The following is a 56,827-nucleotide window of genomic DNA, read 5'->3' as shown; positions in this document are numbered from 1 at the left end:
CCTCGGACACTGCCGCGCCATAGGCGAAGTAATAGAACGGATGGCCGGTGAGCGTCTGCGCGTCCCAATGGACCTTGGGCGTTGCGTAAAAGCCGTCGGACCACAGTTGCACACGCTTTAGATACGCGAATTCCACGAAGTCGGCGAAGGCGATGGCCTTGCCTTGGCCTTGGCCCTTGCCCTGCGCGTGGACCTTGCCATCTTCGAACCTGACCGCATCAGGCGTGCAGTCGTACTCCGCGGCGGCGAGTTCGGCGAGGTGCGCGCGGATCGCGAGCGCCGCGTCTTCGGCGGCCTTGCCGTTCAGGTCGCTGCCGGTCGAGGCGGCGGTGGCGGACGTGTTCGCCACTTTCGACGTGTCGGTCGCGCTCACGCGCACCTGCGCGAGCGGCAGCCCCAGCACGCCGGCCACGACCTGCGCGACCTTCGTGTTGAGCCCTTGGCCCATTTCGGTGCCGCCGTGATTCACGAGCACGGAGCCGTCGCGATAGACGTGCACGAGCGCGCCCGCCTGGTTCAGGTGCGGGACGTTGAACGAGATGCCGAACTTCACGGGCGTGAACGCGATGCCGCGCTTGAGCACGGGGCTCGCGCGGTTGAACCCGGCAAGCGCGGCACGGCGCGCGGCGTAATGGCTCGAAGCGAGCAACTGCTCGGTGAGCGGCACGAGCACGTTGTCCTCGACGCGCTGTCCGTAAGGCGTGACGTCCCGCTCGCCGATGCCGTAGTAGTTCGCGCGGCGTACATCGAGCGGATCGCGCCCGAGCGCTCTCGCGATGCTGTCGAGCATCACCTCCATCACGAGCGCGCCTTGCGGCCCGCCGAAGCCACGGAACGCCGTGTTCGACTGCGTGTTGGTCTTGCAGCAGAGCGCGACGATTTCGACGTCCGAAAGCGAGTAGGCGTTGTCGAAATGGCAGACCGCGCGCGTGGCGACCGCACCCGAGAGATCGGCGGAATAGCCCGCGCGCAATGCGATTTCCACCCGCGCGCCAAGCAGGCGCCCTTCGTTGTCGTAGCCGGCTTCGTATTCGTAGAGCGCGTCGTGGCGCTTCCCGGTGATGAGGAAGTCGTCGTCGCGGTCGGCGCGCAGCTTCACGGGGCGCCGCAGTTTGTGCGCGGCGAGCGCCGCCACGCAGGCGAACAGCGCCGACTGCGATTCCTTGCCGCCGAAGCCGCCGCCCATGCGCCGGCATTCGCACATGACGCGATGCGTGGGCCAGCCGAGCAGATGCGCGATCAACTGCTGCATCTCGCTCGGGTGCTGCGTCGAGCTATAGACGAGCATGCCGTCCTGCTCCTCGGGCAGCGCATAGGCAACCTGGCCTTCGAGATAGAACTGCTCCTGGCCGCCCACGGCAAACGTGCCGGCGATGCGATGGGGCGCCGCCGCGATGCGCGCCACCGGCTCGCCGCGCGTGAGATGCAGCGGCGGCAGGACGTATTGCTGGCGCGCCTTCGCGTCGGCGATGCTGAGCACCGCTTCGAGCGGCTCGTAGCGCACCACGTCGTCGCTGGCGGCAAGCGCGGCCGCGCGGCGGGCGAGCGCGTGGCTCGTCGCGATCACGGCGAATACGGGCTGGCCGAGATACTGCACTTCATCCTGCGCGAGCACCGGGTCGTCGTGCAGGACCGGGCCGCAGTTGTTTTCACTGGGAATGTCGGCGGCGGTGAAGATCGCGACGACGCCCGGCATGGCGCGCACACGCGCAAGGTCGAGCGCCGCGATGCGCGCATGCGCATGGCGCGAGAGACCGAGCGCGCCATGGAGCGTGCCGTGCAACTCGGGGATGTCGTCGGTGTAGCGCGCCTCGCCGCTTACGTGCAGGTCGGCCGACTCGTGCGGCAGCGGCGCACCGAGCGCCGCTTGTGTTGCATGCGCTGAATGTGCCGAGTGCGCGGTTTGCGTGACGAACGGATCGGACTGGCGGTTCATGATGCGTCTCCCGCAAGCGCTGCACCGCCGCCCGTGCCGGTTTCGTCGACGACTTCCGCCTCGGCGGCAAACACGAAGGCATTCACGTCGCACAGCGCGAGCGGCGCGTCGTCGCGCGTTTCGAGCCAGCAGCGCCAGAGCAGATTGCGCGCGACCTTCAAACGATACGCGGCGCTCGCGCGCATGTCGGTGAGCGGCTGATAGTCGGCGTCGAGCGCGGCCATGGCGCGCTGTGCTGCCACTTCGTCCCAGTGTGCGCCCGCGAGCGCTGCTTCGGCGTGCGCGGCGCGCTGTGGTATCGCGGCCATGCCGCCATACGCGATGCGTGCGTTCCCGATCGTGCCGTCCTCGCCAATCTCGAGCGCAAACGCCGCGCAGACCGCCGAGATGTCCTGGTCATAGCGCTTGGACACCTTGTAGGTGCGAAAGCGCAGCATTGGCGCGGGGCGGGGCACGCGGATCGCTTCGACAAACTCGCCCGCTTCGAGCACGTTCTTCTGATAGCCGGTATAGAACGCCGCGAGCGGCAGCGTGCGTGCGCGCGCGGCGCGGCGCAGCACGACTTCGGCGTCGAGCACGAGCAGCGCCGGCATCGAGTCGCCGATGGGCGAGCCGTTCGCCACATTGCCGCCCAGCGTGCCCGCGTTGCGGATCGGCAGCGAGGCGAAGCGCGCCCACAGCTCCGCGAGTTCGGGGTAGTCGACCGCGAGCGCCGCATAGGCCTCTTCGAGCGGGACGGCGGCGCCGATCGTGAGCGTCTGCGCGTCGCGCACGACGGCCTTCAATTCGGCGACCTGGCCGGTATAGATCACGTCGCCGAGGTCGCGCAACTGCTTGGTGACCCACAGGCCGACGTCCGTGCCGCCCGCGAGCACGCGCGCGTGCGGATGCCCGGCGCGCAGTGTCGCGAATGCTTCGAGCGTGCGCGGCGCGTAGAACGTGGCGCGGCCGTGCGCGACGCCGCGCACATCGGGGCCGGAGTAGGCAAAGGTATCGCTGCGCGCAATCGAGCGCAGCGCCGCTTCGAGTGGCTCGCGCGCGAGCGCGACGCGCGGATAGCTCGCCACGTCGAACATGCGCTGGGCTGCGTCGATGATCGGCCGGTAGCCGGTGCAACGGCACAGATTGCCGGACAGCGCCTGATCGATTTCGTCGCGCGTGGGCAGGCCGGCGTCGGCGCCCTGGCGCTCGTAGAGCGCCCACATCGACATGACGAAGCCCGGCGTGCAGAAGCCGCACTGCGAGCCGTGACAGTCGACCATCGCTTGCTGAACGGGATGCAGCGCGCCGTCGGGTGCGCGCAGGTCTTCGACTGTGAAGAGCGCGCGGCCGTCGAGCGTGGGGAGAAACTGGATGCAGGCGTTGACCGCCTTGAGCGCGAGACGGCCATCGTCGTCGAGTTCGCCGATCACAACCGTGCAGGCGCCGCAATCGCCTTCCGCGCAGCCTTCCTTGGTGCCGCAGACGTGCAAATCTTCGCGCAGGTGCTGGAGCACGGTGCGTGTGATGGGCGCGTCATGCACCTCGTGCACGGCGCCACAACGGACGAAGCGGATGGTTTGCGTTGTCATGTGAAACCCGGGAGACATTGCGGATCAGGCGCGCGTTACGCTGGGAGCCGGGGCGCGCCTTGACTGTCGGTCCGGCCTCGCGCACGTAGATCGCCATCCAGTACCGAATTTAGCACTGACAGCGCCCAGAAAGTATTCCTTCTGGGAGATGGGGGTTATGCGACGGCGGCAATGACAGAACGTCGCGTGATCCGGCCCTTCGAGGGGCGATGAAGCGCAAAGGGAAGCGCCGCCGGATGGTGGCGGCGCAGGGAGACGGCGGGATGTTGAGGGGGATGGCGATGGCGAGGGGTGTGGCGCCGCAAACCCTGCAAACCCTTATGGTCGCGGCGCCGGGTGTGGCACGGCGGCGCTTAGCGCCGGATGCCGGGCCACGCCACCTGGCGGTGACGGTTGCGCCACAGGCTCGCGAGCACCACAACGAACACGATGGCGAATGCGAGCGCCGACCAGAGCGGCAGCGTGAGGCCGAGGATGGGCGGGTAGGTGGTTTCGCACAGGCCCTGGACCTTGAAGACGCCGGGCAGCCAGTGCGCGGGCGGCAGCGCGTCGACGATCGGTTGCAGCGTATCGAAGCCGCAACTGAAGTTCGGGACCGCCTGCACCCAGGCGAGCTTCGCGGAGGCGATGATGCCGCCAACCGCCGAAATCACGACGAGCGCTTCGAGCGTGCGCACGGCGCGCCAGCTGGCGAAGCGCGCGCCGAGAAACGCGAAGATCGCGATCAGGATGATGAAGTAGCGCGTGAGGATGCACAGGGGGCACGGGTCCTGGTGCTCGGCGTACTGGAAATACAGTGCGCCGCCCAGCAGCGCGAGGCAGATCAGGCCAAGGAGGACCAGCAGGCCGCGCTCGCGGCGCAGCAGCGCGTTATCGTCGTTCATGTGGCTCGGTTTTCGGGTTGGATAGCGCAGCCGGCTTCGGGCAAGTGCTGGCGGATCCTGGCAGATCGTGGCAGGTCCTGACAGATGCGGCTGCAACGGCGTCCCGGGATTCTAGCGCGAAGGGTGGGCGGCGCGAGCGAGTGCTCTTGATCGCGCGCAGGTGGAGCCCGCGTGTGCCACCGCGCCCCATTTTTGTTACCGCAGCGGCGCGAGCACCGCTTCCACGCCGCGGCCGATCGCGAGGATCGTGTCGTCGGCGTAGGGCGCGCCGGCCAGCATCAGTCCCACCGGCGCCTCGCCCGGATGGTGGATCGGCAGCGAGAGCGCGCAGGCATCGAGGAAATTGAAGGCGCTCGGGTTGCGCAGCACGAGTGCATTGGTGCGCGCGAACGCCTCGTCGTCGGCGACGAGCGGCGCGACGGCTGGCGGCGCGATCGGCACGGTCGGGGCGATCACGGCGTCGAAGCGCGACCAGAGCGTCGCGTGCGCCTCGTCCATCATGGCGGCGCGCGCGGCGATCAGATCGAGATAGTCGGCGGCGCTCGCGGGCTCGCCCTTGAGGATGCGCACGAGCACCCGCGGATCGTATTGGTCGCGATGCCGCGCGAGGAGCGGGCGGTGCCACGCGTAGGCCTCGATCGGCGAGAAGCCAAAGCGGTTGATTTCGGCCAGGCGCTCGAACGCCGAAAAGCGCACTTCGTTCACAATCGCGCCGGCTGCATCGAGATGCTTGAGCGCGGTGTCGAGCGCTTCGGCCATGTGCGGATCGATGCCGTCCGTCACATAGTTCGTGAGGACGCCGATGCGCACGCCATCGAGGTGCCGGGCCGCGGGCACATGCGGCGGCAGCCCGGCGAGGATGCGGTCCACGAGCGCGCAGCATGCCACTGCGTTGCCGATCGGGCCGAACGAGTCGAGCGTGGGCGAAAGCGGCACGCCGCCCGTCTTCGGGATGCGCGCGGCGGTGGGCTTGAAGCCCGTGAGGCCGCAGAACGCCGCCGGGATGCGGATCGAGCCGCCCGTGTCGGTGGCGAGCGCGACGGCGGCCATGCCGTCGGCGACCGAGGCCGCTGCTCCGGACGACGAGCCGCCCGCGACGCGCTCGTCGCCGGCCACGCCGCGCTGGTAGGGCGAGAGCGGCGTGCCGTAATGCGGGTTCAGGCCGAGCCCCGAGAACGCGAACTCGCTCATATTGGTACGGCCGACGAGCACCGCGCCCGCGTGGCGCAGACGCGCGACCGCAGTGGCGTCGGCGCTCGCGGGCGCCGCGTTCGCCAGCACCGTGGAGCCGGCCCGCGTGACTTCGCCTTGCACGTCGAACAGATCTTTCACCGAAACGGGAATACCCGCGAGCGGCGAAAGCACCGTGCCCGACGCGCGCAACTGGTCGTGCGCATCGGCGGCGGCGCGCACGCGCTCAGCGTCGACGTGCGTGAACACGGTGGCGCCCTGGCCGTCCGGGGCGGCGATGCGTTCGAGCGCGGCCTCGGCGAGCGCGCGGCTCGTGGTGCGGCCCGCAGCGAGATCGGCGGCCAACTGGGCAAGCGGCGGGAAGGGTGTGAAAGCGCAAGGCGTGGCGGTCATGGCAGCGGGGGCATCGATGGCAACACGGTGGACGGAGGTGCCGCGGCGGGGCTCGGGACATGGCGGTCATATGCCGCGGCAAGGGACACATCATTGTAGAACGTGAATTTTTTTCTGCAGGCGCGATTTGGCGCGTCGCGCGCATCAGGTAATATCCGATCTTTCGACAGCATTTTGTAAGGATATTTCGCGCATGCATCAGGGAATCGGCTTCATTCAGGATCTGGCAGTCGTGATGGCGATCGCGGGGATCGTCACCGTGCTGTTTCATCGCCTGAAGCAGCCGGTGGTGCTCGGCTATATTGCGGCGGGTGTAATCATCGGGCCGTACACGCCGCCGTTCCAGCTCATCCACGATGAGCAGACCATTCAGACGATGGGCGAGCTGGGCGTGGTGTTCCTGATGTTCTCACTCGGCCTCGAATTCAGCTTGCGCAAGCTGTTTCAGGTGGGCGCGACCGCCATCGTCGCGGCGCTCTCCGAAATCGTCGTAATGCTCTGGATCGGCTATGAGATCGGCCGTGCGTTCGGCTGGGCCGTCATGGATTCGCTCTTTCTCGGCGCGATCCTGGCCATTTCCTCGACCACCATCATCGTCAAGGCGCTCGCCGATCTCGGCGTGAAGCGCGAGCCGTTCGCGCAGCTCGTGTTCGGCATCCTGATCGTCGAAGACATCCTGGGCATCGCCATGCTCGTGCTGCTCGGCGGCATCGCGCAGACGGGCGAGCTCTCGCCCGGCATCGCGTTCGTCACGCTCGGCAAGCTGCTGCTTTTCATGACGGTCTCGCTGCTCGCGGGCATCCTCGTCGTGCCGCGCGTGCTCGGCTACGTGGCGCGCGTGGGCAGCGACGAGATGCTGCTCGTCTCGGTGCTCGGCTTTTGCTTCGGCTTTTGCCTGCTGGTCGTGAAGCTCGATTACTCGATCGCGCTGGGCGCGTTCCTGATTGGCGCGATCATGGCCGAGTCGCGGCATCTGCAACGCATCGAGCATCTGGTCGCGCCGCTGCGCGATGCGTTTTCGGCCATCTTCTTCGTAACGATCGGCCTGATGCTCAATCCGCTCGTGCTGGTCGACTACGCATGGCCGATCGCGGTGATCTCGCTCGCGGTGGTGTTCGGCAAGCTCGTGTCGTGCGGGCTCGGCACCTTCCTCGCCGGCCGCGACGGCCGCACGGCGATGCGGGTGGGCATGACCGTCTCTCAGATCGGCGAGTTCTCGTTCATCATCGCCTCGCTTGGCCTGACGCTCAAGGTGACAAGCGGTTTTCTCTACCCGATTGCCGTGACCGTCTCGGCGATCACGACGCTCACCACGCCGTATCTGATCCGTTTCGCCGATCCGCTTTCGCGCCGGCTGGCGCACGCGATGCCGCCCTCGGTATCGAATGTCTTTGGCATGTACAGCCAATGGCTGCGCTGCCTGATGCCGCGCTCGAGCGGAACACAAGGCCCGACGCTGTTCTCGCTCACGAGGCGCATCGTCGTGCAGGTTGCGGTGAATCTCGCGCTGGTGTCGGCGATTTTCATCGGCGCATCGTATGGTGCGCGCTACGCCTTGCCGCTGCTCGCGAGCTGGGTGCCGGACGAGCGCATCCAGCGCGTGGTGCTGTGGAGCGCCGCGCTGCTGCTCGCGATTCCATTTTTGGTGGCCGTATGGCGCAAGACCCAGTCGCTTGCGCTCCTGCTCGCCGAGGTGAGCGTGCAGCCCGAAAAGGCGGGGCGCTTCACGCGGGCGCTGCGGCATGCGATCGCCGAACTCGTGCCGGCCGTTTCGATGATCGGCGTGTTCGTGCTGGTGGCCGCGCTGTCGGGGACGATCCTGCCGCCCACCGGCTTTCTGATTGGCGTGCTGGTGTGCGCGGCCGTGCTCACGATGCTGCTGTGGCGCTGGTGCGTGAAGATCCACGCGAGCATGCAAATCGCGCTGCGCGAAACCTTCGACGAGGGGCAGGATTCGTAGGCCGAGGCGCGCCCAACTGCAACAGAGTGTGAGCGATTGTGCACAGGGGTAGCAACGACATGCGGTGCGACGCATAATCGAAACCCTGTTCATTCGTTCGCGCGTTTGGCGCGCCTGACCCCAAGTCATGAGCGAAAACAAATCCGATCATCCTGAGGTTCCTGACGGCCCTGGCCGTCCTGCCAATACCAACGCGCCCGGCGCACCCGCTGCCCCAGGCGCTCCCGGTTCTCCTGCTTCTCCCCACGCAAAACCTGCCGGCACGCCCGGCGCTGCCACTGGTTCTTCGGGGACGACGCCCGCCGGCGAGGCCGCGCAGCGCGCGTCGACCGACGCGCCCGCGAGCGCATCGGCGGTGACGCCGGAAGCAGCCGGCGCGGACAGCTCGGGCACGGGCAGCGACGAGGAGCCGGTGTCGGCGCAGGCTGGCGTCCCTTCGGACGCGTCGCAAGCCGCCGAAGCCCGCGAAGAGGCGGCACGCGCCGTTGCGCGCCAGCAGGCCGAAGCGGCTGGCGCGCCGCGTATTCCGATCGAGGTGGTGGGCGAGGCGGGCAAAGCGGCGCCAGCGCCTGCCGGGACCGGCGCGAAGGAAGCCACAGAGGACGCCGCCGCCCAGCCCTCGCCGCCGCAGGCTGGGGCCGGCCAGCGACCGGGCGCCGCACCAGCGGGATTTGGCCAGGCGCCCGACTTCAGCGCGCAGAATCCGCCGCCGCCGGGCGCGATTCCGGCCGAACCGCCGCGCTATTTGCGGCCGAGCGATTCGGCGTGGTCGGTGTTCGGCCGCATCATCGCCGCGCGCGCACGGCAACTGTTCGATCGCGCCGGTCAGCGCATCACGCAGCGGACACTGCGCATCGGCGTGTCGGCCCGCATCTTTCACCCGGAGCCGGGCGCGCAGGGCCTGCGCGGCAAAACGCTGCAATATCTCGAAGAGTCGATCGCGCATTGGGTCATGTCGCGCGACGTGATCGTCTTCATGATTCCGACGGTCGGCCACCAGGGCATGCTGCACCCGAGCAACATCCGCTTGCGCGACTATGCGAAGCATCTCGACGGGCTCCTGCTGCAAGGCGGCGCCGACGTCTCGCCGCAAACCTATGCGGAGACCACGCCGCGTCCCGAATGGCCCGGCGACCGCGTGCGGGACATGTACGAACTGGAGCTGCTGCACGAATTCATCGAGTCGGGCAAGCCGGTGCTGGGCGTATGCCGCGGCTGTCAGCTCATCAATGTCGCGTTCGGCGGCTCGCTCTATCAGGACATCGCCACGGACGTCCCCACGGCGGGCGTGCACGTGAGCGAGCACTACGATCAGCATCGCCATGCGATTACCTTTCCCGAAGGCTCGTCGCTGGCCAGCATGTTCCCGGGCAGGCGCGAGGCCATCGTCAACTCGATTCACCATCAGGCGGTCAAGAGCCTCGGCCGCGATCTGACGGTGGAGGCTGTTTCGTCCGGTGACGGCCTGATCGAAGCGGTGCGCTATCGGCGCTCGCCGTTCGTCGTGGGGGTGCAGTGGCACCCGGAGTTCCACCGCGCCGGTGGCCCGGAACTGCTCGACTGCACGCCGCTGCTCGACACGTTTCTTCGTGCGGCGCGCGAGACGCGCTTCTGACGAAAAGGTGGCGATGGAGGGGGCGGCAGCCCCCTTTTTTGATTTTCAGCTACACCGCCGCGTGTCTGTCGCGCATTCCTCGCGCATTCCTAATAGAAAGTAGGTGATTTCGGACAAGCAATTGGCCGTTCCGTCGGTTATCCGAATTTAATCGACGTTTATGAGATTTTCTGGCGGCGATAATAAGCGGTTACTCGGAATCCTGAACGGACAGGCAGTCATGAAGCAATCATCCCCGCTGTGTCGCGCCTTGTTGGGCGCCGCGGTCTTTACGCTCTTGCAGCACGGCGCAGTGGCATGGGCCGGCGCACCCGCCAGCGAGGTGGCTCCGGTGGCGGGCAACCGGCCATCGCTCGGCAGCCTGACGCCACAGCCGGCGAACGCACAGCCGCCTGCGGGCATGTTGGACGATCAGGCGACCGCGGGCGCTACGCAGGGCGACGTCGCCACGCTCATGCAACTCATTCACGACGCGCAACTCGTCGAGTTGCGCACGACATACAACGCCAGTTACGGCGCGAGCCTGTTCTTCTATGCGCCCGAGATGACGTATTACGTCGTGTTGTTCCAGGACAAGCATTTCTGGCGCGTGATTCGCTCGCAAGACGACGCGCGCGCGGAAGCGATCTATGCGAATTTCGTGCAGCAGACCCAGCGTCTTGCCGAAGTCGAGATTCGTCGTACCCAGATCGAGGCGCAGAAGGCGTTCATTGATCGCGTGATCTCGCTCAATGAGGAGCGAGCCCGCCGGCTGCAGGCAGACCTCGACGTGGCGCGCACGCAGCAGGCCCGTGTCGACGACTATCAGCGGCAGATGCAGGGCAATACGCGGGCGCTCAATGCCGAGAAAATCCAGGCGCAGGCCCAGTTGCGCGATCTCCAGAATCAGGTGGAGCAACTGCAGCGCGAGGCGGAGGTGGGCTTGCCCGGCTCCCGGCGCTAGGAATCGATTGGGTTCGTTTTTTGTCGTGTCGTGCCGCTGGGAGGACGCGGTGCGGCACATCAGGAGCGACATCGAAGCAGATACGCAAAAAGCCCGGCTCGAAGCCGGGCTTTTTGCGTCTTGCGCTGGGAACGCCCACCGATGTCGCACGCCCGCGCGCATACGAACGTGCGCTGCGGGAGGTGCCGCGAGGCGCCTACTTCGCGAAGCGGTCCGGCACTTCGGTCACGCGGCGTTGCGATACGTGATTCACCCATTCGGTGTTGTCGACGTTCTCTGTTGCGCGGCTTGCCGGGCGCGGTGCCGTGTGCGTGCCCGCATAGGTCGTGAGCGACGGGTAGCTGTCGCTCGACATGCCGCTCGGCTGGATCGGCGAATAGTCGGAGGCTTCCGAATACATGCCTTGAGTGCGCTGGGTGGTTACGAGCGGCGCGCTGCGGTGCGGTGCGAATTCGTGTGCCGGATGGCGACGGTCTTCGGTGTACTTGGGGCGAGCCCCGGCCTCGACGTTCCGTCGGCCCTTTGTGGCTTTGGTCGTCGCGTTGTTCGCCCGCGTGGCTCTGGACGCGAGCGTGCCGCGTAGCGGCGTGCTCGGGTTCGTGCGTGCCGAGAAATCCGGCTGTTCGGCCTTTGCCGATCCCGAGCCTGTGGGGGCCGCCGGACCGCGAGCGACCACGAGGGCTGCCTGCGCGTCCGGCGTGACGATGATCGGCGCCGATACGGGACCTTGGCGCCGTGTGCCATCGGTTGCTGCCGTTGCCGTGCGTGGTGCGGCCGCGACCGTAGCCGGCGGTGCGCTCGCCGCGCGGGCGGTTGTGGTTACAGGTGCGGATGCGCCCTGACTGCTCCGGGCGGCTTCGGGCGTTGCGAGGTCGTGCCGCGTGCGTTCGTCGGAAAGACGCGCCGACACGCTCGCGTCGGCGTTCGAAGCGGGGCTCGCCGACGCGGGCAGAGCCGTTTTGTCCTTGCCTTCGCCAAACTGCGTATGGCTTGCCACGATCCAGGCGAGCAGCACTGCGCCGCCAATGGCGACGGCGCCGGCCGTGAGCTTGTGCGAGGGCGGCGGTATGCGCGCGATGCGCGAGGTGCGCGAGGTGCGGGCGGGCCGCGCACTGTCCGCCGGACGCCGCAAGGTATCGGCGGCGGCCCGCTGGGCTTGGGCAGCGTTGAACGTGTCGCCTACGGGCGCCGCAGCGGGACGCGGCGGCTCAGGGATGAAGCGGCGATGCAGGTCCCAGCGGCAAGCCTGGCGAAACGCTTCCACGCTCAGACACACCGTGCGCAGGATAGCGGCATAAAAGGCCTGGAGTTCGGCGCGCAGGCTGAAGTGCGGAGGCATGAGCGCCCATTCGCGGCCAAACGGCGGCGGGACGCGGTTGAGTGGACGCATGCGCGGCATCGCGAGCGCGCCTTCCACCTGGACTAACGGATAAGTTGACATGGATCTCTCGCTGCCTTGGCGTGGTGGGCACCGGAACACGGTGGGGCCCGAAAGACGCGCGGTTTGCCAGCGCTGTAGTGCCTTGTACGGGTCAATCGTTTGGATTCGAATGATGCGACCCAGACCTGAGGCAATCCATCGGAAACGTCTGAAAATCGGACGAAAAATTTTAATGGGTCTGTGTCTTGGGACGCGCGGGCGCGCGTCCGTGGTGCAGCAAGGGATCCGGTTGCCCGATCGCAGACCGGCAGGCGGGCTCGCCGTCTCGTTGTTTTGCTAGGCGCCGTCGAGCCGATAGACGTAGCGCAGCGCGGTAATGTCGATGCCCCCCATATGGTCGGGCTCCGCCCCCGAATATTTCCAGCCTTGCCGCTCATAGAACGCGATGGCGGACGCATTGCCTTCGAGCACGTAGAGATAGAGCTGGGTCTCACCCTGTGCGCGCGCCCAGGCCTGGGCGGCCTGCATGAGCCGCTTGCCCACGCCGATGCCTTGATGTGCCGGCAGTGTGTGCAGGTTGTCGAGCAACACGCCCCACGGCGACCCGGGCTGTCGCTCGACACAGACAAACCCGACCGGCGTGCGGCGGTCCTGCGGCTCCTCCAACTCGGCGATCAGCACGAGGCGGCGCTCCTCGCCAGGCGCCTCCATGCGCGCGCGCCAGTAGGCGGTGCGCTCGGCGCCGACTTCCTGTTCGAGGAATGTGGCGGGCAGCAGATTGCGATAGGTGGCCTGCCAGCTCGCGGCATGCATGGCGGCGAGAAGGGGGGCGTCGGCGGCCGTGGCCGGGCGCAGCATCAAGGCGGTGGGCATGCGGGGCCTCGGGCGTTGGGGGCGGGCAAAGGGGGCGGGAAATGGGGGCGAGGCGAAACGAAGCCGCTCGCGCCATCGCCTCATTGTGCACGACGGGCAGGCCCACGCGGCTCAACGTCTGTTCTGGCACCAGCGAAAGCGTCTGACGAGGTTTTCCCATCGAGGCGCCGCTTTTCGCGAAGGCGTGCCGAGGCACGCGAAGGTCCGAAGGCACGGAAGGTCCGGAAGGTCCGGAAGGTCCGTATTGCGTTCCGGGTAACCGCTATCAGGCTTCGCGCAGCGCGGCGGCGACCTGCGCGACCACCTCGTCCCATGCGCCGGGTCGCGGCTGGCGCACGAGGCGCGCGCGCGGATACCAGGGACTCGCGTCGGTGTCGGCGAACCAGCGCCAGTCGGCGGCGAACGGCAGCATCAGCCAGAGCTTCGCGTTCAGCGCGCCCGCGAGGTGAGCGATGGACGTATCGATGGAAACCACGGCGTCGAGGCGTTCGATGACGGCGGCGGTATCCGCAAAATCATCCAGCTTGCCTTCCAGCCGATGAATCGCGCGCGCGCGCGGGTGCGCGTCGAGTGCCGCGTGCTCCGCCTCGCTCAGGTGCGGCTGGAGCACGATCCAGTCGATGCCTTCCAGCGCGAATAGCGGCTCGAGCGCCGCGAGCGGCAGCGAGCGGTTTTCGTGTTTCTGGATGCGGCCCGACCAGGCAAGGCCGATCTTGCGCCTGGCCTGTCCGCCGAGCGAGCCGCGCCACTTGCGCCGATAGGCGGGCGGAGCGGAAAGATAGGGCATGGGCGCGGGCACGGTTTCGTAGGTCGTGCCGAGCGCAAGCGGCAGCGAAAGCAGCGGGCAGTGCAGGTCGGCTGCCGGGCGGGGCGCGCCCTGCGCGATCAGCGTAATGCGTGCGACGTGGGCGGCAGGCGCGATGAGCGGCACGAGCGACGCTTGCACTTCGAGCACGATGCGTGCGCCGCTATGGGCGAGCGCCACGACGTTCGGCACGAAACGCACGAACTGGAGCGTGTCGCCGAAACCTTGCTCCGCGTGGATCAGCAACGTCCGGCCCGCGAGCGGCTCGCCGCGCCAGCGTGGCACGCCGGCAAGGGAGGGCGTGCTGGCAGGAGGATTCGCGGCGTGCGGCGCGGCGGCCATCGTGATGTCGGTGGCGAGGGCGGCGTGGATCGCGCCAGCGATGCCCAGGTCGCCCGCGCTCTCGCGCGCGGCCGGGTCGAGCCGCCACTCGTATGCGGCCAGGCCGCGCCGGAAGTCGCCGAGGGTCAGCAACACCAGTGCGCGGTTCAGATGCGCGGCGGCGAGGTCGGGCCGCACGCGCAGCGCTTCGTCGAATGCGCGCAGCGCGGCGGCGTGGCGGCCCAGCGCATGTTGCGCCGTGCCGAGCGCGAGCCATGCCAGCGCGAACTTCGGATCGAGGCCGATCGCGCGCTCGTAATAGCCGAGCGCTTCTTCGTGCCGCCCGAGCGCCGCCAGCGCATTGCCGAGTCCGAACAGCGCGGGCGGGAATTGCGGCTGCAGCGCGAGGGCGGCATCGAAGCCCGCGGCGGCTTGCGCGTGATAGCCGGTGGCGTCGAGCGTGTTCGCGAGGTTGAAATGCGCGGCGACAAAACGCGGCTGGAAGCGCAGTGCCTTCTGGAACTGCTCTACGGCGCCCGTGCAGTCGCCGAGTGCATTCAGCGCCATACCGAGGTTGTTGTGTGCGCCCGCGTGGCCCGGACGGATCTTCAGCGCGCGGCGAAACGCTTCGGCGGCTTCGGCGTGGCGGCCGAGCGCGTGCAGGGCGTTGCCGAGATTGTTGTGCGATGAGGCGTCGCCGGGTTGCAGGCGCACCGCGTGGCCGAACGCGTACATCGCGTCCTCATGGCGGCCGACCGCCGCGTAGGCGTTGCCGAGGTTGTAGTGCGCAAGCGCGAATGCGGGAGCGAGCGTGAGCGCATTGCGAAAACGCTCGATGGCGCCCTCGAGTTCGCCAAGTGCCTTCAGCGCATTGCCGAGGTTCAGCTGGAGCGCGGCGTCGTCGGGCCGCAGGTCGACCGCGCGGCGCACGAGGTCCGCGGCTTCGGCGTGCTGGCCCTGCTGATGCCGCAGCACGCCGAGCATGTGCAGCGCATCGACGTGCACGGGATCGGCGGCGAGCGTCGCGCGGTAGCCGCGCTCGGCGTCGTCCAGCCGGCCGTCGCGATGTGCGGCGTACGCGCGGACAAAAACCTGTTCCATGACTGAAAGGCCAATACCTGGGAGTTTCGAAGGCGGCATTTTCCCACACTCGGGTGGGTGTCCCCCGAACCTCGCCCGCACGCTCTCCTGGCGTGGCTTGACCCGTTGCCGTGTCGCAACTAACATGTGAACAACTGTTCACATGTTATGGGCATTGCCATGTCGCCGTATTCCGAGGACGAGCGCGTCGCGCCGCTCGCCGACCTGTTCCGCCTGCTCGGCGACCCCACGCGCCTGCGCATCGTGCTGGCCTGTGTGCAGAGCCGTCGCGCGGTGGGTGCGATTGCCGATGCGCTGGGGTTGTCGTCGTCACTCGTGAGCCACCATCTGCGCTTGCTGCGCGCCGCGCGCGTCGTGCGCGCGGAACGAGAAGGCAAGCAGGTGTTTTATGCCGCTGCGGACGCGCATATTAGCGCGATGCTCGCGGGGATGCTCGAACACGTGGCCGAGCCGGTCTCCACCTGGCAGGAGCTCCGGTGATGAGCGCCGGTCCTGGGCGCGCACGTGAGGGCGCAGGCAAGGGCACAGCGGCGCCCCATGCGAATGGCGCTCACGGTCATGGCCACGACCACGACCATTTCCACGACCACGCGCACGGCGAGGAACATGATCGTGATGATCACGACCACGCGCTCGGCGACGAGCATGACCATGACCACGGGCACGGGCACGGCACGCATGGTCACCATCATCACCACCACGCACCGGCCTCGGGTCATGGCCGCGCGTTCGCGCTGGCTGTTGTGCTGAACGTCGTCATCGTGGTCGCGCAGGCGATCTACGGCGTGATCGCGCATTCCACCGCGCTGCTTGCCGACGCCGGCCACAATCTCTCCGACGTCCTCGGCCTGCTGCTCGCCTGGGGCGCCGCCTGGCTGGCCACGCGCCGACCTTCGGCGCGCTACACGTTCGGCTTCGGCAGCTCGTCGATCCTCGCCTCGCTCACCAACGCGGCGCTGCTGCTCATCGCCTGCGGTGCGATCCTTGCCGAGGCGCTCGGGCGTCTCGTCTATCCCGCGCCCGTAGCCGGTCTCGACGTATTCATCGTCGCCACGCTCGGCATGGTGATCAACGGCGTCTCGGCGTGGCTCTTCATGCGCGGCCAGAAGGACGATCTCAACATTCGCGGCGCCTTCCTGCACATGGCCGCCGACGCCGGCGTTTCGGCGGCGGTCGCCGTGAGCGGCCTGGTGATTCTCGCAACGGGCTGGAGCTGGGTCGATCCGGCGATGAGCATCGTCGTCGTGCTCGTGATCGTGCGCGGCACGTGGGGGCTGCTGCGCGAGTCGGTGCGCCTCGCGCTCGCGGCGGTGCCCGAAGGTGTCGATATCGAGCGCATCCGCGTTTTTCTAGCGCAGCAGCAGGGCGTGACCGATGTGCACGACCTTCACGTCTGGGCGCTTTCGACCACGGGCAACGCGCTTTCCGCGCATCTCGTGATGCCCGCCGGCCATCCCGGCGACGCCACGCTCGACGCCATCGTGAGCGCGCTCGGCGCGCGTTTTCGCATCGCGCATGTGACGCTGCAGGTGGATCTGGGCACGAGCGCGCATCGCTGCTCGCTCGACGGCACGCCGCACATTCATCGCTGAACGCACGCGGACCATGAGCCGCATCCGGGGTTCGATGGGACCAGGAGCGGGCGTACACTACGTCTCATGTCGATCGCATGGAGGTCTGCATGACCGTGGCTTCTTCCCAGCCGTCCGTGCTCATCGTCGGCGCGGGACCAACAGGTCTTGCCGCCGCCCTGAGTCTTGCCCGCGCGCGCATTCCGGTCCGCCTGATCGATCGCGCGCCGCAGCCCGGGCGTCATACGCGCGCTATCGGCATTCAGGCGCGCACACTCGAACTCTTCGAGCAGCATCGTATCGTCGAACCCTTTCTCGAGCACGGTCATCGCGCGCATGTCGCCAATCTCTATTCGAACGGCCAGCGCCGCGCGCGCCTCGACTTCGATCCGCTGTTCACGCGCTATCCGTATTTGCTGTTCATCGATCAGACCGAGACCGAGCGTATTCTCGCCGCGCAGCTCGCGACGCTCGGCGTGGAGGTCGAGCGCGGCGTCGAGCTGATCGAATTCATTCAAGGCTCCGCAGGCGTGAGCGCGGACGTGCGTCTGGCGAGCGGTCGCACAGAAGCATTGCGATGCGACTGGCTGATCGCTGCCGACGGCGCGCACAGCACCGTGCGCCATCACCTGGGTGCAAAGTTCGATGGCGAGACGCTCGAGCAGTCGTTTCTGCTTGCCGATGTGAGTGCGACCACGTCCTGGCCCGAGGACGAATTCCATGTGTTCGCTTCGGGCGATGGGCTTGCCGCGATCTTTCCATACGGGCGCGGCCGTTTTCGTTTGATCGCCGATCACAAGGCGATGCTGCCCGCCGCGCCCGACGGCACGCAGCCGGTGCCGACGCTCGAAGAATGCCGCTCGATCGTCGAGCGTCGCATGCACCATCCCGTTTCGATCGCGGACATGACCTGGGCGTCGTACTTCCATGTGAACAGCCGCATCGTGCGCTTCCTGCGCATGGACCGCGTCTTCCTCGCGGGGGATGCTGCGCACGTGCACAGCCCGGCGGGCGCGCAGGGCATGAACACGGGCATCCAGGAGGCGTTCAATCTGGGCTGGAAGCTTGCGCGCGCGCTGGGTGGCGCGCCCGACCGGCTGCTCGATACCTACCACGCCGAGCGTTATCCGATCGAGCGCATCGTGTTGCGGCAGACGAGCTTCATGACGCAGCTCGTCGAAGCCGATCACGGGCCGCTCAAGCTATTGCGCGAGCGCGTGATGCCGGCGCTCGTCGCGCTCGGGCCGCTGCGCGATGCGGCACGCCAGGCGGTGAGCGAGTTATCGATCCAGTACCGGCGCAGCGCGCTCACGCTCGAGCGCGTGCTCGACGGCGGACCGCGCGCGGGCGAGCGGGCACCCGATGCGCTCGTGCGCGTGGTGGACGGACCGCTCGGCAAGGCGCCAGACAGGGGCCGCATCTTCGATCTGCACGATCCGGCGAGTTTCTCGCTGTTTCTGCTGGTGGACGGCGAAGCGGCACGTGCCGCCGATGCCGCGGAGCATGCGGCGGATAGCCCGGCAAGCGCCGCAAGCACGCCCGGCGCAGCGGCCGCAGCGGCAAGCGCGAGCGCTGCGTCAAACACCGCAGCGGGCGGCCTCGAAGCACTCAGGCCGTTTGCCGAAGCGGTCGAGCGGGTGTTGCCGCAGGCCGTGCGTGTCTGGTGGGTGGCGGATCTGCCGGACGGCGAGGTGCCGCTGGCGGGTGAGGGCGCGCCGTCGCTCAGTGACGCGTATGGGCGCACGCGGCCCGCGTTCTATTTCGTGAGACCCGATGGCTACATCTGTGCGCGCGGCCGCACAGGGTCGGACCTGCACGGCTTGCTGCGCCATTGCGAGATGTGGTTCACACCTGCGCCCGCACCCCGGCCGGCTGCGCAGTAGTCCGGCAGGTAATTCAGCCGGTCGTTCAGCAGTCATTCAGCCGGACTGGGGTAAGGCAGAGGGTGCGCGTGAAGCAGTGTGAGCGTGAAGCAGCGCGCGCGGTGTGCGCGCCTCTGCCTCACGCGGCGTGATGCAGCTTGCGGCTCAAGCCGCTGCTGCGGGCACGAGCGAGTCGCGATGCTCCGTGAGCGCAGCGAGCACGATCTCGGTGAAGCCCGCTTCTTGTTGAGCGTTACCGTCCAGCGCCGCGAGCAGCGTGCGGCGCATGCGCGGCTCCCAGAACTTGCGGATATGCTCGGCGATACCCGTGAGCGCCTCCTCGCGATCGGGCAGGGAGTCGAAGAACATGCCGATCTGGTTCGCCATCTCGATCAGGTTGTCTGCTTTCATCGCGTTATTTCCCTGAAGTGGTCAGTGGTTCGCGCTGGCGGAGCAACTCGAGCTGCGTCTCGTTGAAGCGCGAGTACTCGCGCTGCCATTGCGACGGCTGCTGCACGTGGCTTACCTGCACGGCGGTCACCTTGTACTCGGGGCAGTTCGTGGCCCAGTCCGAGGCGTCCGTGGTGATCACGTTCGCGCCCGATTCGGGGAAGTGGAACGTCGTGTAGACCACGCCCGGCTGCATGCGCGTGCTCACCTTGGCGCGCAGCACCGTGTGTCCCGCGCGCGATTCGATGCCCACCCAGTCGCCTTCGTTGATGCCGCGATCTTCCGCATCGACCGGATGAATCTCCAGCCGGTCCTCCTCGTGCCAGCGCGAGTTCTCGGTGCGGCGCGTTTGCGCGCCCACGTTGTACTGCGAGAGGATGCGGCCCGTCGTGAGCAAGAGCGGGAAGCGCCGCGTGACCTTTTCCGGCGAGGCGATGAACTTCGTGATCACGAACTTGCCCTTGCCGCGCACGAATTCGTCGATGTGCATGATCGGCGTGCCTTCGGGCGCCTCTTCGTTGCACGGCCACTGGGTGCTGCCCATCTCGTCGATCTTCTTGTACGAAACGCCGTGGAACGTGGGCGTGAGACGCGCGATCTCGTCCATGATCTGCGACGGATGCGTGTAGTCCATCTCGTAGCCGAGCGCGCGGGAGAGCAGGATCGTCACTTCCCAGTCCGAGTAGCCGGCGATCGGCGGCATCACCTTGCGCACGCGCGAGATGCGGCGCTCGGCGTTGGTGAAGGTGCCGTCCTTTTCGAGGAACGACGAGCCCGGCAGCAGCACGTGCGCGTACTTTGCCGTTTCGTTCAGGAAGATGTCCTGCACGACGATGCATTCCATTGCCGACAGCGCCGCCGCCACGTGCTGGGTGTTCGGGTCCGACTGCACGATGTCCTCGCCCTGGCAGTAGAGGCCCATGAAGGTGCCGTCCATTGCCGCGTCGAACATGTTCGGAATGCGCAGGCCCGGCTCGCTTTGCAGCGCGACGTTCCAGGCACTCTCGAACTCGCCGCGCACGACGGCGTCGCCCACGTGACGGTAGCCCGGCAGTTCGTGCGGGAACGAACCCATGTCGCACGAGCCCTGCACGTTGTTCTGGCCGCGCAGCGGATTCACGCCCACGCCTTCGCGGCCGATGTTGCCGGTGGCCATCGCGAGGTTGGCGATGCCCATCACCATGGTCGAGCCCTGCGCGTGTTCCGTCACGCCGAGGCCATAGTAGATCGCCGAGTTGCCGCGCTGCGCATAAGCACGCGCTGCGGCGCGCACTTGCTCCGCCGGCACGCCGGTCACTTCGGCCATGGCTTCGGGCGAGTTCTCGGGCAGCGCGACGAAATCGCGCCACTGCTCGAACGCGCGCGTCTCGCAGCGCTCGGCCACGAACGCTTCGTTCACGAGGCCTTCGGTGACGATCACGTGCGCAAGCGCATTGACCATCGCGACGTTGGTGCCCGGGCGCAGTTGCAGATGATGCTCGGCCTTCACGTGCGCGGTATCGACGATATCGATGCGGCGCGGATCGACGACGATCAGCTTCGCGCCTTCGCGCACGCGGCGCTTCAGGCGCGAGCCGAACACCGGGTGGCCGTCGGTCGGGTTCGCGCCGATCACCATGATCACGTCCGAGTGATCGACCGAGGCGAAGGTCTGCGTGCCCGCCGATTCGCCGAGCGTGGTCTTCAGGCCGTAGCCGGTGGGCGAGTGGCACACGCGTGCGCAGGTGTCGACGTTGTTGTTGCCGAACGCGGCGCGCACGAGCTTTTGCACGAGATACGTCTCTTCATTCGTGCAGCGCGAGGAGGTGATGCCGCCGATCGAGTCGCGGCCGTACTTGTCCTGGATGCGGCGGAACTCGCTCGCGGCGTATTTGATTGCCTCGTCCCAGCTCACTTCGCGCCACGGATCGGTGATCTTCGCGCGAATCATCGGCTTCTTGATGCGGTCCTTGTGGGTGGCGTAGCCCCACGCGAAGCGGCCCTTCACGCAGGCGTGCCCTTCGTTCGCCTGACCGTTCTTGTGCGGCACCATGCGCACCACTTCGTTGCCCTTCATCTCGGCCTTGAACGAGCAACCCACGCCGCAATACGCGCAGGTCGTCACGACCGAGTGCTCGGCCTGGCCGAGCATCACGACGGTCTTTTCCTGCAGCGTCGCGGTCGGGCAGGCCGCCACGCAGGCGCCGCACGAAACGCACTCCGAATCCATGAACGATTCGCTCGCACCCGCCGCCACGCGCGATTCGAAACCGCGTCCGGAAATGGTCAGCGCGAAGGTGCCTTGCGTTTCCTCGCAGGCGCGCACGCAGCGGTTGCAGACGATGCACTTCGACGGATCGTAGGTGAAGTACGGATTCGACTCGTCCTTCTGGTCCTTGAGGTGGTTCGCGCCGTCAAAGCCGTAGCGCACTTCGCGCAGGCCCGTCACGCCCGCCATGTCCTGCAGCTCGCAGTCGCCATTGGCGGGGCAGGTGAGGCAGTCGAGCGGGTGATCGGAGATGTAGAGCTCCATCACGTTGCGACGCAGCGATTGCAGCTTGTCGCTTTGCGTGCGCACCTTCATGCCGGCTTCGACCGGCGTCGTGCACGAGGCGGGATAGCCGCGACGGCCTTCGATCTCGACGAGACACAGGCGGCACGAGCCGAACGGCTCGAGCGAATCGGTGGCGCACAGCTTGGGCACGTTGACGCCTGCCTCGATGGAGGCGCGCATCACCGAAGTGCCAGCGGGCACCGTGACGGACTGGCCGTCGATCTCGAGCGTGACGTCGACGTCGGCATGGCGCAGCGGCGTGCCGAAATCGGTGTCGTCGAAAGGCGAGCGGGCGCTTGCCTTGTTCATTGCTGCCGATTTGCAGGCGCAGTTGCCGGAGCCGCAACCGCCGGCTTGGGGCATGAGCGTGTCGGACATGGTGAGGGCTCCTCGTTCAGGCGGCCGCCGCGTCGGCGGCTGGCTGGACAGGTTCAAGACCGAAATCTTCGGGGAAATAGTTGAGCGCGGAGATCACGGGATAGGGCGTCATGCCGCCCATCGCACAGAGCGACCCGGACACCATCGTGTCGCACAGATCGCGCAGCAGCGTGACCTGCTTTTCGGAGGTGTCGCCCTTGCGGATCTTTGCGATCACCTCGACGCCGCGCGTCGAGCCGATGCGGCACGGCGTGCACTTGCCGCACGATTCGAGCGTGCAGAACTCCATCGCGTACTGCGCGAGATCGGCGAGATTCGCGGTGTCGTCGTGCACGACGAGTCCGCCGTGACCCACCACCGCGCCCACTGCCGCATACGCTTCGTAGTCCATGGGAATGTCCCACTGGCTCTCGGGCAGATAGGTGCCGAGCGGGCCGCCCACCTGCACGGCGCGCGCGGGGCGGCCGCTGGCGGTGCCGCCGCCGTAGTCAACCATCAGCTCGCGCAGCGTCACGCCGAACGCGACTTCCACGAGCCCGCCGCGCGCGATGTTGCCGGCGAGCTGGAACGGCAGGGTGCCGCGCGAGCGGCCCATGCCGAAGTCCTTGTAGTACGCGGCGCCCTTCGCGAAGATGATCGGCACCGTGGCGAGCGTGATGACGTTGTTGATGACCGTCGGCTTGCCGTAGAGGCCGGCGAGCGCGGGCAGCGGCGGCTTCGCGCGCACGATGCCGCGCTTGCCTTCGAGCGATTCGAGCAGCGCGGTTTCCTCGCCGCACACATAGGCGCCGGCGCCCTTGGCCACGAACAGGTCGAAGCGCTTGCCGCTGCCGAGCACGTCGTCGCCGAGCCAGCCCTTGGCGCGTGCGCGGGCGATGGCCTCTTCGAGCGCGGCGATCGAATGCGGATACTCGCTGCGCACGTAGATGTAGCCGACGGTGGCGTCCACCGCGATCCCGGCGATCGTCATGCCTTCGATCAGCACGTAGGGGTCGCTTTCCATCACGAGACGGTCGGAGAACGTGCCCGAGTCGCCTTCGTCGGCATTGCAGACGATGTACTTCTGGTCCGCCTTGGCCTGGGCGACCGTGCGCCACTTGATGCCGGCGGGGAAGGCCGCGCCGCCGCGACCGCGCAGACCCGATTCGATCAGCGATTCGCAGACGTCGGCGCCGGTCATTGTGAGTGCGCGGCGCAGGCCTTCGAGCCCGCCATGCGCGACGTAATCGTCGGTCGAGAGCGGGTCCGTGATGCCGATGCGCGCGAACGTGAGACGTTGTTGCTTGCGCAGATACGGAATCTGCTCGACGAGGCCGACCGAGCGCGCATGCTGCGCGCCTTGCAGGAAGCCCGTCTCGAAGAGGCTCTTCACATCGGTTTCTTCGACATTCGCATAGCCGACGCGCCCATCGGGCGTTTCGACCTCGACGAGCGGTTCGAGATACAGCAGGCCGCGCGAGCCGTTGCGCACAAGCTCGATGGCCAGGCCGCGTGCGGCGGCTTCGCGCTGGATGGCGGCGGCGACGTCATCGGCGCCGAGTGCGAGCGCCGACGAATCGCGAGGAACATAAATGCGCGTCATACGGCCTCCTCGGTACGGGCGACGGCGGCAACCGCTTTGGCCAGCAACGCGTCGAATTTTTGCGGGGTCACGCGTGCGTGCAGCGTGCCGTTGATCATCATGGCCGGCGACAGCGCGCACTGGCCGAGACAATAGACCGACTCCAGCTCGACTTCGCCCGCGTGCGTATGCTCGTGCGCGTGCTCGCCGTCGTGGCCGTGCTGCTTGAAGCGGCAGCCGGTATGCGCTTCGGCGTGCTGCGCCAGCGCCTCGCTGCCCATGCTGCGGCATGCCTCGGCACGGCACAGTTGCACGACAACGGGTGCGGGCGGCGCGGTGCGGAAGTGGTGGTAATAAGTGATGACGCCGTGCACCTCGGCGCGCGAGAGGTTCAGCGCCTTCGCGAGCGGGGCGACCGCGGCGGGCGGCACGAAGCCGATTTCGTCCTGGATCGCATGCAAGATCGCGAGCAGCGTGCGGCCCGGTTGGGCATGGCGCCGCACGAGGTCGTCCGGCGCGCTTGCGGTTGTCTCATCCACTGTAAGGCTCCTGCGGAGGCATATATGCGCTTGTCATTCATAAAGTGCGCATCTATGCTGGGGTTGTTTTCTTGTATGGACGAACAATAGGCTCGCAAAAGGGTCGGCGCAATAGGAAATGAGATTTCATAATGATCAAGGTCGAGTGTCAGGCGCAACTGGTGGTGCGGGACGGGCAAGGCCGTGAGGCCAGTCTGACGGACGTGGTGCCGCTTCTCGCGCTCGTCGCGGAAGAAGGCAGCATTGCGCAGGCCGCGCAGCGTAAGGGTTTGTCCTATCGTCATGCGTGGGGGCTGTTGCGCGATCTGGAGGAGCGCCTGGGCGGCGCGCTGATCGCCAAGGCGCGTGGCCGCGGCTCGGTGCTTTCGGAGCTGGGCGAAGCAGTGCTGCGCTCGCAGCGTCTGTGCACGGAGCGCCTGTCCGGCAATCTTCAGGCGCTCGCGAGTGAAGTGGCCAGCGATCTGAACCGCTGGATCGCGCCCGCCGTGCAGGACCTGCGCATCCACGCCTCGCATGGCTACGCGGTGGCGGCGCTGGTCACCGCGCTCGTGGCCGACCAGGTGCCCGTGGAGATCAAATACCGCGACAGCGCCGACGCCATCACGGCGCTTGCGCGCGGCGAGTGCGATCTGGCGGGCTTTCATCTTCCGCGCAGCGATTTTCGCGAAGCCTGTGCCGACGCCTACCGTAACTGGCTCGATCCGCAGCGCCACGTGCTGATCCACCTCACGCGCCGCAAGCAGGGGCTCTTTGTCGGGCATGGCAACCCGCGTGGAATCGCCGGACTCGCCGACCTGTCGCGGAGCGACATCCGCTTCGTGAACCGGCAGCCGGGCTCGGGCACGCGTCTTTTGATCGATTTGCTACTCACGCGCGTGGGCGTCGACCCGGAGCGGGTGAACGGTTATGCATCATCGGAACTCACGCATTCGGCGATCGCGGCGTTCGTCGCGAGCGGCATGGCCGACGTGGGCTTCGGCGTGGAGCCCGCGGCGCACCATTTCGGCCTCGATTTCATCCCGATCGCCGACGAAGACTATTACTTCGCCTGCGAACGCGCGCAACTGGAGCGTGGGCCTCTGGCGACCGTGCTCCAGTTGCTGCGCGGCACGTCGTTTCGTCAGTCTGTGGCGCAACTGGAGGGCTACGATCCGGGCGAGTGCGGCGCCGTCGTGCCGCTCGGCGTTGGCTGGTCGGGGCGGGAGCAGACACGCTGACGAGCGTCGCGGGGCGGTCGCGAGTTGTGGTGGATCGTGGTGGGTCTTGTGGGGTTTTGTAACAGGAAGCAACATAACGGTCGCCCGACGCTGCAGAGTGCGTCGCTTTTTGTGATACTTTGGGCCGCTACTGGCTCCACCGTTTTGGATGCGCGCTACTCGCGCCGATCGACCATGAAATTCTTGCTTAATGCTTGTATAGCTGCCGCAACCGCGGGAGCGCTATTTGCCACCGTCAACATCGCTTTCGCCCAGAATTCGCCGGGCGTCCCGGGCGGGATCCTCTCCGACGGATTCAAGATCAACGAGCATCCGCAAATGCCATTCGCGGCATCGGCGCCTTCGAACAAATATCAGCACGGCAAACCGTCGACTGCGCGCAGGAAGGGCGATATGGGCGACCCGAACGGCTGCAACCTGCAGTGCCCGCAAGATAATTGATCTGTGGGGTGGCGGGCGGCGCGAGGGCGCCGCGGCCAGTGTCGCACGGTTACGCGGTTAAATCGGGCGCTAAAAAAACAAAAACTCGCGAAGCTTTCGTGCTGTCGCGAGTTTTTGTTTTATATCGAGAAAATCTGGTGGAGCCGGCGGGAATCGAACCCGCGTCCAGAAGCAGTCCATAACCAGTTCTACATGCGTAGTTCTGTCTTTTGATTTAACCGCAGCGACGCGGACGAACACGCTGCGCTACGGCGATTCACCAGGTTTTCGACTCTGGCGTCGTGACGCCGACAGAGCTTAACTGACGTATATGACCTCTGGCGGTATTGCTACCGGTCTTGCGACACTAGCCCGTCAGTGAGCCAGGCAGAGGACGGCGGCCCTTAGGCTGCCAGTGCGAACGTTTCGTCGTTTGCAGTTACGTTTTTCCCATTGATTAACGAGGTGACGGGTCCTCGGCATGCCCTGATTACTTCATAACCCCTGTCGAAACCAGGTCGGCCCCGGGGTGAACAATCATTATCACATAGTTCGGCAGATGAGGCTAACCGCGCCTGGATCAAGGGCGAGTGCGTCAATTATCGCGCCCAGCGCTGCGGGACAAGAGCCGTGGCATCAGGCGCGTCGGCCCACGTCCTGGAGCAGGGAGAAAAGCGTCGCGGCGGTATCGGCCACGTAATCCGCATCCCATTGCGCCGGCGGCTCGACGTTGCCGCAGTAGCCATAGGCCGCAGCGATCGTCGCCATGCCGGCCGCGTGGCCAGCTTGCACGTCGCGCAGGTCGTCGCCGACGTAGACCACGCGCCGCGCCTCGACGCCCAGCGCTTGTGCCGCATGCAGCAGCGGGGCGGGGTGGGGCTTCGAGTAGGGCGTGGTGTCGCCGCTCACGACGCAGGCCGCGCGCGTGTCGAGATGCATCAGCTTCACGAGCGGATCGGTCAGCCGCGCGACCTTGTTGGTGACGATGCCCCAGCGCACGCCGCGTGCTTCGAGGTCGTCGAGCACCGCGTCGATGCCCGGGAAGAGCACCGTCTCCACGCGCAGATTGGCGGCGTAGTTGGCGAGGAACTCTTCGCGCATTGCTGCGAATTCGCGATCATCGGGGCCGATGCCGAATGCACCGCCGATAAGGCCCCGTGCGCCCGCCGAGGCGAGCGGGCGCAGCTTCTCGTAGGGCGCGGGCGCGAGGCCCCGCGCGTGGCGCATCTGGTTGACCGCGACGGCGAGGTCGGGAGCCGTGTCGGCGAGCGTGCCGTCGAAGTCGAACAGCACGGCGTCGCAGGTATCGAGCGCCGCGCGGTGGTCCGGCGCGGGCGTACTTTCAAGCTGGGTCAGAGTCATGTCGGAGGGAGGCGCGTGTGGCCTCAGGCGTCGCGCCGGCAGGCGATCATATAGTTGACGCTGGAGTCGTTCGACAGCGCAAAGCGGCGCGTGAGCGGGTTATACGTGATGCCCTTGATTTCGGCCGGACGCAGGCCGGCCTCGCGCACGAAACCCGCAAGCTCCGAAGGGCGAATGAAACGCGCGTAATCGTGCGTGCCCTTGGGCAGCATCTGCGCGATGTATTCCGCGCCGATCACGGCAAGCAGGTACGACTTCACATTGCGGTTGAGCGTGGAGAAGAACACCCAGCCGCCGGGCTTCACGAGCGTCGCGCAGGCTTTGACCACGCTCAGCGGTTCCGGCACGTGCTCGAGCATTTCCATGCAGGTGACGACGTCGAACGAAGCGGGCTCGCGAGCCGCGATCGCTTCGGCCGCGATTTCCTCGTATTCCACCGTGATGCCGCTTTCCAGGCTGTGCAGGTCGGCCACGCCCAGCGCTTCGCTGGAGAGATCGATGCCCTTGACGTTCGCGCCGAGGCCGGCCATCGATTCGGACAGGATGCCGCCGCCGCAGCCGATATCGAGCACGCGCTTTGCAGGCAGGTGCGCATGGCTGTCGATCCAGCCAAGGCGAATGGGGTTCAGTTCATGCAGCGGCTTGAATTCAGCGTTCGGGTCCCACCAGCGATGAGCAAGATCGCTGAACTTCTGCAACTCGTGGGGATCGGCATTGGTCATGTCGGAAAGGCATCTGGCGTGCCAGAGCGGGTGATAGGTCAAGCCCCGAGTATATAGGCGGGGGCGGGCAGCGGCAAAATGGGCAGCGATTGCGGGGGCGCCCATAACGAGCGAAATAGCAAAACAAGAGCGCAATAAAAAAGCCCCGCCGAAGCGGGGCTTTGAGGCGTGCTGTCGCAGCTCGCAAATTACTGTTGCGGTTGCTTCTGCGTGCCAACAACTTCGACTTCCACGCGGCGATCCGGTGCGAGGCAGGCGACGAGTTGCTTGTGGTTCTTCTGGTTGCAGCCAGTCGTAACCGGGTTGCGCTTGCCCTTGCCTTCCGTGTAGACGCGGTCTGCCGGAACACCCTTGCTGACCAGGTACGACTTGACGGCTTGCGCACGGCGCAGCGACAGGCGGTCGTTGTAGGCAGCCGAACCGATGCGGTCGGTGTAGCCCGTCGCAACGATGACTTCGAGGTTCAGAGCCTGGGTCTTGCTTGCCAGATCGTCCAGCTTTTCCTTGCCAGCCGGCTTCAGGATAGCCTTGTCGAAGTCGAACAGGGCGTCAGCTTGATACGTGATCTTTTGGCTCGTGATTGCCGGCGGCGGCGGAGCGACCGGCGGTTGCGGTGCCTGGGCGACCAGTGCGCCATCGCACTTTGCGTTGGCGGTGGCCGGCGTCCAGAATGCATCGCGCCAGCAAAGCTCGTTCGTGCCGTTCATCCACACGTATTCGCCGGTACCATTCACCCAGTTGTCATTGACGGCTTGTCGCGACGCCGGCACGGATTGTGCTTGGGCGGATGCAGCCATAACTGCGGTAGCTGCAATGAACGCGAGCTTTGAAAGTTTATTCATATTTCTCCTCTCGAAATTGAGATTACCGCAGGTTTACTGCGAGCCATATGACGAAGACTAGTCATACATTGCTCGAAGTATAACATTGGCGAGTTGTGAGACGCGTCTTGTGTAGACTTCGAGCGGTGTCTAACTTTGTGCGTTGGCATTTTGCCATATCGTTCCCGTCCGACGATAAAAAAAATCCGCCCCTTTCATTGGGGCTTGCCGAATGTGGTACACCCGCAACAAAAAGTTCCCAGCCGATCTCCTGGTAGTGTGCCTGGTTGATGGTGGAGTGCAAGGTGTCTTGCAGCGAGCGCTGCGCTTTGTCACGCGAATGCCGCCCGGCCGTCGTTTGCGCTTGATATTTGCCAGTGCGCTGCGGCGCGCTTGAACCGCTTTGCGCCGTTTTGAGGCGCTCGGGACTTGCCGTACTAATAGGTATACGCACATGGCGCGCACGCGGCGCCCAGGCGCCGGGCGGGGGGCTCGCGCATGATAGAATCAGAAGATTGCGCTGCGTCTGCGGCGTCCATGCGACAGCAGGGCGCGTTGCGCGGCTGATCCGGCAGGCAGGCTCGCCGGGCAGCCCCGTGCGCCCGACAACGACATCGATAATGGATCAATTCGCCAAAGAGACTCTGCCTATCTCCCTCGAGGAGGAAATGCGCCGCTCGTATCTCGATTACGCGATGAGCGTGATCGTCGGGCGGGCGCTTCCGGATGTGCGTGATGGTTTGAAGCCCGTGCACCGGCGCGTGTTGTACGCGATGCACGAGTTGAACAACGACTGGAACCGCGCTTACAAGAAGTCGGCGCGTATCGTCGGCGACGTGATCGGTAAATACCACCCGCACGGCGACACGGCTGTATACGACACCATCGTCCGGATGGCGCAGAACTTCTCGCTGCGCTACATGCTGGTCGACGGCCAGGGCAACTTCGGCTCCATCGACGGCGACAACGCTGCGGCCATGCGTTACACCGAAATCCGCATGGCGAAGATCGGTCACGAGCTGCTCGCCGACATCGACAAGGAAACCGTCGACTTCGGACCGAACTACGACGGCAGCGAGAGCGAGCCGCAGATCCTGCCCGCGCGTATCCCGAACCTGCTTATCAACGGTTCGTCGGGCATCGCGGTCGGCATGGCCACGAACATTCCGCCGCACAATCTCAACGAAGTGGTCGACGCTTGCCAGCACCTGCTGAAAAGCCCGGAAGCCACCATCGACGAACTGATCGAGATCATTCCGGCGCCGGATTTCCCGACCGCCGGCATCATCTACGGCGTCGCCGGTGTGCGCGACGGCTATCGCACGGGGCGCGGGCGCGTCGTGATGCGCGCCGCCACGCACTTCGAAGAGATCGATCGCGGCCAGCGCATGGCGATCATCGTCGACGAGCTGCCGTACCAGGTGAACAAGCGTTCGCTGCTCGAGCGCATCGCCGAGCTCGTCAACGAGAAGAAGCTCGAAGGCATTTCCGATATTCGCGACGAGTCCGACAAGAGCGGTATGCGCGTCGTGATCGAGCTCAAGCGCGGCGAAGTGCCCGAGGTCATCCTCAACAATCTGTATAAGGCGACGCAGCTGCAGGACACGTTCGGCATGAACATGGTCGCGCTGGTGGACAATCAGCCGAAGCTGCTGAACCTGAAGGAAATGCTCCAGCATTTCCTGTCGCATCGCCGCGAAGTGCTCACGCGGCGCACGGTATACGAACTGCGCAAGGCGCGCGAACGCGGCCACGTGCTCGAAGGTCTCGCGGTTGCGCTTGCGAACATCGACGATTTCATCGCGATCATCAAGGCCGCGCCCACGCCGCCGATCGCCAAGCAGGAGTTGATGAACCGTCCGTGGGATTCGTCGCTCGTGCGCGAGATGCTCACGCGCGCGGAGCAGGAGAACTCGGCGGCGGGCGGCCGCGAAGCCTATCGTCCGGAAGGCCTGAACCCGCAATACGGCATGCAGGCCGATGGCCTCTATCGTCTGTCCGACACGCAGGCGCAGGAAATCCTGCAAATGCGTCTGCAGCGCCTGACGGGGCTGGAGCAGGACAAGATCATTGGCGAGTACCGCGAAGTCATGGCGCAGATTGCCGACCTGCTCGACATCCTTGCGCGCCCCGAGCGCGTAACGACCATGATCTCCGACGAACTCACCGCGATCAAGAGCGAATTCGGCGATGCGCGCCGCTCGAAGATCGAGATGAACGCGACCGAGCTGAACACCGAAGATCTGATCACGCCGCAGGATATGGTGGTGACCATGTCGCACTCGGGTTACGTGAAATCGCAGCCGTTGTCCGAATATCGCGCCCAGAAGCGCGGAGGTCGCGGCAAGCAGGCCACGTCGATGAAGGACGACGACTGGATCGACACGCTCTTCATCGCCAATACGCACGACCACATCCTGTGCTTCTCGAACCGGGGGCGCGTGTACTGGGTGAAGGTGTATGAGGTGCCGCAGGGTTCGCGCAACTCGCGCGGCCGTCCGATCGTCAACATGTTCCCGCTTCAGGACGGCGAAAAGATCACCGTCGTGCTGCCGGTGAAGGAGTTCTCGGCGGACAAGTTCGTGTTTATGGCGACCGCCCTCGGTACGGTCAAGAAGACGCCGCTCGAAGCATTCAGCCGCCCGTTGCGCAAGGGTATTATTGCGGTCGGTCTCGACGATGGCGACTATCTGATCGGCGCGGCCATCACGGACGGCGCGCACGACGTGATGCTGTTCTCGGACGCAGGCAAGGCGGTGCGCTTCGACGAAAACGACGTGCGTCCGATGGGCCGCGAGGCGCGCGGCGTGCGTGGCATGCAGCTCGAAGACAGCCAGCAGGTCATCGCGCTCCTCGTGGCCGACGACGAGCAGCAGTCGGTGCTCACCGCAACGGAGAACGGCTATGGCAAGCGCACGCCGATCACCGAATACACGCGCCACGGCCGCGGAACGAAGGGCATGATTGCGATCCAGACGTCGGAGCGTAACGGCAAGGTGGTCGCGGCAACGCTCGTGGACGCCGAAGCCCAGATCATGCTGATCACGACCACGGGCGTGCTGATTCGCACGCGCGTCTCGGAGATCCGCGAAATGGGCCGTGCAACGCAAGGTGTTACACTCATCAGCCTTGACGAAGGTACGAAGCTTTCCGGCCTGCAGCAGATCGCGGAGGCCGACGCCGACGCCGAAGGCGACATCGCTGAAGGTGAGGGCGAAAGCGAGGAGTAAGCCTCGTGTGCGGTTGAGGTGGCCCGGCGGCCCGCGTGAGCGGGCCGCTTCGTATCAGGAATGCCGTGGGTGTTTTGAGTGGCCAACGGTTGAATGGTGCCGGGGCGAATCGCTGGATCGGGCGGCGGGCGCGCAGCGCGCACCCCGGAGCGCCCCGCGGTTCGCGTGGCAGGCAGTTCGATTATTTTCTCAGAGGGAGTAATGATGCAAAAACGATTCAAGCAGGTGATGTTGCTGGCCGCTCTCGTGCCGACGTTCGCCATGGCGCAGGCGCTTCAGAATCAGGCGCCCGCACAGGCGCCGGCTGCTGCCGCAGCACCGATCGATTCGGCCAAGCAAGCCGCGATCAAGGACCTGCTGGACGCGATCGACGCACAGAAGCTCGTCGGCGCAATCGGCAACAGCGCGCAAATGCAGGCGAAGCAACTCGTCCCGGCGATCCTGTCGGACGCGCTGTCGGAAAACAAGACGATGACGGACAAGCAGAAACAGGCTTCCGTCCCGTCGCTGCAGAAGAACGCAGTGCCGAAGCTGGTTGATTCGGCAGGCCAGGTTTTCGCCACGGAGTCGTTCAAGCAGGACGCGATGCAGGCTCAGTACGACGCCTATGCCAAGTACTACAGCACGCAGGAAATCAAGGACCTGACCACGTTCTACCGCAGCCCGACCGGCCGCAAGTTCATCCAGGTTCAAGACCAGGTGGGCCGCGACGTCGTCAACGGTCTGATGCAGAAGTACATGCCGCAGTCGATCAAGGCTACGCGCGACCAGGCCGACAAGGAAGTCGCTTCGGTCAAGCCGGCAAAGTAAGCCGCCTCAGCGGCGCCTCGTCCGGTCCAGTCTGCAACGCGCTTTACAACGTACCGCGACAGCATACTGCGACAGTGTACTGCGCGGCGTACAACGCAGCGCATAAAGACGGGTCAGATCGGGGTGCATCGTCCGGAAGGCCCGCGTTGGCGGGTTCCCGGCGACAATGCGATAATGGTCGTTTGTGCAATAAGCACAAGCGGCCATTATCTTTTTCCGGCGCACCGGCTTGTTGCCGTGGTGCCTGCCTCGGGGATCCCCTTACGATGCGCGTCTTCAACTTCTCCGCCGGACCGGCAGCATTGCCCGAAGAGGTGCTCCGTCAGGCCGCCGACGAAATGCTCGACTGGCACGGCAGCGGCATGAGCGTGATGGAAATGAGCCACCGCGGTCCGGAGTTCATGCAGATTCACAGCGAGGCGCTGCTCGATCTACGCGAACTGATGCAGGTGCCGGCGAGTCACCAGATCCTGTTCCTGCAGGGCGGCGGCATCGGCGAAAACGCGATCGTTCCGCTCAACCTGTTCGGCACAAAGCCGCGCGCGGACTTCGTGATCACGGGCTCGTGGTCGCAGAAATCGCAGCAGGAAGCGCTCAAGTACGGCGCGGCGCATATCGCCGCGACGGGCCGTACCCAAGCGGGCTTCACGCATTCGCCGCCCAACAGCGAGTGGAAGCTTTCCGACGACCCCGCCTACGTGCATCTGTGCACGAACGAGACGATCGACGGCGTCGAGACCTTCGAGATTCCCGACCTCGGTGACATCCCGCTCGTGGCCGATGCCTCGTCGCACATTCTTTCGCGCCCAATGGACATCGCCAAATACGGCGTGCTCTACGGCGGCGCACAGAAGAACATCGGCATGGCGGGTGTGACGGTCGTGATCGTGCGCGAAGACCTGCTCGATCGCGCGATGTCCATTTGCCCTTCGGCGTTCGAGTGGAAGACGGTCGCCGCGAACAACTCCATGTTCAACACGCCGCCCACCTATGCGATCTATATCGCCGGGCTCGTGTTCAAGTGGCTCAAGCGCCAGGGCGGCCTCACGGCCCTCGAGGCGCGCAATATCGAAAAAGCGCAGTTGCTCTACGACACGATCGATGCGAGCAGCTTCTACGTCAACAAGGTGGAGCGCCGCGCGCGCTCGCGGATGAACGTACCGTTTTTCCTCGCCGACGAAACACGTAACGATGATTTCCTGGCCGGCGCGAAGGCGCGCGGGCTTCTGCAGCTGAAGGGCCACAAGTCCGTCGGCGGCATGCGGGCGTCGATTTACAACGCGGTGCCGCTCGAAGCAGTGAAGGCACTGGTCGAGTACATGAAGGAATTCGAAGCGACGCAAGCCTGACGAGGCCTCACGCCTCGATCGAGCGCGCGGCGCGTGCGTGCCGACCCGGATGCATCTTTTTCATCCGGGCCGTGCGCATCTCCTTTCAGATTGCCGGTTTCACGCATGGACGACGAACTCAACACACAACTCAAGCCGCTGCGCGAGCGCATCGATGCCATCGATGCCCAGCTCATCGCGCTCCTGAACCAGCGCGCGGCGGTTGCGCTCGAAGTGGGCGAGGTCAAGAAGCACTTCAACGCGCCCGTGTTTCGCCCGGAGCGCGAGCTTCAGGTGATCGAGCGCCTGCAGAACATGAGCGAAGGCCCGCTCGGCAACGATCACATCAGCGCGATCTGGCGCGAGATCATGGCCGCGAGCCGCTCGCTCGAAAAGACGATTTCGGCGGCCTTCCTCGGGCCGGTGGGCACCTATAGCGAGCAGGCGATGTACGCGTACTTCGGTCAGTCGATCGAAGGTCTGCCGTGCCCGTCCATCGACGAGGTGTTTCGCTCGGTCGAATCGGGCGCTGCCGAATTCGGCGTCGTGCCGGTCGAGAATTCGACCGAAGGCGCGGTGTCGCGCACGCTCGATCTGCTCTTGCAGACCCAGCTCGTGATTGGCGGCGAAATCGCGCTGCCGATCCAGCACAACCTGATGACGCAAAGCGGCAAGCTCGATGGCGTGACGCGCGTCTGCGCGCATCCGCAGGCGCTTGCGCAATGCCAGCGCTGGCTCACGGCCAACGCGCCGCAGCTGGAGCGCCATGCCGTCTCGAGCAACGCCGAGGCCGCACGCCTCGCGGCGCAAGATCCGACCATCGCGGCCATCGCCGGCGAGCGCGCGGCCACGCACTATGGTCTCTTGATCGCCAATGCGCTGATTCAGGACGACCCGCATAACCGCACGCGCTTCGTGATGATCGGCAAGCAGCCGGCGGGCGTGTCGGGCCACGACCAGACTTCGATGATCGTCTCGGTGAAGAACGAGCCGGGCGCGGTCTACAAGCTGCTCGAGCCGCTCGCGCGCCACGGCGTGTCGATGACGCGCTTCGAGTCGCGTCCGGCGCGCGTGGGCACGTGGGAGTACTACTTCTACATCGACTTCGAAGGCCATCGCGACGATCCGGCCGTGGCTGCCGCGCTCGAAGAATTGGGCAAGAAGGCTGCGTTCCTGAAGATTCTCGGCTCGTATCCGCGTTCGCGCTAAGTTTGCTCAGGCTCGCCGCGAGCCTCACGGCCGCGCGGCGGGCGAAGCCAGCAAGTACCCCGCATGGGGCGAGAGTCGGTGCTCCGCACAAACTCTGGCCGATACTGGAGAGACCCGCATGACCACGCAATTCGGCCCAACGTATGTGCGCGCGATCGCGCCGTATGTCGCCGGCAAGCCGATTTCCGAAGTCGCCCGCGAGTTCGGCCTCGACGAGGCGCGCATCGTGAAGCTCGCGTCGAACGAGAATCCGCTCGGCATGCCTGAATCGGCGCGGCGCGCGATTTTGCAGGCCGCTGCGCAGGCCGCGAGCGAGCTGGGCCGCTATCCGGATTCGAACGCCTTCGAGTTGAAGGCCGCGCTCGCGGCGCGCTACGACGTGCCGCCCGAGTGGATCACGCTGGGCAACGGCAGCAACGACATCCTCGAAATGGCGGCGCACGCATTCGTCGAGCACGGCCAGTCGATCGTCTATTCGCAGTACTCGTTCGCAGTCTATGCGCTTGCGACCCAGGGGCTCGGCGCGCGCCATCTCGTGACGCCGGCCGTGAAGTACGGGCACGATCTGGACGCGATGCTCGCGGCGGTCGCCGAGGACACGCGCCTGATTTTCGTTGCCAATCCGAACAATCCAACGGGCACGTTCATCGACGGCGCCGCGCTCGAAGCGTTTATCGCGAAGGTGCCGCCGCATGTGGTCGTGGTGCTCGACGAGGCCTACACCGAATATCTCGCGGCGGACAAGCGCTATGACTCGATCGCGTGGGTGCGCCGCTATCCGAACCTGCTCGTCTCGCGCACGTTTTCGAAGGCGTACGGGCTCGCGGGCCTGCGCATCGGCTTCGCGATCGCACAGCCCGAGCAGGGCGATCTGCTCAACCGTCTGCGTCAGCCGTTCAACGTGAACGTGCTCGCACAGGCTGCGGCGATTGCCGCGCTCGGCGACACGGCTTTTCTCGAGCAGAGCGCCGCGCTCAATGCCGATGGCTATCGCACGCTCACCGCCGCGTTCGAGCGCATGGGTCTCGAATATGTGCCGTCCGATGGCAACTTCGTGCTCGTGCGCGTGGGTACGGACGATCAGGCGGGCGAGCGCGTCAATCTCGAACTGCTCAAGCAGGGCGTGATCGTGCGCCCGGTCGGCGGCTATGGTCTGCCGCAGTGGCTGCGCGTGACCATCGGCCTGGCCGAGGAGAACGCGGCCTTCCTCGCAGCGCTTGAACGCGCGCTGGCCCCCGCATGAGCGCACAATTTTTCTTTATTCCGGTGATGGTGTGAGTGCGTTTTCCTTCAACAAGCTGGTGATTTTCGGCGTCGGCCTGATCGGCGGATCGCTCGCACGCGCATTGCGTGAACGCGCGGGTGCCAAGGGCCGGGTGATCGGCGTGGGCCGGCGCGCCCATTCGGTTGCGCGCGCGCTCGAACTGGGCGTGGTCGACGCGGCCGCGACGCTCGACGACGAAGCGGCATTGGCCGCGGCGCTCGAAGGCGCGGACCTCGTGCTGATCGCGGCACCCGTCGCGCAGACCCAGGCGCTGCTCGAGCGCATTGCGCCGCATCTGCAGCTGCACACCATCGTCACCGACGCTGGCAGCACCAAGGGCGACGTGATCGCCGCCGCGCGCGCGGCGCTGGGTGGGCGCATCGGCCAGTTCGTGCCGGGGCATCCGATTGCGGGCCGCGAATCGAGCGGCGTCGAAGCGGCCTTGCCGGACCTCTACGTGGGCCGCAACGTCGTGCTGTGTCCGCTCGAAGAAAACGCGCCCGAGGCGGTCGAGCGCATCGCCGCGATGTGGCGTGCGACGGGCGCCGTGATTGGCCAGATGCCCGCTGCGCAGCACGACCGCGTGTTCGCTTCGGTGAGCCATCTGCCGCATGTGCTCTCGTTTGCACTCGTCGACCAGATTCTGGCCACGCCCGACGCCGAGTTGAAATTTTCGTTTGCCGCGGGCGGTTTCCGCGACTTCACGCGCATCGCCGCATCGAGCCCCGAGATGTGGCGCGATGTCTGTCTCGCGAACCGCACGGCGCTGCTCGCCGAGCTCGACGCCTACACTGAAGTGCTGTCGAAGCTGCGCGCGGCCATCGATGCCGGCGACGGCGCCGCGCTCGAAACCGTGTTCGCGCGCTCGCGCGCGGCGCGCAAGGCATGGCAGGAACGCGGCGGCCAGGGCGCGGGTGACACAGGCGGCGCAGCTGGCACAACAGGTAGCTCGGCGGCGGGAATCGCCCGCGCCACCGGCGATGCCGCCGACGCGGCTCCCGGCAAGTAGGCAACAGTCACGCGGCGCGGCGCATTATTTTGAAGCCCGCCGCAGCACCATCAGGACACGTTCATGGAATACCTCGATCTCGGACCGTTCAACCGTGCGTCCGGCACAGTCCGCCTGCCTGGCTCGAAGAGCATCTCGAACCGTGTGCTGTTGCTCGCGGCGCTCGCCGAAGGCGAAACGACGATCACGAACCTGCTCGACTCCGACGACACGCGCGTGATGCTCGACGCGCTCGCGAAGCTCGGCGTGAAGCTCACGCGCGAAGGCGACACCTGTGTCGTGCAGGGCACGCGCGGCGCCTTCACGGCGCGGCAAGCGGACCTGTTCCTCGGCAATGCGGGCACGGCGGTGCGCCCGCTCACGGCGGCGCTTGCCGTGAATGGCGGCGACTACCGCATCCATGGCGTGCCGCGCATGCACGAGCGTCCCATCGGCGACCTCGTCGACGGTCTGCGCCAGATCGGCGCGAAGATCGATTACGAGGAGAACGACGGCTATCCGCCGCTGCGCATCCGTCCGGCGCAAATCTTGGTCGACGCGCCCATCCGCGTGCGCGGCGACGTGTCGAGCCAGTTCCTCACCGCGCTCCTCATGACGCTGCCGCTCGTGCGCGCACAGGGCGGCGTGACGGTCGTCGAGGTGGACGGCGAATTGATCTCGAAGCCCTACATCGAGATCACGATCAAGCTGATGGAGCGCTTCGGCGTGAAGGTCGAGCGCCACGACTGGCATCGCTTCGAGGTGCCGGCCGGTGTGCGCTATCAGTCGCCGGGCAAGATCATGGTCGAGGGTGATGCGTCCTCGGCTTCGTACTTCCTCGCGGCAGGCGCGATTGGCGGCGGTCCGCTGCGTGTGGAGGGGGTGGGGCGCTCGAGCATCCAGGGCGACGTCGCCTTTGCCGCCGCGCTTATGCGCATGGGCGCGAACGTGACGGTCGCCGACGACTGGATCGAGGTGCGCGGCATCGGCAACGATCACGGCAAGCTCGACCCCATCGACATGGACTTCAACCTGATCCCCGACGCGGCCATGACCATCGCCGTGGCGGCGCTCTTCGCCGACGGCGCGACCACGCTGCGCAACATCGCGAGCTGGCGCGTGAAGGAGACCGACCGCATCGCGGCGATGGCCACCGAATTGCGCAAAGTGGGCGCCGACGTGGAGGAGGGCCCCGACTACCTGGTCGTGCGTCCGCCCGCAACGCTCACGCCGAATGCCGCGATCGACACCTACGACGATCACCGCATGGCCATGTGCTTTTCGCTCGTGAGTCTCGGCGGCGTGCCGGTGCGCATCAACGACCCGAAGTGCGTCGGCAAGACGTTCCCCGATTATTTCGAGCGCTTCCTCGCGCTCGCACAATCTTGATTCCGCCGAGTACCTTTGCCGCATGAAATCGACCCGTCCCTTTTATCCGACGCCCGTTATCGCGATCGACGGCCCGACTGCCTCCGGCAAGGGCACGGTGGCCACGCTGGTTGCCGCGCATCTCGGCTTTCACCTGCTCGATAGCGGCGCGCTGTACCGGCTCGCCGCGCTTGCGAGCGTGCGCTACGCGATTGCGGCCGACGACGCCGACGGGCTTGCAAAGCTGATCGACGATCTCCACATCACGTTCCGCGAAGGCCTCGCGCAGCTCGACGGCGTTGATGCTTCGAATGAAATTCGTGCCGAGGAAGTGGGCAACCGGGCCTCCATGATTGCCGCGCATTCTTCCGTGCGCACCGCGCTGGTGGCCCGTCAGCGGGCGTTTCGCAAGCTTCCGGGCCTCGTTGCCGACGGGCGCGACATGGGCACCGTGATCTTCCCGGACGCCGACCTGAAGGTGTTCTTGACGGCCAGCGTGGAGGCCCGCGCGGCCCGCCGGCATAAGCAATTGATCCAAAAAGGTTTTTCTGCTAATATGGATGACTTGCTTCGGGATTTGCGTGAACGCGACGCGCGCGACAGTAACCGCGCGGCCGCGCCGCTCAAGCCCGCAGCGGATGCGAAGCTGCTGGATACCTCGGCGCTGTCCATCGACCAGGCGGTCGAACAGGTCGTGCAGTGGTATCAGGAGTCGAGCGAACTGCGCTCTGCGCGCCACCCCGATTCACGTTGATGAACGCTGTGGCCACGGCAAATCGCAGCAAGAAGTCGTAGTGATGTAGTACGTGTTGGTGCCCTGCCGGGAGGCGGGGCGTTTGTTAAACCCTTTAACCCCGTATGGCTTTTGCATCTGTGCCGCGAGCATAAGCGTTCCGGCCTCAACGCCCAACCGGTCCAGACCGATCGGCGGAGCAGCGAAAACCATGCAAATCCAGATTTTTATGTCCGACCTGCAAACCTCCACCCCGAATACCGAATCTTTCGCGGCTCTGTTCGAAGAGTCGCTGACCCGCCAGGACATGCGCGCCGGCGAAGTCATCTCCGCTGAAGTCGTGCGCGTCGACCACAACTTCGTGGTCGTCAACGCTGGCCTGAAGTCCGAGGCTTATATTCCTCTCGAGGAATTCCTGAACGACCAGGGCGAAGTGGAGGTTCAGGCGGGCGATTTCGTTTCCGTCGCGATCGACGCGCTGGAAAACGGCTACGGCGACACCATCCTGTCGCGCGACAAGGCGAAGCGTCTCGCTTCGTGGCTGTCGCTGGAAAAGGCCCTCGACAACAACGAACTCGTGACCGGCACGATCACGGGCAAGGTCAAGGGCGGCATGACCGTCATGGTCAACGGCATCCGCGCGTTCCTGCCGGGTTCGCTCGTCGACACGCGTCCGGTCAAGGACACGACGCCGTACGAAGGCAAGACGCTCGAATTCCGCGTCATCAAGCTCGACCGCAAGCGTAACAACGTTGTGCTGTCGCGCCGCGCAGTGATCGAAGCCACGCAAGGCGAAGAGCGCGCAAAGCTGCTCGAGACGCTCAAGGAAGGCGCGATCGTCAACGGCGTGGTCAAGAACATCACCGACTACGGCGCGTTCGTGGACCTCGGCGGCATCGACGGCCTGCTGCACATCACCGACATCGCATGGCGTCGCGTGCGTCACCCGAGCGAAGTTCTCTCGGTTGGCCAGGAAGTCACCGCGAAGATCCTCAAGTTCGACCAGGAAAAGAACCGCGTTTCGCTCGGTATCAAGCAACTGGGCGACGATCCGTGGGAAGGCATCTCGCGCCGCTACCCGTCGGGCACGCGCCTGTTCGGCAAGGTCACGAACATCACCGACTACGGCGCGTTCGTCGAAGTCGAGTCGGGCATCGAAGGCCTCGTCCACGTTTCGGAAATGGACTGGACCAACAAGAACGTTGCTCCGTCGAAGGTTGTCCAGTTGGGCGACGAAGTCGAAGTCATGGTCCTCGAGATCGACGAAGACCGCCGCCGTATCAGCCTCGGCATGAAGCAGTGCAAGGCGAATCCGTGGGATGACTTCAGCCGCAACTTCAAGAAGGGCGACAAGCTGCAAGGCGCGATCAAGTCGATCACCGACTTCGGCGTGTTCATCGGCCTGCCCGGCGGCATCGACGGTCTGGTTCACCTTTCGGACCTGTCGTGGTCGGAAACCGGCGAAGAAGCCGTGCGCAAGTACAAGAAGGGCGACGAAGTCGAAGCCGTGGTTCTGGGCATCGACGTCGAGAAGGAACGCATCTCGCTCGGCATCAAGCAGCTCGAAGGCGACCCGTTCAGCAACTTCGTCGCGATCAACGACAAGGGCGCAACGGTCGACGGCGTGGTGAAGTCGGTCGACGCGAAGGGTGCGGTCATCACGCTGACGGCGGACGTCGAGGGCTACCTGCGTGCTTCGGAAATCGCGCAAGATCGCGTGGAAGACGCTCGCAACGTGCTGAAGGAAGGCGACAAGGTCAATGCGATGATCATCAACATCGATCGCAAGTCGCGTGGCATCAACCTGTCGATCAAGGCGAAGGACTCGGCCGAGACGCAAGAAGCACTGCGCAGCATGTCGTCGGACACGGGTTCGGCTGCCACCGGCACGACCAACCTCGGCGCACTGCTGAAGGCCAAGCTCGACGGCCAGAACCAGTAAGCCTCAAACGGGGGCAAGCTGAAGTATGACCAAATCTGAATTGGTCGCGCAGCTGGCTACGCGATTTCCGCAACTTGTTCTCAAGGATGCGGATTTCGCGGTCAAGACGATGCTCGATGCGATGTCCGAGGCGCTTGCCAAGGGCCATCGCATCGAAATTCGCGGCTTTGGCAGCTTCGGCCTGAATCGTCGGCCGTCGCGCGTTGGGCGCAATCCCAAGTCGGGTGAAAAGGTGCTGGTGCCTGAGAAGTTCGTGCCGCACTTCAAGCCGGGCAAGGAATTGCGCGAGCGCGTCGACAGTAATTCGGGTGAGCCGCTGAAGGCAGACGAGCCGGACGACGATCTGTAAGCGCCGCAGGGTATTCGCAGCGGTTGCAGCCGTTGGCGGTCAATGCCAGATGGCCAGTGCATGGACCGAAAGAAGCGCAGGGTTTTTCGAAACCCGGCGCTTTTTTTTCGTCCACGGTTTTTGGGAGGCGCTGGCTTTCCCCTGTACGGTCTTGCGAGCCTGCTGCCGGGCCGCCCGCCAGCTTGAGCGGCTTACGTAGCGTACATGGCTTATGCCGCTTGCGGCCTCGCGCGGGTGCCGGCGCGCGAGCCGTTCCATTACAATACGGGACACTTCGGCGCGGCCGATGCTGCGGCGCAGCAAGCGAACCGCGCCGGCGCTTTCCCGCAACTGCCAAGAGACTCTTCATGAGATTGATCGCCTGGGTGATCCGTGTGCTGGTGTTCGTGCTGCTGCTCGTACTCGCGCTGGCCAACACGCAAACTACGACGCTGAATTTTCTGGCCGGCTATGCGTGGCAGGCCCCGTTGATTCTGATCGGGCTGGCGTTCTTCGTCGTGGGGCTGCTGGCTGGTCTGCTTTCGGCGCTGCCCGCGATGTTCCGGCTGCGCATGGAGAACGGTCGCCTGAAGCGCGACCTGCGCACTGCCAAGGAAACGCCTGCGACGCCCGCAGAGCCGCCGCTGCCGCCGCTCATCTGAGCCGAATTGCCGTGCCGCGTGCCGTCGATCCCATATAGGTGCTTTCAGGCGCTGCATGGGTATCCGCGGCGCGCGGCCTGATTACCGTTCATACCATCGCTCGCATGGATCTCGATTTTTGGTGGCTGCTCGTCATTCCCGTCGCGTTTGCACTCGGCTGGATGGCGTCGCGCTACGACCTGAAGGCGCTGCTGTCCGAAAGCGCCAATCTGCCGCGTTCATATTTCCGCGGCCTGAACTTCCTGCTCAACGAGCAACCCGATAAGGCCATCGACGCTTTCATCGAGGTCGCCAAGCTCGACCCTGAAACCGTCGAGCTGCACTTCGCGCTCGGCAACCTGTTTCGCCGGCGCGGCGAAACCGATCGTGCGATCCGCGTGCACCAGAATCTGCTCTCGCGCTCGGACCTGCCCGTGAACGAGCGCGATCACGCGCTCTATGAGCTTGGCCAGGACTTCCTGAAAGCCGGCATGCTCGATCGCGCCGAAGAGACGTTCAGCATGCTCAAATCGGGTGACTACGCGCAGGGCGCGCAGCGCGCGCTGCTCACGATCTACGAGATCGAAAAGGACTGGAACCGCTCGATCGAGACGGCGCGTCTGCTCGAAACCATGGGTGCGCCGGAGCTTGGCCTCGAAATCGCGCAGTTCCACTGCGAACTCTCGCAGGAAGCGCTGCAGCGCAAGAACGCGGATGAGGCGCGGCGCCAGCTTGCACTCGCGCTCAAGGCCAACGAACAGAATGTGCGCGCGACGATACTCGCGGGCGACGTGGATGCCGCGAGCGGCGACTGGCAAGGTGCGCTCGCGCAGTGGAAGCGCGTCGAGGCGCAGAATCCCGCCTATCTGCCGCTGGTGGCCGAAAAGATGATGAAGGGCTACGAGGCGCTGGGCCGTGCGCAAGAAGGCGCGCAAGTGCTCACCGAATGGGTCGACCGCTATTCCTCGAACGATCTGCTCGACGTCGCGTATAAATACGTTGCCGAGCTGAGCGGCCCGGACGCGGCCCACGCGCTCGCTCGCACGCAGATGCAAAAATCGCCGAATCTCGCCGGCATGACGCGTCTGCTCGAAGCGCAGCAGGCTAGCGCCGAAGAGCCGCGGCGCGGCGAACTCGAACTCATGCGCAAGCTGATCCAGCAACGCACCAAGAATCTGCCACGTTACACCTGCCAGAACTGTGGCTTCCGGGCGCGCCTTTTCTATTGGCAGTGCCCCGGCTGCAGCGGCTGGGAAACCTATGCGCCGCGTCGCGTCGAGCCCATCCCTGCATCGGGCTGATGCGCGCGGCGCCCAGTCTGAAGGCGGCGCCCGTTCGCGGGCTTGCTCGCGCCTGCGCGGCTAGACGCCGGCGCGAGCGGGCGCGGCCTGTCGAGTGCGCATTGGCGCATATGCAACACCTATTTCCGAATCTGTCACCGGAGCGCGTATGAAAATCACCATTATCGGTACCGGCTATGTCGGCCTCGTCACTGGGGCGTGCCTTGCCGAAATCGGTCACGACGTGTTCTGCCTCGACGTCGATCAGCGCAAGATCGACATCTTGAACGGCGGCGGCGTGCCGATCCACGAACCGGGTCTGCTCGAGCTCATCCAGCGCAACCGCAAGGCGCGCCGCATCACGTTTTCCACTGACGTCGCCGCGAGCGTCGAGCACGGCGAAGTCCAGTTCATCGCCGTGGGCACGCCGCCCGACGAAGACGGCTCGGCGGACCTGCAGTACGTGCTCGAAGCCGCACGCAGCATCGGCCGCTACATGAACGGCTTCAAGGTGATCGTCGACAAGTCGACCGTGCCCGTGGGGACCGCCCAGCGCGTGCAGGGCGTGCTCGCCGAAGAGCTTGCCAGGCGTGGCCTTGGCAGCAGCAACCAGCACCGTTTCTCGGTGGTCTCGAACCCCGAGTTCCTGAAGGAGGGCGCAGCCGTCGACGACTTCATGCGCCCGGACCGCATCATCATCGGCCTCGACGACGACGCGAACGGCGAGCTGGCGCGCGAGAAGATGAAGCGCCTCTACGCCCCGTTCAACCGCAACCACGAACGCACGATCTACATGGACGTGCGCTCGGCCGAGTTCACGAAGTACGCGGCCAACGCCATGCTTGCCACGCGCATCTCGTTCATGAACGAGATGGCGAATCTCGCCGACCGCGTGGGCGCCGACATCGAGTCGGTGCGACGCGGCATCGGCTCCGATCCGCGCATCGGCTATCACTTCCTCTACGCGGGCTGCGGCTATGGCGGCTCGTGCTTCCCGAAGGACGTGCAGGCGCTGATCCGCACGGCCGCCGAGTCGGGCCAGAATCTGCGCATTCTGGAAGCGGTCGAGAACGTGAACTACGATCAGAAGGACGTGCTGGTGCAGAAGATCGTCAAATCGGTTGGCGATGACCTGACGGGCAAGCGCTTCGCGGTCTGGGGTCTCGCGTTCAAGCCGAATACCGACGACATGCGCGAAGCGCCGAGCCGCCGCCTGATCGCCGAGCTGCTCACGCGCGGCGCGACGGTCTCGGCCTACGATCCGGTCGCGACCGACGAAGCGCGGCGCGTGTTCGCGCTCGATCTCGCCAGCGTGCCGGACCAGCATGCGCGCCTCACGTTCGCGCTCAGCCAGGACGACACGCTCAAGGACGCGGATGCGCTCGTGATCGTCACCGAATGGACGGCATTCAAGGCCCCCGATTTCGAGTATCTGAAAGAGGCGCTGAAGGCGCCGCGTATTTTCGACGGACGCAATCTCTATGAGCCCGACGCGATGGCGGAGCTCGGCTTTGACTACCACTCGATTGGACGGCCCCATGTCAAACACGCAAGCGATGCAACCCCAGCAGCCTGAGAACGCGACGCTCGCGCCTGAGGTCACGATCGTGCCGCGCGAGAGGTTCGCGGCGTCGCGCGTGCTGGTGGTGGGCGACGTGATGCTCGACCGCTACTGGTTCGGCGACGTCAATCGCATCTCGCCGGAAGCGCCGGTGCCCGTGGTGCATGTGCAGCGCCAGGAAGACCGCCTGGGCGGCGCGGCCAACGTGGCGCGCAACGCGGCGGCGCTTGGCGCGACCGCTGGGCTTCTGTGCGTGGTGGGACATGACGAGCCGGGCGAGCGCATCGTCGAGCTGCTTGGCGAGAGCCATGTGAACGCGTATCTCGAGCGCGATCCCGCACTGCCTACGACGATCAAGCTGCGTGTGCTTTCGCGTCAGCAGCAACTGCTGCGCATGGATTTCGAGAAGTCGCCCACGCACGAGGCGCTGCTTGCGGGTCTCGCGCGCTTTGATGCGCTGCTGCCCGAGCACGACGTGATCCTCATGTCGGACTACGCGAAGGGCGGCCTCACGCATGTCACGCAGATGATCGCGAAGGCGCGCGCCGCGGGCAAATCCGTGCTGGTCGATCCGAAGGGCGATGACTGGGAGCGCTATCGCGGCGCGAGCATCATCACGCCGAACCGGGCAGAGTTGCGCGAAGTGGTGGGCAACTGGAAGTCCGAAGCGGATCTGCTCGCGCGCGTGACGAAGCTGCGCCACGAATTGCAGTTCGACGCGCTGCTGCTCACGCGCTCGGAGGAGGGTATGACGCTCTTTTCCGATGACGGCGTGCTGCACGCGCCGGCTGTCGCACGCGAAGTGTATGATGTGTCGGGTGCCGGCGACACCGTGATTGCAACCGTCGCGGCCACGCTGGGCGCGGGCCTTTCGCTCGTCGAGGCCGTCGCGCTCGCGAACCGCGCCGCCGGTATCGTGGTGGGCAAGCTCGGCACCGCCACCGTCGATTACGACGAACTCTTTCAATGACGTTCCGCGTGTGGCCGCGCCTGGCGAGCGCGGCCGCTCGACGGGCGCGGTGAGGCAGGGATTTCCGGAGAGTTTTCCCGGCCTCGCGTGAACCTCTTCACCGCAGAATTACCATGACCCTCATTGTGACCGGCGCGGCCGGCTTCATCGGCAGCAATATCGTCAAGGCGCTGAACGAACGCGGCGAAGACCGCATCATCGCCGTCGACAATCTCACCCGCGCGGACAAGTTCAAGAATCTCGTCGACTGCGAAATCGACGATTACATCGACAAGACCGAGTTCGTCGAGCGCTTTGCGCGCGGCGATTTCGGCAAAGTGCGCGCGGTGTTCCACGAAGGCGCCTGTTCGGACACCATGGAAACCGACGGCCGCTACATGATGGACAACAACTTCCGCTACAGCCGCGCGGTGCTCGACACCTGCCTCGCGCAGGGCACGCAGTTTCTGTATGCGTCGTCGGCGGCCATCTACGGCGGCTCGAGCCGTTTCGTCGAAGATCGCGAAGTGGAAGCACCGCTCAATGTCTACGGCTATTCGAAGTTCCTGTTCGACCAGGTGATCCGCCGCGTGCTGCCCACCGCGCAAAGCCAGATTGCGGGCTTTCGCTATTTCAACGTCTATGGGCAGCGCGAGACGCACAAAGGCCGCATGGCCTCGGTGGCGTTCCACAACTTCAACCAGTTCCGCGCTGAAGGCAAAGTGAAGCTGTTCGGCGAGTACAACGGCTATGCGCAGGGCGAGCAAACGCGCGACTTCGTTTCCGTTGAAGACGTCGTGAAGGTCAACCTGTTCTTCTTCGATCATCCCGGGAAGAGCGGCATCTTCAATCTCGGTAGCGGCCGCGCGCAACCGTTTAATGACATCGCGAGCACGGTGGTCAACACGCTGCGCGTCATGGACGGCAAGAGCGCGCTCACGCTCGAAGAGCAGGTGCAGCAGGGCCTCATCGAATACATCGCGTTCCCCGACGCGCTGCGCGGCAAGTACCAGTGCTTCACGCAGGCCGATCTCGCGAAGCTGCGCGCAGCGGGCTACGACGCACCGTTCCTGACGGTGCAAGAAGGCGTCGACCGCTACGTGCGTTGGCTGTCTGGCCAGGTGTAAGCGAAAGCCGCGTCTCCCTAAACTGGACTCTCCTCGCCGGCGATGGTCGCCGGCGTTGGCATCAACGGAGATCCAGCATGATCAAGAAATTGCTCGCCACGGTAGCGCTCGTTGCCGCATTCGGCCAGGTGTTCGCGGCCGTGGACGTCAACTCGGCCAACGAGGACGCTCTACGCGGTATCAAGGGCATCGGGCCCGCGCGCGCCAAGGCCATTCTCGACGAGCGCAGCGCGCACGGGCCGTACAAGGACGCGTCCGATCTCGGCAAGCGCGTCAAGGGCCTTGGTGGTCACACCGTTGAACGTTTGCAGGCCGAAGGATTGGCGGTCGGGCCTGCGAATGCGCAAGCGGCTCAAGGAACGCAGGGGACGCAGGTGGCCCAGGCGACGCAGGCCGGCGCGAAGGCCGCTCCCGCGAAGACTGGAGCCGCGCAGCCGCAAGCGGCAACGGTGGCCGTCAAGAAGTAGCGCCTGCCGCTTTCTCGTGTTGCGCGACATCCGTGCAACCGTCCGGGGCGGCTCGCAGGCGGCGGTTGCACGGTTTCCCGCAAGTCGCCGGGCCCGTCTCCTTCGGGCGTCGCTCCGGCGGATTGCCCGCGGCCCGCGCCGCGGGCTTTTCGCGCCGCTGCTGCGCTCGCGTCGGAGCGGAACGGCCCGCGCGGGTGCCGGGTGACATCCCTTACGCCTTCAGGGCTCCCCTGCGCGGGGTGGCTGCGTGGTTTAGAATCGAAAAATTACCGAAATTCGCCAGACCGGCGCCAGACCGCCCAGACCGCCATTACCTATGCCATACAAGACCATTGAAGACACGATCGGCAATACGCCGCTCGTGCAACTCGTCCGCCTGTCCGACGACGAGATTCGCGCTCGCAACAACGTCGTGCTGGCCAAGCTGGAAGGCAATAATCCGGCGGGCTCGGTCAAGGACCGGCCGGCGCTTTCGATGATCCGCAAGGCTGAAGAGCGCGGCCGCATCAAGCCGGGCGACACGCTCATCGAGGCCACGAGCGGCAATACCGGTATCGCGCTGGCCATGGCCGCGGCGATTCGCGGCTACAAGATGGTGCTGATCATGCCCGAGGACTTGTCCATCGAGCGCCGCCAGAGCATGGCCGCCTATGGCGCCGAAATCATGCTCACGCCGGTGAAGGGCGGTATGGAATATGCCCGCGACCTCGCCGAACAGATGCAGCGCGACGGCAAGGGCATCATCCTCGATCAGTTCGGCAATCCCGACAATCCGCTTGCGCATTACGAGGGCACCGGCCCGGAAATCTGGCGTGAGACCGAAGGGCGTATCACGCACTTCGTTTCGTCGATGGGCACGACGGGCACGATCATGGGCACGTCGCATTACCTGAAAGAGCAGAATCCGGCGATCGAGATCATCGGCGCTCAGCCGGAAGACGGCTCGCGCATTCCCGGCATCCGCAAATGGCCTGAAGCCTATATGCCGAAAATCTTCGACCGCAGCCGTGTGGATCGCACCGAAAACGTGAGCCAGGCCGCCGCCGAAGAGATGTCTCGCCGTCTGGCCTCGGTGGAAGGCATTTTCGCGGGGATTTCGTCGGGCGGCGCGTGCGAGGTGGCTTTGCGTATCGCGCGTCAGGTCGAGAATGCGACGATCGTGTTCATCGTCTGCGATCGCGGCGACCGCTATCTGTCGACCGGAGTGTTTCCGGCCTGATCGCCACCAGACCGCTGCGCTGGCGCGAATCCGGCGCCTGAATTGAAACGGGCGAGGTGTCTCTCGAGAGACACCCCGCCCGTTGTGCTATCCGGCGATGCCTGATGTGTTAGTGGCGCTTATTTTGTCGCCTGGTTGGATGCCTGGTTGGACGCCTGGTTAGTCGCTTATTGCCGCTGCGCCGACTGTGCGCCACCCGTCGCGATCATCTGCGCCTTCACGCGCTGGCCCAATTGGTAGACCGCGAGCGCGTAGAAGAAGCTGCGGTTGTAGCGCGTGAGCACGTAGAAGTTTTTCAGCCCGAGCTTGTACTCGGTCGCGCGGCCCGGCGTGGGCAGGTCGACGACCGTGACCGGCGTGCCGCCTTCGGTGGCCAGATCCACGTTCGGCTCGTTCAGGGCGAGCCCCGAGCGCAGCAATTGCGCGAGCGGCAAGTGTGGCTCGGGCTTGCCGTCGGCGGCGGCCTGCGCGATGCCCTGGCTGCCTGGGTCGCTCGCGATGTTCCACACCACGGGGCGGCCCGGCTCCCAACCGTTTTGCTTCAGATAGTTCGCGACGCTGCCGATCGCGTCGGCGGGGCTATTACGCAGGTCGATATGATGATTGCCCTCGTAATCGACGGCATATTGCGCGATGCTGCTCGGCAGGAATTGCGGAATGCCGATTGCGCCCGTGTACGAGCCGAGCACCGAACTGGGATCGACCTGCTGGTCGCGCGTCCACACCAGATAGTCTTCGAGGTTCTTGCGGAACGTCGCCATGCGGTCCGCGCGATTGGCCGTGTCCGGGTAATCGAAGGCGAGCGTGGTGAGCGCGTCGAGCACGCGGAAGTTGCCCATATAGCGCCCGTAAATCGTCTCCACGCCGATGATGCCGACGATCACCTCGGGCGGCACGCCGAACTCGTCGGCCGCGCGCTGCAGCGTGGCCTGGTTCGCGCGCCAGAAGCGCACGCCCGCGTTGATGCGCACCGTGTCGAGAAAGCGAGCCTGATAGACACGCCAGTTCTTCGCGCTCGGCGTGGGCGAGGGGGTGACGAGCTTCACCGCCGTGGCCGAATAGCTCACGGTCGAGAACAGCGCGTGCAATGCGTCGGAATTGAAGTCGTAGCGCGCGACCATGTCGTTGATGAAGGTGTCGACATTGGCGTTGTTCGCGTAGCGCTGCGGGACGATTTCCTCTTCGAACGTCTGGCCTTGCGTGGCGGCTGGCGGCGTCGTCTGGGCGGGTGCCGGGGGCTTCTGATTCGCGCCCGGCGTGGCCTGTCCCGCGGATTGCGTCGTTTGGGCCGGATGCGTCGTTTGTGTCGACTTCGTCGATTGCGACTGCTCGGCGCATGCCGACAGCACCGCCGCAGCGCAAAGCGCGAGGGCGAAAGACTTGATGCGCGGTTGGCTGAAGGCGGGTGAAACAGACGGGTGCGCGGGCTTTTGCGTCATGGCAGGCGGACGGTTTAGAACGAGAGGACGTGATCCGGCGCAGTATACCCGAGCGCTCCGCGCCGAAAGGCCCCGGCGTGTGCGGCTGGACATGCGCGCACGTGGGCTCGCGGGTGAAGTGCGAAGGGCCTGTGGTAACGTGACGACTGTCCGCGCTCGAACGCGGGCCGCGTGACTGTTGCAAATTCCTGCGCGGCAAACCCGACGAAAGAACTGATGGAGACCCGCAGCGCGCCCCCGAGTGCAGGCTCGAGTGCACGGTGCTACGAGACATGACGACCGGCTTTTTCTCGCATCCCGACTGTCTGCTGCATGAAATGGGCGAGTGGCATCCCGAATGCCCCGCGCGCCTGCAGGCGATCGAAGACCAGCTCATTGCAGGCCGCATCGACGCACTGATCGAGCGCGACGACTCCGCGCCGCTCGTCGAAGAAGCCGCGCTCCTGCGCGTGCACACCCAGGCGCACATCGACTATTTGCGCCAGCTCTCGCCGCAGGAAGGCTACGCGCCGATCGACCCCGACACGTCGATGAACCCGCACACGTGGCAGGCCGCATTGCGCGCGGCGGGCGCCGCCGTCGCCGCGACCGACGCCGTGATCGCGGGCCGCTATGAAAACGCGTTTTGCAGCGTGCGCCCGCCCGGCCACCACGCCGAGCCCGCGCGCGCGATGGGCTTTTGCTTCTTCAACAATGTCGCGGTGGCGGCGCGCCATGCGCTCGACGTGCATGGTCTCTCGCGCGTCGCGATCGTCGACTTTGATGTGCATCATGGCAACGGCACGGAAGCCGCTTTTACGGGCGATTCGCGCGTGCTCATGTGCAGCATCTTCCAGCACCCGTTCTATCCGTTCTCGGGCGCGGACAATCAGGCGCCGAACATGGTCAATGTACCGATGCCGGCGCGCACCAGGGGCATGGAAGTGCGCGAGGCGATCGACATCATGTGGCTGCCGCGCCTGCACGAGTTCAAGCCGGAGATGGTGTTCGTCTCGGCGGGGTTCGATGCGCATCGCGAGGACGATCTCGGCAACATGGGCCTCGTCGAGGACGATTATGCGTGGATCACCGAGCAGGTCCGCGAGGTCGCGAAGCGCCACGCGAAAGGGCGCATCGTGAGCTGTCTCGAAGGCGGTTACAACCTGTCGGCGCTCGGGCGCAGTGTGGTGGCGCATCTGCGTGCGCTGGCCGATATCTGATTAGAAGGAGCCGTGCACCATGAGTACCGCAGCCGTTCCGCCTTCGTCGTCTTCTGCCGATGCCGCGTCGCTCGTCGACGTCGCGCACGATGCGTATGGCGTGCCCGGCGTCGTGCGTCTCACGCTGAACCGGCCCGACGCGTTCAATGCGCTTTCCGAAGCGCTCACCGACGCGTTGCAGACGGAACTGGCCGCGATTGCGAAATCGGACGCGCGCGTCGTGGTGATTGCGGCGGCGGGCCGCGCGTTCTGCGCCGGTCACGATCTCAGGGAAATGCGCGCGGCGCCTTCGCTCGATTACTACAAGCGGCTCTTCGCGCGCTGCTCGAAGATGATGCTCGCCATCCAGACGATGCCGCAGCCCGTGATCGCGCGCGTGCAGGGCGTGGCGACGGCGGCAGGCTGCCAGCTCGTCGCGATGTGCGATCTCGCGGTGGCCGCCGAGTCGGCGCGTTTTGCGGTTTCGGGCATCAACCTCGGGTTGTTCTGCTCGACGCCGGCGGTGCCGCTCACGCGCAACGTCTCGCGCAAGGCGGCGTTCGAGATGCTGATGACGGGCGAATTCATCGATGCGCAGAAGGCGTTGCATGAGGGGCTCGTGAACCGCGTCGTCGCTGCGGAGGAGCTCGATGCCGCCGTGACTGCGCTCGCCGCGAGCATCTGCGCGAAGCCGCGCGAGGCGGTGGCGGCCGGCAAGGGACTGTTTTACCGGCAGCTCGAGATGGGCGTCGAGGCCGCGTATCAGCTGGCTGGGCAGACCATGGCCTGCAACATGATGACCGACCCGGCGCTTGATGGCGTGCAGGCGTTCATCGAGAAACGTCCGGGCAAATAAGTGGTACTGAAGCGGCACTGAAGCCGCACTGGCCGGGGAGTCCCGCCAGTCTTTCGTCGCTGTTTCGCGGCTCAGCGGGTTTTCCGCCAGTCGGCTAGCGACCGGAGTGAGCGCTTTAGCACCTGCTCCGGTCCCACGCAAAGCTAGTGGCGGCCGATCCAGTCCAGCATCGCACCGATCACGCGCTCGCGGTCGAGATCGTTGAGCGTCTCGTGATAACTGCCTTCATAGAGCGTGAGAGTCCGGTCGGGCGATCCCACATGCGCGCCGAACGCGCGGCTGCCTTCGGGCTCGGTGAGCTTGTCCTCGGTGCCGTGCCAGATCAGCACCGGCATGCGTAATTGGGCACGCCCAGCCTCGATACGCTTCATTGCGTCAAGCAACTCCGCGCCCGTGCGCGCGGGAATCGCGCCGTGGTGAACCAGCGGATCGGCCCGGTTTGCCTCGACCACGGCGGCGTCGCGCGCGAGCAGGCCCGCGTCGATCTTCATGGCGGGAAAGCGCGGCCAGACCGCGCTCATCACGCGGCTCGCGGCGATCATCCAGTGCGGCACGTCGCGGCCGGGCGCCAGCGCGGCGCTCGAAAGCAGCAGGCCCGCGAACGCCACGTCCGTGTTCGGCGCGCGCTCGATCGCGTAGAGCGCGGCGATCGCGCCACCCATGCTGTGGCCCATCAGAAAGAGCGGCGTCTTGCGCGCGCGGCATTGTGCGGCCGCATGCTCGACGAGCGCCTGTGCATCGTCGAGATAGTCGTCGAAGTGGGGGACCCATGCGCGGCGTCCATCCGCGTGCCCGTGTCCACGCAGATCGATCGCATAAACGTCGATGCCAGCCGCGTTCAGGCGTGCCGCGAGCGCTGCGTAACGGCCCGCGTGCTCGGCGAGGCCATGCAAGAGGGCGACAGCCGCGCGTGGCTCGTCGCTCATGGCGTACCAGGCGTACAGCGGCAACCCGGTGCCGTCGCGGGCGCGCAGCGTCGTGCGTTGCGGCGCTGCGCCCGCGGTCGGTGCCGATGCCGCGCGTGCCGCATCCTGCGGCGGGGTCGTCTCCATCGCTTGCTGCTCCCTGGCTATTCGTTATATGCGTCGTATGGCGCTACGGGACCATTCGGGACCATTCGGGACCATTCGGGACCATTGAGGACCGAAGGACCTGAGCGCGGTCGGCAGAGGGTAGCACCCGTTACGGCGCGCGAACGCAGCGAAACCCCTCTAATGATTTCGGGTTATGAAAATATCGGAAATGATTATTAATAGGAATTTACCCGCCAGGGTAAAATGCCGAGCTTGATTCCAGTCCAGCAAGCGGCGGCTGTCTGCCGGCGCGACGCGTCTTGTGCGATTGAAAGATCGCGGCACAGGCAACGCGGCGCGCGGCGCACCCGCCGTTTCGTTTTTTTTCATGATCGAAATTCGAAACGTTTCCCAGCGCTTCGCCGGCCCACAAGGTTGGATCGAGGCGCTGCACAACGTCAATCTGACGATTCCGCCGGGGGAAGTGTTCGGCATCATTGGGCGCAGCGGGGCGGGCAAGAGCACGCTCGTGCGCACCATCAATCTGCTCACGCGGCCCACCGAAGGCGACATCGTCGTCAACGGGCGCACGCTCACGTCGCTCTCGAGCGCCAACCTGCGCGAGGCGCGCCGCGAGATCGGCATGATCTTCCAGCACTTCAACCTGCTCTCGTCGCGCACGGTGTTCGACAACGTCGCGCTGCCGCTAGAGCTTGCGGGTATGAAGCGTCCGCAGATCGAGGAGACGGTGCTGCCGCTGCTCGAGCTCGTCGGCCTCGCCGCGCAGAAAGACCGCTACCCGTCGCAGATCAGCGGCGGCCAGAAGCAGCGCGTGGGCATCGCGCGCGCGCTCGCGAGCAAGCCGAAAGTGCTGCTCTCGGACGAGGCGACCTCCGCGCTCGACCCGGAAACCACGCGCGCCATTCTCGACCTGCTGCGCAAGATCAATCGCGAGCTGAATCTGACCGTCGTGATGATCACGCACCAGATGGAGGTGATCAAACAGGTCTGCGACCGTGTGGCCGTGCTCGACGCAGGCCGTGTCGTGGAAACCGGCCCGGTCATCGACGTGTTCCTGCAGCCGCGCCACGAAGTCACGCGCGCGCTGCTCGGCGACGTGATCGCTCAAGAACTGCCGCCCGCGCTCAAGGCCCGCGTGGCCGAACGGCTCGCGAAGGGCAATGGGCACTTGCTGCGTCTCGCCTTCACGGGCACGGGCGTCGATCAGCCGGTGCTCTCGGAGACAATCCGTCGCTTCGAGCTCGATTTCAACATCCTGCATGGCCAGATCGACGAAATCCAGGGCCAGGCGTTCGGCTCGCTCGCGGTGCTCGCGGGCGGCGATCCGGTGAAAGTGGTGCAGGCAATTGCGTGGCTGCGCGAACAGGGCGTGGTGGTGGAGGAGCTGTCCCATGTGGAGTGAAATGTTCGACATGTTCGTCCAGTCGTTCTGGGAAACGCTCGTCATGGTAGGCATTTCCGGCGTGGTGGGCGCGGCTATCGGCTTGCCGCTGGGCGTGCTGCTCTATCTGACCGACCGCGAAGGCGTGCTGCAGAACATCGCCGTCAATCGCGTGATGGGCGTGATCGTCAACGCCGTGCGCTCGACGCCGTTCATCATCCTGCTCGTCGCCGTGATTCCGTTCACGCGCGTCGTGGTGGGTTCGTCGATCGGCACCGCGGCCGCCATCGTGCCGCTCACGATTTCCGCTGCGCCGTTCATCGCGCGTCTCGTGGAAACCGCGCTGCGCGAAGTCGACCGCGGCCTCATCGAAGCCGCGCTGGCCATGGGCGCGAGCACGCGCCAGATCGTCTTCAAGGTGCTGCTGCCCGAGTCGCTGCCGGGCGTGGTGGCCGGCTTGACCATCACGTTCATCTCGCTCGTCGGCTATTCGGCGATGGCGGGGGCGATCGGCGGCGGTGGTCTCGGCGATCTGGGCATCCGCTACGGCTATCAGCGCTTCGAGCCCGAAGTCATGCTGATCGTCGTCGTGATCCTGATCGTGTTCGTGCAGCTCGTGCAGTCGTTCGGCGACTGGCTCGTGCGGCGCCTGAGCCATAAATAAGCGGCTGGCAAGGCTCGCCAGGCAGTTCTTCGACCACTCTCACTCAGGACAAAGGTTTGGGTATGCAACGTCGTTTCATGATCCGGCTGGCGGCTGCGCTCGGTGCGGCTTCGATCGTCGTACCGCTTTGCGCTCCGCTCGCGGCGCACGCCGACGAGACCATCAAGGTGGGTGTGACAGGCGGCCCGCACGAGCAGGTGATGGAAGTGGTCAAGCAGGTCGCGGCGAAGAACGGTCTCACGATCAAGATCGTCGAGTTTTCCGACTATGTGCAGCCGAACGCGGCGCTCGCGGGCGGCGACCTCGATGCGAACAGCTATCAGCACGAGCCGTATCTCGACGCGCAGGTGAAGGATCGCGGCTACAAGCTGGTCAAGCTCGCCGACACGGTCACGTTTCCGATGGGCATCTACTCGAAGAAGGTCAAGACGCTCGCCGAGCTCAAGCCGGGTGCGCGCATTGCGGTTCCCAATGATCCGACGAACGGCGGCCGCGCGTTGCTGCTGCTGGAGAAGCAGGGTCTCATTCAGCTGCGCGCCGATGCCGGCCTGAAGGCAACGCCGCGCGACATCGTGGGAAATCCGCGCAGGCTGAAGATCGTCGAGCTCGACGCGGCGCAGATTCCGCGCTCGCTCGACGACGTGGATGCCGCGGCGATCAACACGAACTTCGCGATGGAAGCGGGGCTCAAGCCGAAGCAGGATGCGATTGCGATCGAGGACCCGAAGGGGCCTTACGTGAACATCATCGCGATTCGCGCGGCCGACCGTAACAAACCGTGGGTGGCCAAACTGGTGGCGGCGTATCACTCGCCGGAGGTGAAGCAGTACGTCGAGCAGAAGTTCGGTGGGGCTGTGATCTCGTCATGGTGAGCCTCGTTCCGGTGGGTGAGGGCTTGGCGTCAGAATAGGTAGAGCGTTCGGTCGGAGAAACCCGGGCTTGATACCCGGGTTTTTTCCGACATAAAATCGCACGATCGTTCGCAACTGATGGCCGCCTTGCATGGGGCCAGAGCAAGGCGCTCGGCATAGGGGCGGGTGTGAGGCACTCGCGCCGGCCGGCAGCCAAAGCGCCAACTCTGGTCATACAGGGGTAGGACCGAGGTATTTGGGGCAGAAGCGAACCGTGCGGGAAATGTGCTGGTGGGTGGGTGCGAGCGGGAACGCTATCGCTATAATGTCCGCCAGGTTGACGTATTCGTAACTTCGGAGCATGTGAATGAAAGTCCTTGTGCCAGTCAAGCGCGTAGTCGATTACAACGTCAAGGTTCGTGTGAAGTCGGATGGCACGGGCGTCGACATCGCCAACGTGAAGATGTCGATGAACCCGTTCGACGAAATCGCCGTGGAAGAAGCGGTTCGTCTGAAGGAAGCCGGCGTGGCGACGGAAGTCATCGCCGTGTCGTGCGGCGTCACGCAGGC

At 65.6% G+C, this 56,827-nt stretch carries 49 protein-coding genes and 1 other RNA gene (1 of these 50 cut by a window edge); 31 read left to right on the top strand and 19 right to left on the bottom strand.

What is annotated here, in order from left to right:
* From xdhB to L5014_RS30375, 4 genes are all read right to left on the bottom strand, one after another.
* Positions 1-1,936 carry the 5' portion of a xanthine dehydrogenase molybdopterin binding subunit gene (gene xdhB, locus L5014_RS30390; protein WP_238467496.1) on the bottom strand. It extends 494 nt beyond the left edge of the window, so only the first 1,936 of its 2,430 coding nucleotides appear in the window; it begins with the start codon at positions 1,934-1,936; its stop codon lies beyond the left edge, outside the window.
* Positions 1,933-3,507 carry a xanthine dehydrogenase small subunit gene (gene xdhA / locus L5014_RS30385; protein WP_238467495.1) on the bottom strand — a complete coding sequence of 525 codons (1,575 nt, stop codon included), beginning with the start codon at positions 3,505-3,507 and terminating at the stop codon, positions 1,933-1,935. Before xdhA ends, xdhB begins: the two co-directional genes overlap by 4 nt.
* Before the next feature lie 353 nt (positions 3,508-3,860).
* Entirely contained in the window at positions 3,861-4,391 is a 531-nt protein-coding gene (locus L5014_RS30380) for a disulfide bond formation protein B (RefSeq protein ID WP_238467494.1), read from the bottom strand.
* 195 nt (positions 4,392-4,586) lie between these two features.
* Positions 4,587-5,975, bottom strand: coding sequence for an amidase (locus L5014_RS30375; RefSeq protein WP_238467493.1), 1,389 nt, complete (start codon positions 5,973-5,975; stop codon positions 4,587-4,589).
* A gap of 193 nt (positions 5,976-6,168) precedes the next feature.
* Between L5014_RS30375 and L5014_RS30370 the strand changes: the two genes are divergently transcribed.
* The 3 genes from L5014_RS30370 to L5014_RS30360 all read left to right on the top strand — a co-directional run bounded on the left by L5014_RS30370 (position 6,169) and on the right by L5014_RS30360 (position 10,493).
* Positions 6,169-7,935: a cation:proton antiporter gene (locus L5014_RS30370; RefSeq protein WP_238467492.1), complete on the top strand. Its 1,767-nt coding sequence runs from the start codon at positions 6,169-6,171 to the stop codon at positions 7,933-7,935.
* Positions 7,936-8,062: 127 nt separating this feature from the next.
* Complete coding sequence (locus L5014_RS30365; RefSeq protein WP_238467491.1) at positions 8,063-9,550, top strand: type 1 glutamine amidotransferase; 1,488 nt, start codon at positions 8,063-8,065, stop codon at positions 9,548-9,550.
* A 220-nt stretch (positions 9,551-9,770) separates the two neighbouring features.
* Positions 9,771-10,493, top strand: coding sequence for a DUF2968 domain-containing protein (locus L5014_RS30360; protein ID WP_238467490.1), 723 nt, complete (start codon positions 9,771-9,773; stop codon positions 10,491-10,493).
* 196 nt (positions 10,494-10,689) lie between these two features.
* Here L5014_RS30360 and L5014_RS30355 read toward each other — a convergent pair whose 3' ends face one another.
* The 3 genes from L5014_RS30355 to L5014_RS30345 all read right to left on the bottom strand — a co-directional run bounded on the left by L5014_RS30355 (position 10,690) and on the right by L5014_RS30345 (position 14,974).
* Positions 10,690-11,934 carry a hypothetical protein gene (locus L5014_RS30355; protein ID WP_238467489.1) on the bottom strand — a complete coding sequence of 415 codons (1,245 nt, stop codon included), beginning with the start codon at positions 11,932-11,934 and terminating at the stop codon, positions 10,690-10,692.
* Between the two features lie 276 nt (positions 11,935-12,210).
* Positions 12,211-12,747: a GNAT family N-acetyltransferase gene (locus L5014_RS30350; protein WP_238467488.1), complete on the bottom strand. Its 537-nt coding sequence runs from the start codon at positions 12,745-12,747 to the stop codon at positions 12,211-12,213.
* A 265-nt stretch (positions 12,748-13,012) separates the two neighbouring features.
* Entirely contained in the window at positions 13,013-14,974 is a 1,962-nt protein-coding gene (locus tag L5014_RS30345) for a tetratricopeptide repeat protein (RefSeq protein ID WP_238467487.1), read from the bottom strand.
* A gap of 159 nt (positions 14,975-15,133) precedes the next feature.
* On the opposite strand from L5014_RS30345, the gene L5014_RS30340 reads away from it, so the two are divergent.
* The 3 genes from L5014_RS30340 to L5014_RS30330 all read left to right on the top strand — a co-directional run bounded on the left by L5014_RS30340 (position 15,134) and on the right by L5014_RS30330 (position 18,428).
* The gene (locus L5014_RS30340) at positions 15,134-15,454 is read left to right on the top strand and encodes an ArsR/SmtB family transcription factor (RefSeq protein ID WP_238467486.1); all 321 of its coding nucleotides are present in this window, start codon (positions 15,134-15,136) and stop codon (positions 15,452-15,454) included.
* The gene (locus L5014_RS30335) at positions 15,454-16,566 is read left to right on the top strand and encodes a cation diffusion facilitator family transporter (protein ID WP_238467485.1); all 1,113 of its coding nucleotides are present in this window, start codon (positions 15,454-15,456) and stop codon (positions 16,564-16,566) included. The genes L5014_RS30340 and L5014_RS30335 overlap by 1 nt, the downstream gene beginning before the upstream one ends.
* 89 nt (positions 16,567-16,655) lie before the next feature.
* The gene (locus L5014_RS30330; RefSeq protein WP_238467484.1) at positions 16,656-18,428 is read left to right on the top strand and encodes an FAD-dependent monooxygenase; all 1,773 of its coding nucleotides are present in this window, start codon (positions 16,656-16,658) and stop codon (positions 18,426-18,428) included.
* A 144-nt stretch (positions 18,429-18,572) separates the two neighbouring features.
* On the opposite strand, the gene L5014_RS30325 is transcribed toward L5014_RS30330, so the two are convergent.
* The 4 genes from L5014_RS30325 to L5014_RS30310 are packed head-to-tail and all read right to left on the bottom strand — an operon-like array spanning position 18,573 to position 23,868.
* Positions 18,573-18,818: a formate dehydrogenase subunit delta gene (locus L5014_RS30325; RefSeq protein ID WP_238467483.1), complete on the bottom strand. Its 246-nt coding sequence runs from the start codon at positions 18,816-18,818 to the stop codon at positions 18,573-18,575.
* 4 nt (positions 18,819-18,822) lie between these two features.
* The gene (gene fdhF / locus L5014_RS30320; RefSeq protein ID WP_238467482.1) at positions 18,823-21,768 is read right to left on the bottom strand and encodes a formate dehydrogenase subunit alpha; all 2,946 of its coding nucleotides are present in this window, start codon (positions 21,766-21,768) and stop codon (positions 18,823-18,825) included.
* A gap of 16 nt (positions 21,769-21,784) precedes the next feature.
* Positions 21,785-23,350: a formate dehydrogenase beta subunit gene (locus L5014_RS30315; RefSeq protein WP_238467481.1), complete on the bottom strand. Its 1,566-nt coding sequence runs from the start codon at positions 23,348-23,350 to the stop codon at positions 21,785-21,787.
* On the bottom strand, positions 23,347-23,868 hold the full coding sequence (locus L5014_RS30310) for an NAD(P)H-dependent oxidoreductase subunit E (protein WP_238467480.1): 522 nt from the start codon (positions 23,866-23,868) through the stop codon (positions 23,347-23,349). The genes L5014_RS30315 and L5014_RS30310 overlap by 4 nt, the downstream gene beginning before the upstream one ends.
* Positions 23,869-23,999: 131 nt before the next feature.
* Here L5014_RS30310 and L5014_RS30305 point away from each other — a divergent pair, with 131 nt between their 5' ends.
* Both L5014_RS30305 and L5014_RS30300 read left to right on the top strand, forming a co-directional pair.
* Positions 24,000-25,085 (top strand): substrate-binding domain-containing protein, encoded by a 1,086-nt coding sequence (locus L5014_RS30305; RefSeq protein ID WP_238467479.1) that lies wholly within the window; start codon positions 24,000-24,002, stop codon positions 25,083-25,085.
* A gap of 174 nt (positions 25,086-25,259) precedes the next feature.
* Positions 25,260-25,526, top strand: coding sequence for a hypothetical protein (locus L5014_RS30300; protein WP_238467507.1), 267 nt, complete (start codon positions 25,260-25,262; stop codon positions 25,524-25,526).
* A gap of 135 nt (positions 25,527-25,661) precedes the next feature.
* Here L5014_RS30300 and ssrA read toward each other — a convergent pair.
* The 4 genes from ssrA to ompA form a co-directional block, all read right to left on the bottom strand.
* Positions 25,662-26,031: a transfer-messenger RNA gene (gene ssrA, locus L5014_RS30295) on the bottom strand.
* Between the two features lie 110 nt (positions 26,032-26,141).
* Entirely contained in the window at positions 26,142-26,867 is a 726-nt protein-coding gene (locus L5014_RS30290; RefSeq protein WP_238467478.1) for an HAD-IA family hydrolase, read from the bottom strand.
* 23 nt (positions 26,868-26,890) lie between these two features.
* Positions 26,891-27,589, bottom strand: coding sequence for a bifunctional 2-polyprenyl-6-hydroxyphenol methylase/3-demethylubiquinol 3-O-methyltransferase UbiG (gene ubiG, locus L5014_RS30285; protein WP_238467477.1), 699 nt, complete (start codon positions 27,587-27,589; stop codon positions 26,891-26,893).
* Positions 27,590-27,777: 188 nt separating this feature from the next.
* A complete protein-coding gene (gene ompA / locus L5014_RS30280) occupies positions 27,778-28,431 on the bottom strand; it encodes an outer membrane protein OmpA (RefSeq protein ID WP_238467476.1) in 654 nt (217 codons plus the stop codon).
* A gap of 599 nt (positions 28,432-29,030) precedes the next feature.
* Here ompA and gyrA point away from each other — a divergent pair.
* From gyrA to L5014_RS30230, 10 genes are all read left to right on the top strand, one after another.
* A complete protein-coding gene (gene gyrA / locus L5014_RS30275) occupies positions 29,031-31,640 on the top strand; it encodes a DNA gyrase subunit A (RefSeq protein ID WP_238467475.1) in 2,610 nt (869 codons plus the stop codon).
* 204 nt (positions 31,641-31,844) lie between these two features.
* Complete coding sequence (locus tag L5014_RS30270) at positions 31,845-32,450, top strand: DUF2059 domain-containing protein (protein WP_238467506.1); 606 nt, start codon at positions 31,845-31,847, stop codon at positions 32,448-32,450.
* Positions 32,451-32,716: 266 nt separating this feature from the next.
* Positions 32,717-33,799, top strand: coding sequence for a 3-phosphoserine/phosphohydroxythreonine transaminase (gene serC, locus L5014_RS30265; RefSeq protein ID WP_238467474.1), 1,083 nt, complete (start codon positions 32,717-32,719; stop codon positions 33,797-33,799).
* A 105-nt stretch (positions 33,800-33,904) separates the two neighbouring features.
* The gene (pheA, locus tag L5014_RS30260) at positions 33,905-34,987 is read left to right on the top strand and encodes a prephenate dehydratase (protein ID WP_238467473.1); all 1,083 of its coding nucleotides are present in this window, start codon (positions 33,905-33,907) and stop codon (positions 34,985-34,987) included.
* 118 nt (positions 34,988-35,105) lie between these two features.
* Positions 35,106-36,230: a histidinol-phosphate transaminase gene (gene hisC / locus L5014_RS30255; protein ID WP_238467472.1), complete on the top strand. Its 1,125-nt coding sequence runs from the start codon at positions 35,106-35,108 to the stop codon at positions 36,228-36,230.
* A gap of 31 nt (positions 36,231-36,261) precedes the next feature.
* On the top strand, positions 36,262-37,260 hold the full coding sequence (locus tag L5014_RS30250; protein WP_238467471.1) for a prephenate dehydrogenase: 999 nt from the start codon (positions 36,262-36,264) through the stop codon (positions 37,258-37,260).
* Positions 37,261-37,323: 63 nt separating this feature from the next.
* On the top strand, positions 37,324-38,628 hold the full coding sequence (gene aroA / locus L5014_RS30245) for a 3-phosphoshikimate 1-carboxyvinyltransferase (RefSeq protein ID WP_238467470.1): 1,305 nt from the start codon (positions 37,324-37,326) through the stop codon (positions 38,626-38,628).
* Positions 38,629-38,650: 22 nt separating this feature from the next.
* Positions 38,651-39,361: a (d)CMP kinase gene (gene cmk / locus L5014_RS30240; RefSeq protein ID WP_238467469.1), complete on the top strand. Its 711-nt coding sequence runs from the start codon at positions 38,651-38,653 to the stop codon at positions 39,359-39,361.
* A gap of 190 nt (positions 39,362-39,551) precedes the next feature.
* Entirely contained in the window at positions 39,552-41,282 is a 1,731-nt protein-coding gene (gene rpsA / locus L5014_RS30235) for a 30S ribosomal protein S1 (RefSeq protein ID WP_238467468.1), read from the top strand.
* Positions 41,283-41,307: 25 nt separating this feature from the next.
* On the top strand, positions 41,308-41,631 hold the full coding sequence (locus L5014_RS30230) for an integration host factor subunit beta (RefSeq protein ID WP_238467467.1): 324 nt from the start codon (positions 41,308-41,310) through the stop codon (positions 41,629-41,631).
* Between the two features lie 39 nt (positions 41,632-41,670).
* Here L5014_RS30230 and L5014_RS30225 read toward each other — a convergent pair whose 3' ends face one another.
* Positions 41,671-41,934 carry a hypothetical protein gene (locus L5014_RS30225; protein WP_238467466.1) on the bottom strand — a complete coding sequence of 88 codons (264 nt, stop codon included), beginning with the start codon at positions 41,932-41,934 and terminating at the stop codon, positions 41,671-41,673.
* A gap of 44 nt (positions 41,935-41,978) precedes the next feature.
* Between L5014_RS30225 and L5014_RS30220 the strand changes: the two genes are divergently transcribed.
* The 7 genes from L5014_RS30220 to cysM all read left to right on the top strand — a co-directional run bounded on the left by L5014_RS30220 (position 41,979) and on the right by cysM (position 48,854).
* Positions 41,979-42,272, top strand: a complete 294-nt coding sequence (locus L5014_RS30220) for a lipopolysaccharide assembly protein LapA domain-containing protein (RefSeq protein WP_238467465.1) — start codon at positions 41,979-41,981, stop codon at positions 42,270-42,272.
* A gap of 104 nt (positions 42,273-42,376) precedes the next feature.
* Entirely contained in the window at positions 42,377-43,552 is a 1,176-nt protein-coding gene (lapB, locus tag L5014_RS30215) for a lipopolysaccharide assembly protein LapB (RefSeq protein ID WP_238467464.1), read from the top strand.
* Positions 43,553-43,700: 148 nt separating this feature from the next.
* Positions 43,701-45,107, top strand: coding sequence for a UDP-glucose dehydrogenase family protein (locus tag L5014_RS30210; RefSeq protein ID WP_238467463.1), 1,407 nt, complete (start codon positions 43,701-43,703; stop codon positions 45,105-45,107).
* Positions 45,070-46,062, top strand: a complete 993-nt coding sequence (rfaE1, locus tag L5014_RS30205; RefSeq protein ID WP_420800166.1) for a D-glycero-beta-D-manno-heptose-7-phosphate kinase — start codon at positions 45,070-45,072, stop codon at positions 46,060-46,062. The genes L5014_RS30210 and rfaE1 overlap by 38 nt, the downstream gene beginning before the upstream one ends.
* A 113-nt stretch (positions 46,063-46,175) precedes the next feature.
* Positions 46,176-47,168, top strand: a complete 993-nt coding sequence (gene rfaD / locus L5014_RS30200) for an ADP-glyceromanno-heptose 6-epimerase (protein ID WP_238467462.1) — start codon at positions 46,176-46,178, stop codon at positions 47,166-47,168.
* Between the two features lie 77 nt (positions 47,169-47,245).
* Positions 47,246-47,635 (top strand): ComEA family DNA-binding protein, encoded by a 390-nt coding sequence (locus L5014_RS30195; RefSeq protein WP_238467461.1) that lies wholly within the window; start codon positions 47,246-47,248, stop codon positions 47,633-47,635.
* 316 nt (positions 47,636-47,951) lie between these two features.
* Complete coding sequence (cysM, locus tag L5014_RS30190) at positions 47,952-48,854, top strand: cysteine synthase CysM (RefSeq protein WP_238467460.1); 903 nt, start codon at positions 47,952-47,954, stop codon at positions 48,852-48,854.
* A gap of 167 nt (positions 48,855-49,021) precedes the next feature.
* On the opposite strand, the gene mltB is transcribed toward cysM, so the two are convergent.
* The gene (mltB, locus tag L5014_RS30185) at positions 49,022-50,293 is read right to left on the bottom strand and encodes a lytic murein transglycosylase B (protein ID WP_238467459.1); all 1,272 of its coding nucleotides are present in this window, start codon (positions 50,291-50,293) and stop codon (positions 49,022-49,024) included.
* Between the two features lie 272 nt (positions 50,294-50,565).
* On the opposite strand from mltB, the gene L5014_RS30180 reads away from it, so the two are divergent.
* Together L5014_RS30180 and L5014_RS30175 are read left to right on the top strand one after the other, a co-directional pair.
* Positions 50,566-51,492 (top strand): histone deacetylase family protein, encoded by a 927-nt coding sequence (locus L5014_RS30180; RefSeq protein WP_238467458.1) that lies wholly within the window; start codon positions 50,566-50,568, stop codon positions 51,490-51,492.
* 19 nt (positions 51,493-51,511) lie between these two features.
* Entirely contained in the window at positions 51,512-52,327 is an 816-nt protein-coding gene (locus L5014_RS30175) for an enoyl-CoA hydratase (RefSeq protein WP_238467457.1), read from the top strand.
* A 143-nt stretch (positions 52,328-52,470) separates the two neighbouring features.
* Here the strand turns inward: L5014_RS30175 and L5014_RS30170 are convergent, their stop codons facing one another.
* Positions 52,471-53,379 carry an alpha/beta hydrolase gene (locus tag L5014_RS30170; RefSeq protein ID WP_338019356.1) on the bottom strand — a complete coding sequence of 303 codons (909 nt, stop codon included), beginning with the start codon at positions 53,377-53,379 and terminating at the stop codon, positions 52,471-52,473.
* Positions 53,380-53,538: 159 nt separating this feature from the next.
* The gene (locus tag L5014_RS30165) at positions 53,539-53,730 is read right to left on the bottom strand and encodes a hypothetical protein (RefSeq protein WP_238467456.1); all 192 of its coding nucleotides are present in this window, start codon (positions 53,728-53,730) and stop codon (positions 53,539-53,541) included.
* Here L5014_RS30165 and L5014_RS30160 point away from each other — a divergent pair.
* From L5014_RS30160 to L5014_RS30145, 4 genes are all read left to right on the top strand, one after another.
* On the top strand, positions 53,729-54,763 hold the full coding sequence (locus tag L5014_RS30160; protein ID WP_238467455.1) for a methionine ABC transporter ATP-binding protein: 1,035 nt from the start codon (positions 53,729-53,731) through the stop codon (positions 54,761-54,763). The genes L5014_RS30165 and L5014_RS30160 overlap by 2 nt on opposite strands.
* Positions 54,753-55,406, top strand: coding sequence for a methionine ABC transporter permease (locus tag L5014_RS30155; protein ID WP_238467454.1), 654 nt, complete (start codon positions 54,753-54,755; stop codon positions 55,404-55,406). The genes L5014_RS30160 and L5014_RS30155 overlap by 11 nt, the downstream gene beginning before the upstream one ends.
* Before the next feature lie 62 nt (positions 55,407-55,468).
* Positions 55,469-56,278: a MetQ/NlpA family ABC transporter substrate-binding protein gene (locus L5014_RS30150; RefSeq protein ID WP_238467453.1), complete on the top strand. Its 810-nt coding sequence runs from the start codon at positions 55,469-55,471 to the stop codon at positions 56,276-56,278.
* A 346-nt stretch (positions 56,279-56,624) separates the two neighbouring features.
* Positions 56,625-56,827: electron transfer flavoprotein subunit beta/FixA family protein (locus L5014_RS30145; RefSeq protein ID WP_420800165.1), on the top strand; the 203-nt coding region annotated here is incomplete at its 3' end.

The organism is Paraburkholderia tagetis (assembly GCF_022213065.1).
Lineage (GTDB): Bacteria > Pseudomonadota > Gammaproteobacteria > Burkholderiales > Burkholderiaceae > Paraburkholderia > Paraburkholderia tagetis.
This window is presented reverse-complemented; position numbering and strand designations above follow the sequence as displayed.

Excerpts from the sequence above, each read along its gene's own strand:
- xdhA (WP_238467495.1), bottom strand. The coding sequence starts at position 3,507 with ATGACAACGCAAACCATCCGCTTCGTCCGTTGTGGCGCCGTGCACGAG.
- L5014_RS30380 (WP_238467494.1), bottom strand. The coding sequence starts at position 4,391 with ATGAACGACGATAACGCGCTGCTGCGCCGCGAGCGCGGCCTGCTGGTC.
- L5014_RS30375 (WP_238467493.1), bottom strand. The coding sequence starts at position 5,975 with ATGACCGCCACGCCTTGCGCTTTCACACCCTTCCCGCCGCTTGCCCAG.
- L5014_RS30370 (WP_238467492.1), top strand. The coding sequence starts at position 6,169 with ATGCATCAGGGAATCGGCTTCATTCAGGATCTGGCAGTCGTGATGGCG.
- L5014_RS30365 (WP_238467491.1), top strand. The coding sequence starts at position 8,063 with ATGAGCGAAAACAAATCCGATCATCCTGAGGTTCCTGACGGCCCTGGC.
- L5014_RS30360 (WP_238467490.1), top strand. The coding sequence starts at position 9,771 with ATGAAGCAATCATCCCCGCTGTGTCGCGCCTTGTTGGGCGCCGCGGTC.
- L5014_RS30355 (WP_238467489.1), bottom strand. The coding sequence starts at position 11,934 with ATGTCAACTTATCCGTTAGTCCAGGTGGAAGGCGCGCTCGCGATGCCG.
- L5014_RS30350 (WP_238467488.1), bottom strand. The coding sequence starts at position 12,747 with ATGCCCACCGCCTTGATGCTGCGCCCGGCCACGGCCGCCGACGCCCCC.
- L5014_RS30345 (WP_238467487.1), bottom strand. The coding sequence starts at position 14,974 with ATGGAACAGGTTTTTGTCCGCGCGTACGCCGCACATCGCGACGGCCGG.
- L5014_RS30340 (WP_238467486.1), top strand. The coding sequence starts at position 15,134 with ATGTCGCCGTATTCCGAGGACGAGCGCGTCGCGCCGCTCGCCGACCTG.
- L5014_RS30335 (WP_238467485.1), top strand. The coding sequence starts at position 15,454 with ATGAGCGCCGGTCCTGGGCGCGCACGTGAGGGCGCAGGCAAGGGCACA.
- L5014_RS30330 (WP_238467484.1), top strand. The coding sequence starts at position 16,656 with ATGACCGTGGCTTCTTCCCAGCCGTCCGTGCTCATCGTCGGCGCGGGA.
- L5014_RS30325 (WP_238467483.1), bottom strand. The coding sequence starts at position 18,818 with ATGAAAGCAGACAACCTGATCGAGATGGCGAACCAGATCGGCATGTTC.
- fdhF (WP_238467482.1), bottom strand. The coding sequence starts at position 21,768 with ATGTCCGACACGCTCATGCCCCAAGCCGGCGGTTGCGGCTCCGGCAAC.
- L5014_RS30315 (WP_238467481.1), bottom strand. The coding sequence starts at position 23,350 with ATGACGCGCATTTATGTTCCTCGCGATTCGTCGGCGCTCGCACTCGGC.
- L5014_RS30305 (WP_238467479.1), top strand. The coding sequence starts at position 24,000 with ATGATCAAGGTCGAGTGTCAGGCGCAACTGGTGGTGCGGGACGGGCAA.
- L5014_RS30300 (WP_238467507.1), top strand. The coding sequence starts at position 25,260 with ATGAAATTCTTGCTTAATGCTTGTATAGCTGCCGCAACCGCGGGAGCG.
- L5014_RS30290 (WP_238467478.1), bottom strand. The coding sequence starts at position 26,867 with ATGACTCTGACCCAGCTTGAAAGTACGCCCGCGCCGGACCACCGCGCG.
- ubiG (WP_238467477.1), bottom strand. The coding sequence starts at position 27,589 with ATGACCAATGCCGATCCCCACGAGTTGCAGAAGTTCAGCGATCTTGCT.
- ompA (WP_238467476.1), bottom strand. The coding sequence starts at position 28,431 with ATGAATAAACTTTCAAAGCTCGCGTTCATTGCAGCTACCGCAGTTATG.
- gyrA (WP_238467475.1), top strand. The coding sequence starts at position 29,031 with ATGGATCAATTCGCCAAAGAGACTCTGCCTATCTCCCTCGAGGAGGAA.
- L5014_RS30270 (WP_238467506.1), top strand. The coding sequence starts at position 31,845 with ATGCAAAAACGATTCAAGCAGGTGATGTTGCTGGCCGCTCTCGTGCCG.
- serC (WP_238467474.1), top strand. The coding sequence starts at position 32,717 with ATGCGCGTCTTCAACTTCTCCGCCGGACCGGCAGCATTGCCCGAAGAG.
- pheA (WP_238467473.1), top strand. The coding sequence starts at position 33,905 with ATGGACGACGAACTCAACACACAACTCAAGCCGCTGCGCGAGCGCATC.
- hisC (WP_238467472.1), top strand. The coding sequence starts at position 35,106 with ATGACCACGCAATTCGGCCCAACGTATGTGCGCGCGATCGCGCCGTAT.
- aroA (WP_238467470.1), top strand. The coding sequence starts at position 37,324 with ATGGAATACCTCGATCTCGGACCGTTCAACCGTGCGTCCGGCACAGTC.
- cmk (WP_238467469.1), top strand. The coding sequence starts at position 38,651 with ATGAAATCGACCCGTCCCTTTTATCCGACGCCCGTTATCGCGATCGAC.
- rpsA (WP_238467468.1), top strand. The coding sequence starts at position 39,552 with ATGCAAATCCAGATTTTTATGTCCGACCTGCAAACCTCCACCCCGAAT.
- L5014_RS30230 (WP_238467467.1), top strand. The coding sequence starts at position 41,308 with ATGACCAAATCTGAATTGGTCGCGCAGCTGGCTACGCGATTTCCGCAA.
- L5014_RS30220 (WP_238467465.1), top strand. The coding sequence starts at position 41,979 with ATGAGATTGATCGCCTGGGTGATCCGTGTGCTGGTGTTCGTGCTGCTG.
- lapB (WP_238467464.1), top strand. The coding sequence starts at position 42,377 with ATGGATCTCGATTTTTGGTGGCTGCTCGTCATTCCCGTCGCGTTTGCA.
- L5014_RS30210 (WP_238467463.1), top strand. The coding sequence starts at position 43,701 with ATGAAAATCACCATTATCGGTACCGGCTATGTCGGCCTCGTCACTGGG.
- rfaE1 (WP_420800166.1), top strand. The coding sequence starts at position 45,070 with ATGTCAAACACGCAAGCGATGCAACCCCAGCAGCCTGAGAACGCGACG.
- rfaD (WP_238467462.1), top strand. The coding sequence starts at position 46,176 with ATGACCCTCATTGTGACCGGCGCGGCCGGCTTCATCGGCAGCAATATC.
- L5014_RS30195 (WP_238467461.1), top strand. The coding sequence starts at position 47,246 with ATGATCAAGAAATTGCTCGCCACGGTAGCGCTCGTTGCCGCATTCGGC.
- cysM (WP_238467460.1), top strand. The coding sequence starts at position 47,952 with ATGCCATACAAGACCATTGAAGACACGATCGGCAATACGCCGCTCGTG.
- mltB (WP_238467459.1), bottom strand. The coding sequence starts at position 50,293 with ATGACGCAAAAGCCCGCGCACCCGTCTGTTTCACCCGCCTTCAGCCAA.
- L5014_RS30180 (WP_238467458.1), top strand. The coding sequence starts at position 50,566 with ATGACGACCGGCTTTTTCTCGCATCCCGACTGTCTGCTGCATGAAATG.
- L5014_RS30175 (WP_238467457.1), top strand. The coding sequence starts at position 51,512 with ATGAGTACCGCAGCCGTTCCGCCTTCGTCGTCTTCTGCCGATGCCGCG.
- L5014_RS30170 (WP_338019356.1), bottom strand. The coding sequence starts at position 53,379 with ATGGAGACGACCCCGCCGCAGGATGCGGCACGCGCGGCATCGGCACCG.
- L5014_RS30160 (WP_238467455.1), top strand. The coding sequence starts at position 53,729 with ATGATCGAAATTCGAAACGTTTCCCAGCGCTTCGCCGGCCCACAAGGT.
- L5014_RS30165 (WP_238467456.1), bottom strand. The coding sequence starts at position 53,730 with ATGAAAAAAAACGAAACGGCGGGTGCGCCGCGCGCCGCGTTGCCTGTG.
- L5014_RS30155 (WP_238467454.1), top strand. The coding sequence starts at position 54,753 with ATGTGGAGTGAAATGTTCGACATGTTCGTCCAGTCGTTCTGGGAAACG.
- L5014_RS30150 (WP_238467453.1), top strand. The coding sequence starts at position 55,469 with ATGCAACGTCGTTTCATGATCCGGCTGGCGGCTGCGCTCGGTGCGGCT.